This is a genomic window from Nitrospiraceae bacterium, from assembly GCA_019637075.1.
Classification (GTDB): Bacteria; Nitrospirota; Nitrospiria; order Nitrospirales; family Nitrospiraceae; genus JAHBWI01.
In genome coordinates this window covers 683,954-741,049 of record JAHBWI010000002.1, presented here as the reverse complement: position 1 = coordinate 741,049, position 57,096 = coordinate 683,954, and the positions used below count along the sequence as shown (strand labels likewise).

At 61.7% G+C, this 57,096-nt stretch carries 61 protein-coding genes (1 of these 61 running past the window's edge); 45 read left to right on the top strand and 16 right to left on the bottom strand.

What is annotated here, in order from left to right:
* The 43 genes from KF814_07815 to KF814_07605 all read left to right on the top strand — a co-directional run.
* Positions 1–410 carry the 3' portion of a Spy/CpxP family protein refolding chaperone gene (locus tag KF814_07815; GenBank protein ID MBX3236044.1) on the top strand. The gene continues 28 nt to the left of window position 1, outside the view, so 410 of the gene's 438 nt are visible here — the last part of the coding sequence; its start codon lies off the left edge, out of view; it ends in the stop codon at positions 408–410.
* On the top strand, positions 397–714 hold the full coding sequence (locus KF814_07810; protein MBX3236043.1) for a hypothetical protein: 318 nt from the start codon (positions 397–399) through the stop codon (positions 712–714). Before KF814_07815 ends, KF814_07810 begins: the two co-directional genes overlap by 14 nt.
* A gap of 366 nt (positions 715–1,080) precedes the next feature.
* Positions 1,081–2,436 (top strand): TolC family protein, encoded by a 1,356-nt coding sequence (locus KF814_07805; protein MBX3236042.1) that lies wholly within the window; start codon positions 1,081–1,083, stop codon positions 2,434–2,436.
* A gap of 112 nt (positions 2,437–2,548) precedes the next feature.
* Positions 2,549–3,652 carry an HlyD family secretion protein gene (locus KF814_07800; protein ID MBX3236041.1) on the top strand — a complete coding sequence of 368 codons (1,104 nt, stop codon included), beginning with the start codon at positions 2,549–2,551 and terminating at the stop codon, positions 3,650–3,652.
* 61 nt (positions 3,653–3,713) lie between these two features.
* Positions 3,714–5,720 (top strand): ABC transporter ATP-binding protein, encoded by a 2,007-nt coding sequence (locus KF814_07795; GenBank protein MBX3236040.1) that lies wholly within the window; start codon positions 3,714–3,716, stop codon positions 5,718–5,720.
* Between the two features lie 97 nt (positions 5,721–5,817).
* Entirely contained in the window at positions 5,818–6,243 is a 426-nt protein-coding gene (locus tag KF814_07790) for a DUF2231 domain-containing protein (protein ID MBX3236039.1), read from the top strand.
* A 20-nt stretch (positions 6,244–6,263) separates the two neighbouring features.
* On the top strand, positions 6,264–7,394 hold the full coding sequence (locus KF814_07785; GenBank protein ID MBX3236038.1) for an ABC transporter permease: 1,131 nt from the start codon (positions 6,264–6,266) through the stop codon (positions 7,392–7,394).
* Positions 7,391–8,563 (top strand): ABC transporter permease, encoded by a 1,173-nt coding sequence (locus KF814_07780; protein ID MBX3236037.1) that lies wholly within the window; start codon positions 7,391–7,393, stop codon positions 8,561–8,563. Before KF814_07785 ends, KF814_07780 begins: the two co-directional genes overlap by 4 nt.
* Entirely contained in the window at positions 8,560–9,714 is a 1,155-nt protein-coding gene (locus KF814_07775) for a polymer-forming cytoskeletal protein (GenBank protein ID MBX3236036.1), read from the top strand. Before KF814_07780 ends, KF814_07775 begins: the two co-directional genes overlap by 4 nt.
* A 29-nt stretch (positions 9,715–9,743) precedes the next feature.
* Positions 9,744–10,862, top strand: a complete 1,119-nt coding sequence (locus KF814_07770) for an MlaE family lipid ABC transporter permease subunit (protein ID MBX3236035.1) — start codon at positions 9,744–9,746, stop codon at positions 10,860–10,862.
* A 218-nt stretch (positions 10,863–11,080) separates the two neighbouring features.
* Entirely contained in the window at positions 11,081–11,875 is a 795-nt protein-coding gene (locus KF814_07765) for an ATP-binding cassette domain-containing protein (protein ID MBX3236034.1), read from the top strand.
* A gap of 179 nt (positions 11,876–12,054) precedes the next feature.
* Positions 12,055–13,017 (top strand): MCE family protein, encoded by a 963-nt coding sequence (locus tag KF814_07760; GenBank protein ID MBX3236033.1) that lies wholly within the window; start codon positions 12,055–12,057, stop codon positions 13,015–13,017.
* A 4-nt stretch (positions 13,018–13,021) separates the two neighbouring features.
* The gene (locus KF814_07755) at positions 13,022–13,672 is read left to right on the top strand and encodes a membrane integrity-associated transporter subunit PqiC (protein ID MBX3236032.1); all 651 of its coding nucleotides are present in this window, start codon (positions 13,022–13,024) and stop codon (positions 13,670–13,672) included.
* A 1-nt stretch (position 13,673) separates the two neighbouring features.
* Complete coding sequence (locus KF814_07750) at positions 13,674–14,150, top strand: hypothetical protein (GenBank protein ID MBX3236031.1); 477 nt, start codon at positions 13,674–13,676, stop codon at positions 14,148–14,150.
* 83 nt (positions 14,151–14,233) lie between these two features.
* The gene (gene mgtA, locus KF814_07745; GenBank protein ID MBX3236030.1) at positions 14,234–16,756 is read left to right on the top strand and encodes a magnesium-translocating P-type ATPase; all 2,523 of its coding nucleotides are present in this window, start codon (positions 14,234–14,236) and stop codon (positions 16,754–16,756) included.
* 196 nt (positions 16,757–16,952) lie between these two features.
* On the top strand, positions 16,953–19,367 hold the full coding sequence (gene ppsA / locus KF814_07740; protein ID MBX3236029.1) for a phosphoenolpyruvate synthase: 2,415 nt from the start codon (positions 16,953–16,955) through the stop codon (positions 19,365–19,367).
* Positions 19,364–19,921 carry a hypothetical protein gene (locus KF814_07735; protein MBX3236028.1) on the top strand — a complete coding sequence of 186 codons (558 nt, stop codon included), beginning with the start codon at positions 19,364–19,366 and terminating at the stop codon, positions 19,919–19,921. The genes ppsA and KF814_07735 overlap by 4 nt, the downstream gene beginning before the upstream one ends.
* A 24-nt stretch (positions 19,922–19,945) precedes the next feature.
* Positions 19,946–20,407 carry a DsrE family protein gene (locus KF814_07730; protein ID MBX3236027.1) on the top strand — a complete coding sequence of 154 codons (462 nt, stop codon included), beginning with the start codon at positions 19,946–19,948 and terminating at the stop codon, positions 20,405–20,407.
* Positions 20,408–20,479: 72 nt separating this feature from the next.
* Positions 20,480–20,920 carry an OsmC family protein gene (locus KF814_07725; protein ID MBX3236026.1) on the top strand — a complete coding sequence of 147 codons (441 nt, stop codon included), beginning with the start codon at positions 20,480–20,482 and terminating at the stop codon, positions 20,918–20,920.
* Between the two features lie 210 nt (positions 20,921–21,130).
* Entirely contained in the window at positions 21,131–21,517 is a 387-nt protein-coding gene (locus tag KF814_07720; protein ID MBX3236025.1) for a cytochrome c, read from the top strand.
* Between the two features lie 20 nt (positions 21,518–21,537).
* Positions 21,538–22,008 carry a cytochrome c gene (locus KF814_07715; protein ID MBX3236024.1) on the top strand — a complete coding sequence of 157 codons (471 nt, stop codon included), beginning with the start codon at positions 21,538–21,540 and terminating at the stop codon, positions 22,006–22,008.
* 232 nt (positions 22,009–22,240) lie between these two features.
* Complete coding sequence (locus KF814_07710) at positions 22,241–22,462, top strand: DUF2892 domain-containing protein (GenBank protein ID MBX3236023.1); 222 nt, start codon at positions 22,241–22,243, stop codon at positions 22,460–22,462.
* Positions 22,463–22,483: 21 nt separating this feature from the next.
* A complete protein-coding gene (locus KF814_07705) occupies positions 22,484–23,035 on the top strand; it encodes a ubiquinol-cytochrome c reductase iron-sulfur subunit (GenBank protein ID MBX3236022.1) in 552 nt (183 codons plus the stop codon).
* 167 nt (positions 23,036–23,202) lie between these two features.
* Positions 23,203–24,528, top strand: a complete 1,326-nt coding sequence (locus KF814_07700; protein MBX3236021.1) for a cytochrome b N-terminal domain-containing protein — start codon at positions 23,203–23,205, stop codon at positions 24,526–24,528.
* Between the two features lie 194 nt (positions 24,529–24,722).
* Positions 24,723–25,412 carry a c-type cytochrome gene (locus KF814_07695; protein ID MBX3236020.1) on the top strand — a complete coding sequence of 230 codons (690 nt, stop codon included), beginning with the start codon at positions 24,723–24,725 and terminating at the stop codon, positions 25,410–25,412.
* A 6-nt stretch (positions 25,413–25,418) separates the two neighbouring features.
* Positions 25,419–25,853, top strand: a complete 435-nt coding sequence (gene trxC / locus KF814_07690) for a thioredoxin TrxC (GenBank protein ID MBX3236019.1) — start codon at positions 25,419–25,421, stop codon at positions 25,851–25,853.
* Between the two features lie 84 nt (positions 25,854–25,937).
* The gene (locus tag KF814_07685) at positions 25,938–27,062 is read left to right on the top strand and encodes a diguanylate cyclase (GenBank protein MBX3236018.1); all 1,125 of its coding nucleotides are present in this window, start codon (positions 25,938–25,940) and stop codon (positions 27,060–27,062) included.
* A gap of 216 nt (positions 27,063–27,278) precedes the next feature.
* Positions 27,279–28,124 (top strand): c-type cytochrome, encoded by an 846-nt coding sequence (locus tag KF814_07680; GenBank protein ID MBX3236017.1) that lies wholly within the window; start codon positions 27,279–27,281, stop codon positions 28,122–28,124.
* 98 nt (positions 28,125–28,222) lie between these two features.
* Complete coding sequence (locus KF814_07675) at positions 28,223–28,804, top strand: YeeE/YedE family protein (GenBank protein ID MBX3236016.1); 582 nt, start codon at positions 28,223–28,225, stop codon at positions 28,802–28,804.
* Positions 28,801–29,331, top strand: a complete 531-nt coding sequence (locus KF814_07670; GenBank protein MBX3236015.1) for a YeeE/YedE family protein — start codon at positions 28,801–28,803, stop codon at positions 29,329–29,331. Before KF814_07675 ends, KF814_07670 begins: the two co-directional genes overlap by 4 nt.
* Positions 29,328–29,732, top strand: a complete 405-nt coding sequence (locus KF814_07665; protein ID MBX3236014.1) for an OsmC family protein — start codon at positions 29,328–29,330, stop codon at positions 29,730–29,732. The genes KF814_07670 and KF814_07665 overlap by 4 nt, the downstream gene beginning before the upstream one ends.
* 24 nt (positions 29,733–29,756) lie before the next feature.
* Positions 29,757–30,929: a sulfite oxidase gene (locus KF814_07660; protein MBX3236013.1), complete on the top strand. Its 1,173-nt coding sequence runs from the start codon at positions 29,757–29,759 to the stop codon at positions 30,927–30,929.
* Between the two features lie 150 nt (positions 30,930–31,079).
* On the top strand, positions 31,080–31,706 hold the full coding sequence (locus tag KF814_07655; GenBank protein ID MBX3236012.1) for a c-type cytochrome: 627 nt from the start codon (positions 31,080–31,082) through the stop codon (positions 31,704–31,706).
* A gap of 98 nt (positions 31,707–31,804) precedes the next feature.
* Entirely contained in the window at positions 31,805–32,818 is a 1,014-nt protein-coding gene (locus KF814_07650; protein ID MBX3236011.1) for a c-type cytochrome, read from the top strand.
* 132 nt (positions 32,819–32,950) lie between these two features.
* Positions 32,951–33,310 carry a DsrE family protein gene (locus tag KF814_07645; protein MBX3236010.1) on the top strand — a complete coding sequence of 120 codons (360 nt, stop codon included), beginning with the start codon at positions 32,951–32,953 and terminating at the stop codon, positions 33,308–33,310.
* Between the two features lie 66 nt (positions 33,311–33,376).
* Positions 33,377–33,916, top strand: coding sequence for a c-type cytochrome (locus KF814_07640; protein MBX3236009.1), 540 nt, complete (start codon positions 33,377–33,379; stop codon positions 33,914–33,916).
* A 209-nt stretch (positions 33,917–34,125) separates the two neighbouring features.
* Positions 34,126–34,434, top strand: a complete 309-nt coding sequence (locus tag KF814_07635; GenBank protein MBX3236008.1) for a YtxH domain-containing protein — start codon at positions 34,126–34,128, stop codon at positions 34,432–34,434.
* Between the two features lie 10 nt (positions 34,435–34,444).
* Positions 34,445–35,353 (top strand): 2-oxoacid:acceptor oxidoreductase family protein, encoded by a 909-nt coding sequence (locus KF814_07630; GenBank protein MBX3236007.1) that lies wholly within the window; start codon positions 34,445–34,447, stop codon positions 35,351–35,353.
* On the top strand, positions 35,338–36,582 hold the full coding sequence (locus KF814_07625; GenBank protein MBX3236006.1) for a pyruvate synthase: 1,245 nt from the start codon (positions 35,338–35,340) through the stop codon (positions 36,580–36,582). Before KF814_07630 ends, KF814_07625 begins: the two co-directional genes overlap by 16 nt.
* A 100-nt stretch (positions 36,583–36,682) precedes the next feature.
* A complete protein-coding gene (locus KF814_07620; protein ID MBX3236005.1) occupies positions 36,683–37,621 on the top strand; it encodes a pyruvate synthase in 939 nt (312 codons plus the stop codon).
* On the top strand, positions 37,618–38,112 hold the full coding sequence (locus KF814_07615) for a cytochrome c (GenBank protein MBX3236004.1): 495 nt from the start codon (positions 37,618–37,620) through the stop codon (positions 38,110–38,112). Before KF814_07620 ends, KF814_07615 begins: the two co-directional genes overlap by 4 nt.
* A gap of 17 nt (positions 38,113–38,129) precedes the next feature.
* Positions 38,130–38,609: a hemerythrin domain-containing protein gene (locus KF814_07610; protein MBX3236003.1), complete on the top strand. Its 480-nt coding sequence runs from the start codon at positions 38,130–38,132 to the stop codon at positions 38,607–38,609.
* A gap of 1 nt (position 38,610) precedes the next feature.
* Positions 38,611–39,174, top strand: a complete 564-nt coding sequence (locus KF814_07605; GenBank protein MBX3236002.1) for a hypothetical protein — start codon at positions 38,611–38,613, stop codon at positions 39,172–39,174.
* Between the two features lie 74 nt (positions 39,175–39,248).
* Here the strand turns inward: KF814_07605 and KF814_07600 are convergent, their stop codons facing one another.
* From KF814_07600 to acsA, 15 genes are all read right to left on the bottom strand, one after another.
* Positions 39,249–41,984 (bottom strand): GNAT family N-acetyltransferase, encoded by a 2,736-nt coding sequence (locus KF814_07600; protein ID MBX3236001.1) that lies wholly within the window; start codon positions 41,982–41,984, stop codon positions 39,249–39,251.
* A gap of 7 nt (positions 41,985–41,991) precedes the next feature.
* Complete coding sequence (locus KF814_07595) at positions 41,992–43,188, bottom strand: NrdH-redoxin (GenBank protein ID MBX3236000.1); 1,197 nt, start codon at positions 43,186–43,188, stop codon at positions 41,992–41,994.
* A gap of 12 nt (positions 43,189–43,200) precedes the next feature.
* A complete protein-coding gene (locus tag KF814_07590) occupies positions 43,201–43,563 on the bottom strand; it encodes a cytochrome c (GenBank protein MBX3235999.1) in 363 nt (120 codons plus the stop codon).
* A gap of 49 nt (positions 43,564–43,612) precedes the next feature.
* Positions 43,613–44,470, bottom strand: coding sequence for a universal stress protein (locus tag KF814_07585; GenBank protein MBX3235998.1), 858 nt, complete (start codon positions 44,468–44,470; stop codon positions 43,613–43,615).
* Between the two features lie 219 nt (positions 44,471–44,689).
* Positions 44,690–45,241: a hypothetical protein gene (locus KF814_07580; protein MBX3235997.1), complete on the bottom strand. Its 552-nt coding sequence runs from the start codon at positions 45,239–45,241 to the stop codon at positions 44,690–44,692.
* A gap of 23 nt (positions 45,242–45,264) precedes the next feature.
* Entirely contained in the window at positions 45,265–45,744 is a 480-nt protein-coding gene (locus KF814_07575; protein MBX3235996.1) for a hypothetical protein, read from the bottom strand.
* Entirely contained in the window at positions 45,710–46,210 is a 501-nt protein-coding gene (locus KF814_07570; GenBank protein ID MBX3235995.1) for an ATPase, read from the bottom strand. Before KF814_07570 ends, KF814_07575 begins: the two co-directional genes overlap by 35 nt.
* Before the next feature lie 37 nt (positions 46,211–46,247).
* On the bottom strand, positions 46,248–46,922 hold the full coding sequence (locus tag KF814_07565; GenBank protein MBX3235994.1) for a phosphoribosyltransferase: 675 nt from the start codon (positions 46,920–46,922) through the stop codon (positions 46,248–46,250).
* A gap of 16 nt (positions 46,923–46,938) precedes the next feature.
* Positions 46,939–47,412: an Hsp20/alpha crystallin family protein gene (locus KF814_07560; protein MBX3235993.1), complete on the bottom strand. Its 474-nt coding sequence runs from the start codon at positions 47,410–47,412 to the stop codon at positions 46,939–46,941.
* Positions 47,413–48,219: 807 nt separating this feature from the next.
* Positions 48,220–48,897 (bottom strand): nucleotidyltransferase domain-containing protein, encoded by a 678-nt coding sequence (locus KF814_07555; protein ID MBX3235992.1) that lies wholly within the window; start codon positions 48,895–48,897, stop codon positions 48,220–48,222.
* Positions 48,894–49,148: an acyl carrier protein gene (locus KF814_07550; protein ID MBX3235991.1), complete on the bottom strand. Its 255-nt coding sequence runs from the start codon at positions 49,146–49,148 to the stop codon at positions 48,894–48,896. Before KF814_07550 ends, KF814_07555 begins: the two co-directional genes overlap by 4 nt.
* Entirely contained in the window at positions 49,145–50,308 is a 1,164-nt protein-coding gene (locus KF814_07545) for a 2-oxo acid dehydrogenase subunit E2 (protein ID MBX3235990.1), read from the bottom strand. The genes KF814_07550 and KF814_07545 overlap by 4 nt, the downstream gene beginning before the upstream one ends.
* A 114-nt stretch (positions 50,309–50,422) precedes the next feature.
* The gene (locus KF814_07540; GenBank protein ID MBX3235989.1) at positions 50,423–51,400 is read right to left on the bottom strand and encodes an alpha-ketoacid dehydrogenase subunit beta; all 978 of its coding nucleotides are present in this window, start codon (positions 51,398–51,400) and stop codon (positions 50,423–50,425) included.
* Positions 51,401–51,525: 125 nt separating this feature from the next.
* Entirely contained in the window at positions 51,526–52,509 is a 984-nt protein-coding gene (pdhA, locus tag KF814_07535; GenBank protein MBX3235988.1) for a pyruvate dehydrogenase (acetyl-transferring) E1 component subunit alpha, read from the bottom strand.
* A gap of 8 nt (positions 52,510–52,517) precedes the next feature.
* Positions 52,518–54,278, bottom strand: a complete 1,761-nt coding sequence (gene acsA / locus KF814_07530) for an acetate--CoA ligase (GenBank protein ID MBX3235987.1) — start codon at positions 54,276–54,278, stop codon at positions 52,518–52,520.
* A 160-nt stretch (positions 54,279–54,438) separates the two neighbouring features.
* Here acsA and KF814_07525 point away from each other — a divergent pair, with 160 nt between their 5' ends.
* Together KF814_07525 and KF814_07520 are read left to right on the top strand one after the other, a co-directional pair.
* Positions 54,439–55,788, top strand: a complete 1,350-nt coding sequence (locus KF814_07525) for a GTPase (GenBank protein MBX3235986.1) — start codon at positions 54,439–54,441, stop codon at positions 55,786–55,788.
* A 79-nt stretch (positions 55,789–55,867) separates the two neighbouring features.
* A complete protein-coding gene (locus tag KF814_07520) occupies positions 55,868–56,092 on the top strand; it encodes a hypothetical protein (protein ID MBX3235985.1) in 225 nt (74 codons plus the stop codon).
* A gap of 13 nt (positions 56,093–56,105) precedes the next feature.
* On the opposite strand, the gene KF814_07515 is transcribed toward KF814_07520, so the two are convergent.
* The gene (locus tag KF814_07515) at positions 56,106–56,993 is read right to left on the bottom strand and encodes a trypsin-like peptidase domain-containing protein (protein MBX3235984.1); all 888 of its coding nucleotides are present in this window, start codon (positions 56,991–56,993) and stop codon (positions 56,106–56,108) included.
* Positions 56,994–57,096 lie beyond the last annotated feature (103 nt).

Genomic DNA, 57,096 nt, shown 5'->3' with positions numbered 1-57,096 from the left:
TTGCCATCGCACTTGTGGCGGGCTTGCTTGGGGCGTCCGCGTGCCATCGACACCATACTCCGGCGGAACGAGCTGACTGGATGACGAGCAAGATCGCCAAACATTTGGATTTGGACGGCCAGCAGAAGGCGAAGCTCGGGGTCGTCAAGGACGAAGTGTTGGCTGCGCGAGCCGAGTCGCAGAAGGAACATCGGGCGATCATGGAGGAAGTGCTTGCTCAGGTGCAAGGCGAACGACTGGATGAGGCAAAGTTGGTGCAATTGCTTGAGCGGCACCAGGCAGTACAAACGCGCATGACGCAGCGCGTGTTGCCCAAGGTCGCCGAATGGCATGCCAGTTTGCGACCGGAACAGAAAGCCGAAGCGGTCGAGCACATCCGCAAGTGGATGGACCGGTATGGAGACTACTGACGAGGACATCGTCATGCTCAAGATCACCGTACAGAAGAACGGGCAGTGGGCAAGAATGGTGTTGGAAGGCAGCCTTACCAGCGCGTGGGTGGAGGAAGCGCGCCGAACTTGGCGTCAGCTTGATCGAGAGCGGCGCGTTCGACTCATCGTGGATCTCACGGGGGTATCCCATATTGATACCGAAGGCCGGTCGCTGTTGGTCGCCATGTACGGGAAGGGCGCCGATCTTCAGGCGACCGGTTGTTATATCAAGACAGTGGTGCAGGAGATCATGGGATCTCCGGGCGTCGGTCCAGAGGAGTAGGATTGTGGCTCCGACATCGCACCCATGCCGGCATCGGAGCATGGACCGACCGAGAAATCGCCCGCGCGATTCGGAGTGGAGTGAGTCGAGACGGAGGCGCGCTGGATTGGCAAGGCATGATCTGGGGGGAAAGATCGAGCTTTCGATGTGTGGCCTTCTGCCACAGATCCCGAGAAGTCCGCTGTAGCAGTCCTCCCCCCGATCACCCTCGTGCGCTCACGGCCTCTCTCTGGATTGCGTCCTTCGCAGGGTTTGAAACCTTTGCGATACCACCGGGCGGGGGCGTCATCCTTGCAGTCTAAGGGGCTAGGACGAGGCTATTCGCTCGCCTTCCGGCATAGGCTGGTGTCCTGCAGGGAGGATCGCGTGACCACTTCCACTCGCTTGTTCCCGCTCATGCTGCTCATCGGACTCTTGGTACCTGCGGGGACGCCCGTATGGGCGGAGACCGCATCCCCTGCCGTACCGGAACTTCGGCTCAGTTTGCACGACGCTCTCCAAGCCGCAATCGACAACAATGTGAATGTGCGCTTGCTGCGGGAGCGGATCGCTGCCGCGCAGTCCGCGGCCAACACCAGCCTCGGCGCGATGTTACCGAACGTGTCCGGGTTTCTGAACGGCCGAAGTCAGACCGTCAACTTGGCGGCCTTTGGTTTGCCCACCGATCGGCTAGCCGGTCTCGGGCTGACCAGGCCGGTGACCGATCCGTTCGAGGTCTACGATGCGCGGGCCACGCTCGTGCAGAACATTTTCAGTCTCAGTTTGATCCAGCGATGGCGGGCGGCCAAGACCGGAATCGACGTCGCGGAACTCGAGGCGGAGGTGGCAAAGCGCGACGTGATGGCCACGGTGGGCCTGCTTTACATGGAAGCGTTGCGGGCAGACGAAGCGGTCAAGGCGCGGCAGGCCGACATCGACCTCAGCCAGCAACTGCTCAAACTGGCGCAAGACCGAAGATCGGCCGGTGTGGCCACGGGTCTCGACGTGACCAGGGAGGAAGTACAGTTGGAGAACAATCGGCAGCGGCACCTGGTTGCGCAAAACGACCAGGAGAGCGCTCGGCTGAATCTCATCCGTGCGCTGGGCATCGACTTCGATGTTCGCCTGAGCCTCACCGATGCCCTGACCTTCGTCCAGATCGCGCATGAGAAACCGGACCAGGCCTTGGCGGTTGCGCAGGAGAATCGCACCGAACTCAAGGCCCAGGCCAACCGGCAGCGGCTTGCCTCACTCTCGCTAAGCTCCGTGACCAGCGAACGGCTCCCGGCGCTGTCTCTCAGCGGCGACTATGGATGGATCGGCGTAAAACCGGACGAGGCGTTGGCGACGCGGTCGCTGGGGCTGACGCTCTCGGTGCCGATTTTCGACGGAGGGCAACGGGAAGGGCGCATCTCCGAAAACCGCAGCCGCGTGCGCCAGGAAGCGATTCGCATGAAGGATGTGTCCGATCAAGTGTCGCTAGAAGTGCGGAACGCGCTCTTGACCTTGGAATCCTCGACGCAGCAGGTCGCCGTGGCGCAGAAGGGGCTGGAACTTGCGCTGAAAGAATTGACCTTTGCCCGCGACCGTTTCGCGGCGGGACTGGCGACGAATATCGAAGTCACGAACGCGCAGACCTCGGTGGCACGGGCCAGGGACAATGTGATCGAAGCCCTGTTCCGATTCAACGCTTCGCGTATCAACCTCGCACGGGCCAAGGGGGAATTGGAAAAGTTGTTCTAGCAGAGACGTCCCTCGTGAAGCGTAGCGGGCGCGTCCAGACGAGATAGGAGATACCAAAGACGAGATAGGGGCAGGGGCCGAATGCTGGAGTGTTTCTGTGTTGGCGAATAGGATGGGATCGCGGTGGCTGGTTTGGGTGGTCGCTCTCGTGGCGCTGCTCGTCGGCGCGGCCGCCGGATTGTCACGTTTCGCTCTGAACCGCGGGTTGCCCGACGGCTTGATCCAAGCGAACGGTCGAATCGAAGGCGATCATGTCACGGTGGCCGGTAAGTTCCCCGGCCGCATTGAAGAATTGTTGGTGCGGGAAGGTGATAGCGTCGAGGCGGGACAGATCCTGATTCGTCTCGACGACGTCCAGGCGCGTGCAAGGGTCGAGCAGGCCACGCAAGCCTTCGCGTCGCTCGAGGCCAAGGTGCAGGCGGCGCATACGGAATTGTCCGTGCTGAATCTCGACGTGCCCTTGGGGATCGAAGCGGCGGATGCGCAGGTGGTGAAAGCCAAGGCCATGGTGGATCGGGCGTTGGCAGTGGAGCGGGAGGCGCGCAGCGATGCGCAGCGGTTTCGGGATTTGGCCGAGAAGGATCAGGCGTCGCGGCAGCAACGGGACCAGGCAGATCTGAAGTGGCAGGTCTCACAGCGGGAGATTACGGCGGCACGGTCCGGCTTGGAGCAGGCTCAGAAACAGGCGGCCCAAGCCGAGCTGGGATGGAAGAAGGTCAGGGCGAAGGAGGCGGAGGTCGCGGCGCTGGAGCACCAGCGGGATCAGGCGGACGCAGCGCTGGCCGAAGTCGACAGTGTCATGGCTGATCTCACGATCCGCGCCCCGACGAGCGGGACTATCACGACGCGGATGGTCAATCGGGGAGAGATCGTGTCGGCCGGTGCGCCCTTGCTGGAGCTGGTCGATCTGGACCGGCTGTACCTCCAAGTCTACGTGCCGGAAGTGCAGATTGGGAAATTGCGGCTGGGTCTGCCTGCCAAGTTGTATATCGACGCCTATCCCGATCAGGCATTCGACGCCGCCGTCCGCTACATTGCCTCCAAGGCCGAGTTTACCCCGAAGGAAGTCCAGACGCCGGACGAGCGGGTGAAATTGATCTACGCCGTGAAGCTGTACCTGCAGGGCAATCCAGACCACCGCCTGACGCCCGGTCTCCCTGCGGATGCCGTGATCCGCTGGCGCGAGGATGTGGCCTGGGTCAAGCCGAAGGCTTAGGACGTTGGATGCGAGGCGGCGGACAGAACAACTTGGACTCGAAGTCAACGGGATCTGCGACATGAATGGGAACAGGGGCCTGAGCGAGGATCAGTCTAGCGGCGGACAGAGCCTTTCCGCTTCGCAAGACATCGTGGTGCGGGTGTCGCAATTGGTGAAGCGGTACAGAAAGCAGGCTGCGGTGAGCGGCGTGGATCTCGTGGCCCGGCGCGGCGAAATGTATGGCGTCATCGGGCCGGATGGGGCGGGAAAGAGCAGCCTCATGAAAGCCATCGCCGGTGTATTGACGTATGACGCGGGGACGGTCGAAGTGTTCGGGCATCTCATAGATTCCGAGCGGGCGGCGGAGGAGGTGAAGCCGAGGATCGGGTTTCTGCCGCAGGGCCTGGGCTTGAATCTGTACCCGGACCTGTCGGTCGAAGAGAACATCGACTTCTTTGCGCAATTGAGACTCGTGTCGGCTCAGCAGTTGGCGGAGCGGAAAGCCAGGCTCCTTGCCATGACGCGGTTGGATCGCTTCCGCAGCCGGCCTATGAAGCACCTGTCCGGCGGTATGAGGCAAAAGCTCGGGCTGATCTGCACCCTCATTCATGAACCGGAGCTGGCGATCCTCGATGAGCCGACCACGGGGGTTGATCCTGTGTCGCGCCGAGAATTCTGGGCCATCTTGACCGAGTTGCTGCAGGAGAAGGGGATGACGGCGCTGGTTTCAACGGCCTACATGGATGAGGCGGCGCGGTTCCATCACCTGTCGTTCCTCTCCGACGGAAGGGAATTGGTGTCGGGGACGCCGGCGGAGGTTCAATCACTCATCCCGGGGTTGATGCTGACGTTCGAGGCGACTCCGCAATTGGAAGCTCTTGCTCGGCTGCGAACGACGTATGCGCAGGTTGAGACGTTGGGGCCCAGGCTGCATGTCTTCACGGGTGAAACAGATCCGGCCGCCGCCTTGCGCGAGCTGACCGCGGCGCTCCGCGACATCACGCCTGAGCGGATGGAGTGTGACGATCCGGACTTGGAGGATGTGTTTGTCTCGCTCCTGTTGCGGCAGGCCGAGCAGCGGCAACGTATTCCTGCGACGCCATCGGCGGCAGGGGCAGACAATCACGGACTTGCGATCGAGGCACATCAACTGGTGCGCGACTTCAACTCCTTTCGGGCCGTCGACCGCGTGAGCTTTCAGGTCAAGCAAGGTGAGATTTTCGGGTTATTGGGGGCCAACGGCGCGGGCAAGACGACGGTCATCAAAATGCTGAACGGCATCTTGCCGCCCACCGGAGGAGAGGGGCGGGTTGCGGGAGCGGATATGAAGACGGCCGGTGGCGTGATCAAGGAACGAATCGGCTACATGTCGCAGGCGTTCTCGCTCTATCTCGACTTGACGGTAGAAGAAAATATCGGCCTGTTCGCGGGCATCTACGGGCTGGACCGGCGCGAGACGAAGGAGCGGCTCGCCTGGATCGTAGCCATGGCGGGTCTGGCCGGCTACGAGAGCAGCCTGACCGGGCGCCTGCCGATGGGTGTTCGCCAACGACTCGCCCTGGGTTGTGCGTTGGTGCATCGGCCTCGGGTGCTGTTTCTGGACGAACCTACCTCCGGCGTGGATCCGATCGGACGGCGGCAGTTCTGGGACATGCTCTCCCATTTGGCTCGCCAAGAAAGAGTCGCGATCCTGATTACCACGCACTACATGAGCGAAGCGGAGCACTGCGATCGGCTCGCCCTGATGTATGCGGGCAAGATCGTGGCGGAAGGCTCGCCGCTGGCTATGAAGCAACAGGTTGAGACCGAAGCCGGTTGTCTCCTGGAAGTGGCGAGTGACCGGCCGGCTCACGCGCTGCAATTGCTGGTTCAAGCCGGTTTTCGAGGCGCCGCGCTCTTCGGGACAAAGGTGCACGTGCTGTCGCTCGATCCGGCCCGGGATGAGGGGCTGGCGCGTACGGCGCTCGCCGGCGACGGAATTCAAGTGCGAGCCCTCAGCAAGCGCCCGTTGAGCTTGGAAGACGTATTCGTCTATCGGGTGATGAAGTTGGAACGGGAGTCGAACGCGATGAGCGTTCAGCCCTGAGCGGTGAGCCCTCAGTCGGGCCAGTGTCGACAGCCGAATGCAGATGGCCGCCGGATTATTCCGGTTGATACGTGACCAGTGAGCCGAAAGGAGCACCATGCATCCCATTCATCCCATGCTCGTCCATTTTCCCATTGCTCTTTTGACGACCGGTTGGTTGTTCGATTTGCTCGCAGTCTGGCGGCAGGATGAACGGTTACGCGAGAGCGGGTGGTATTTGTCGATCACCGGACTCTTGTCGGCGGGCGCGGCCGTCGTCACCGGCCATTTTGCGGAGGAGGCGGTGGAGCATAGCGGCATTCCCAAGCCCGCGATCGAGATCCACGAGGAGCTGGCATTCGTCGCGGCCGGAATCTTTGCCGCGCTGGTCGCTTGGCGGTTCGCCATGCGGATGGGATTGATGCCGGAGAAGCGGGTTTTGGTGCTGGTCGTTGGGGCGGTCGGGTTACTCGTCCTGTTCGTTGCCAGCTACTTCGGCGGCGATCTTGTCTACCGCTACGGAGCCGGAGTGCTCCCCAAATGAATCTGCGGCGTATCGGCGCGGTGGCCTCGAAAGAGTGGCGGGAGGTCACACGCGACCGGTTGTTTCTGCTTCTGGCGTTCTTGATGCCGAGCCTATGGATGGTCGTGTTCGGGTACGGTTTGGTGTTGGACGTGGAGCAGATTCCGTTCGCGGTGCTCGATCGGGACCAGAGCCCGATGAGCCGAGACTACCTGTACCGATTCCTTGAATCCCGATACTTTTCCTTCCAAGGGCCGCTGTCCCACGAGGCCCAGAGCGACGAGTGGCTGCGAACCGGAAGGGCGCGGGCCGTGATCGTGATCCCCGAACACTTTCAAGAACGATTGCGCGCGGGACAAGCGGCGCATGTGCAGACCCTTCTCGACGGCACGTTCCCTCTCCGCGCGGATATTACAAAGGGCTACGTCATCGCCGTCAACAGCGCGTTCAACACGGACCTGCTCGTGGAGTCTGTGGCCCGGGTGCGAGGCCTTGCGCGCCCGGATGCTCAACGGCTGCTTCAGCCGATTCGGTTGGAGGTACGATATCTGTACAACGAAGAAGTGCGCAGCACCTGGTCGACCGTGCCAGCCCTGGTCATGCTTTCCCTCATGGTAGCCTCGCCGTTACTCACCGCCCTCGGCGTAGTCCGCGAGAAGGAAACGGGTTCCATCTATAACATTTATTGCGCCACCGTGAGCCGGCTGGAATTTCTGGCCGGGAAGCTGTTGCCGTATGTGGGCATGTCCTCGATCAACGTCGTGCTGTTATGGCTCATCGCAGTGTGGCTGTTCGCGGTGCCGTTCAAGGGGAGCCTCGCGTTGTTTCTGGTGAGCGCGCTCCTGTTCGTTTTGACGAGTACGGGCATCGGCCTCGTGGTGTCCCTGCTGGTTAGTACGCAGCAGGCGGCCTTGATCATCACGGTGGTCGTGAGCACGGTTCCGACGATTCTGTTTTCCGGGCTCATGGTGCCGGTGTCGTCGCTGAGCCCGGCCGCTCAAGCGCAGGCGCATGTGTTCCCCGGCATGTACTTCACCAATATCGTGCGGGGGACGTTCCTAAAGAACGTCGGTCTCGCGGTTCTCTGGGCGGACATGCTGGCCCTGTTGATCTATGCAGGGGCGCTGGGACTGCTCGGATATCGCCTGTTCAGCAAGAGGCCTCGCCAATGACGACGAACGATGTTCGAACTGCGACGCGCACGACGCGCTGGTGGCGCAGGTTGCTGGTCATGACGCGGAAAGAGTTGCTGCAGTTGTTCCGCGACCTTCCGCTCATGGGGTTTCTCGTCTATTCCTTCACGGTCTCCGTGTACATCACCGGCACCGGCTTGCAGACGCAATTGCGGAACGCCGGCCTGCTGATTCACGACTCGGATCGAAGCCTATCGTCCCGCGAGCTGGTCGGTCGGTTTCATGCCCCGTATTTTCGATTCGACGGCGAACTGACCCGGGAGGCGGAAGCCTTCGAACGGTTGGATGGGGGCTGGTCTATGCTGGTGTTGGAGATTCCTCCCCGTTTTCATGAGGCGCTGGCCGCGGGGGAATCGGCTTCCCTGCAAGTGCTGGTGGACACCACGAACGCGCCGCAGGGACTTTCAGCGGCCGGCTATGCCTCGCGTATCGTCGGACAGTTTGCGCAGGAGGCGGCCTCGAAGCGAATCGGATTGGGGGATGGAACTGCGGCCGCCGGCCCGATGGTCGTGAGCGACCACCGGGTCTGGTACAACCAGGATCAGAATGAGACCTGGTTCGAATCCATTTCCCATCTGTTGCGCATGATCACGATCTTTGCCATGCTGCTCCCGGCGGCGGCGCTCGTGCGGGAAAAAGAACGAGGCACGGTCGAACAATTGCTGGTGTCGCCGCTGACACCGTTTCAGATCATGTTTCCCAAAGTGGTGGCCATGACATTGGTGATCCTTGTTGCGACGGCGGTTGCGTTGTTCGGCGTCATGCAACCGATTTTCGGGGTCCCGATTCGAGGGAGCAGTCCGTTGTTGTTCGCCCTGACGGCCCTGTTCGTCGTGGCGACGGCAGGAATGGGAATCTTTGCCGCTACCCTGGCAAGGAATCAGGCTCAGGTGGGGATGTTGACCTTGCTCGTGGTTGCGCCCATGCTGCTGTTGTCCGGGATCCTGACGCCGCTTGAATCCATGCCGGCATGGGTCGGCAGACTGATGATGTTGTCGCCCCTGCGGTACTTTGTTGAAATCGCCCACGGCATCCTGCTCAAGGGGACCGGACTGGAGGTTCTGTGGCGTCAAGTGTTGGCGTTGACCGTCCTCGGCGGCGCGCTCTTTGGGTTCGGCCTTTGGCGATTCAGGAGGCAATTCCAATGAACCTGGCCGTCTTGAGCATCGTGCTGCTGTTGAGCCTGGCGGACCCTTTGTCGGCGGAAGAGGCATCCGAGCGCTCGATTCTCGTCGGGCGATCCCGATTGGCCGCCGGCCAAGTCGTGCAGGGAGACTATATCGCTTTTGGACCGCAGGTGCGTATCTCGGGGACTGTGAACGGCGATCTGTACGCGGCCGGCGGCGAGGTGGTGGTGGATGGGACGATCAACGGTGATGTGATCGCGTCCGGAGGGGCGGTCACGCTCACCGGGGCCATAGCCCAGGACGCGAGGGTGATCGGCGGGCAGGTTACGATCGGCGGCACGGTCGGGAGAAATCTCGCGGTGGCCGGCGGGGATATCCGGCTGGCGGAGTCTTCCCGGGTGCACGACAATTTCGTTGCGGCTGGTGGAGAAGTCGAACTGGCCGGGCATGTTGGTCGCGACGCAAAGGTGGCGGCAGGGATGCTGACGATCGCAAACGGAATCGAGCACGATGCGGTCGTCGCGGCGGCATCCATCCGTCTCACCCAGAAAGCGGCTGTGGCAGGCAAGCTGCGTTATTGGAGCGAATCGGCGCCGGCCATGGATGAAGGCGCCACGGTGCGGGGCGGGCTCGTGCGGCGACCGCTTCCGGAGTGGTGGAACGGCGAGTATGTTCGCCATGGTCTGGCCGGGATCCGGTTTGCATGCGTCGGCATAAGTTTCGTATCCACGCTGATCCTGGGGTTGTTGCTGATCCGTCTGTATCCTCGATTCACCGGACTCGTCTCCGTTACGATTTCGAGCAGGCCGCTGGCGTCGGCGGGATGGGGCATCGGGGCCATGGTCGGACTCCCGATCTTGGCGGTCCTTTGCATGGTGACCCTGCTCGGAATGCCCTTGGGTCTCGTCCTGTTCGCTCTGTATATGGTCGCCCTGTATCTGGCCCGCATTTATGTCATGACCTGGTTCGGACAGCTGCTCTTGCGTCGGCCATCCGATGACCCTTCCCTGGCCGCGCCGTTTGTATTGGGGCTGCTGCTGTATTCCGTCTTGTCGCTCGTACCCTATCTGGGCGGTGTGTTGACGATCGGGGCCGTAGTGATCGGCCTCGGTTCGCTGCTCATGACGAAAAGCGAATGGGTGTCGTCGTTGCGGGCGCGCGGTGAGGTTTGAGGGTGACGAGCAGGGGGCACTCTTTGCGAATCAAGCCGGCCGGCGGGGCGCATGTCACCTTGACCGGTGATGGAACCGTCGTCTGCGCAGGGCCGTGGACGTTGCCGTACTTGGCGAACCTCGAGCAGTTTCTCAGCGCGCTGGCGTGGCCTTCGGGAAGATCCCTGCGTTGTGATGCCAGCGGCATCACGGCGTTCGATACGGGAGGGGCCGTGGTGTTGCAGCGCACGCTGGCAGCCTGTCGACAGCGCGGCTGTGCCGTGGCGCTGGAAGGCATGAAGCCGGAACATGCGCAGCTGTTCGACATCGTCGTATCGAATTGGTCGCCATCCGGAGGCGGTGCCCTCTCGCGGCCCAGATTCGTGGTACGCCTGGACCGGTTTCTCGAAAACCGCCGGCTGCATGCTCTTCGAGCATTGGGATTTCTCGGTGAAGCGGTCGTCACGTTCGTCCGTATGGTGGCGTCCCCGAGGCGGATCAGATGGCATGCGATCCTCAATTGTCTCAAGACCGACGGGGTGCAGGCGCTCCCCATCACTGGCCTCCTGACCTTCCTGGTCGGCGTGGTCATCGCCTACCAGGGGGCCGAACAGTTGAGAAAATTCGGCACCAATATTTTCATCGTCGACCTGGTCGGCATCTCCTTGCTGCGGGAGATTGCGCCCCTGATCGTGGCGATCCTGATCGCCGGGCGATCCGGCTCCGCCTATGCGGCACAGATTGGAACCATGAAAGTGACCGAAGAACTCGATGCGGTCAAAACTCTGGGGTTGTCGCCGGTGAATCTCCTGGTGCTGCCCCGCGCGATCGCGTTGGTGGTGGCCCTCCCGTTGCTGACGGTCTACGCCGACGTGCTGGGGTCGTTCGGCGGCATGATCATCGCGCTGTCGCAACTCAAGGTCAGTTTTGCCGAGTTCGTCCGGCGCTTCGAGGAGGCGGTGGCACTGCGGCATTTTCTGATCGGACTGGCCAAGGCGCCGTTCTTCGCCGTGATCATCGCGCTGGTGGGCTGCTACCAAGGGTTTCAGATCCGCGGCGGGGTCGATGATGTCGGTCGCCATACCACGATCAGCGTCGTGCAGAGCATTTTCCTGGTGATCATTTTCGATGCGATCTGCAGCATTCTTCTGAACTGGTGGGACCTGTAACCCGGACCACTCATGAATACCGACTTCGTCGCCCGGTACTCTCGTCCGGCGGGGCTTTTCTCGTTCGCCCTCCTCAACGGACTTGGCGCGCGCCTGCGTCGGGCTCGCTTGCGGGAAGCCCCGGGGGACTTCGGTCTCGGACGCCTCGCTACGGCATTCATGAGTAATCCCGGCTACTGACGGCAAATCTGGGAATAAGCCTGGTTTGCGGAGGCGATGTGCAGGGGAACGATGTTCCAATCATCGAGGTCGACCATGTGTCGACGAAGTTCGGCTCGTCGGTGGTGCACAGCGACGTAAGTCTTTCCATCCGACGCGGGGAGGTGTTTGCGATCGCGGGTGGAAACGGTTGCGGAAAGTCGACCCTGTTGCGGGAGATCATCGGGTTGTTGGCGCCGACGGCCGGTTCGGTGCGCTTGTTCGGCATCGACAGTCAGCGGCTGGAGGAGGCGGACGGGCTGGAGTTGCATCGACGGTTCGGGGTCATGTTTCAGCACGGGGCGCTGTTTAGTTCGCTGACCTTGGCCGACAATGTGGCGGTGCCGCTGCGGGAGCACACCAGACTGGGGCCCGACGTGGTGCGCGAGATTGTGGCGATCAAGCTGGCATTGGTCGGCTTGCCGCCGGAGAGCGCAGGAAAGTTTCCGAACGAGCTGAGCGGCGGCATGAGGCGGAGAGCGGCTTTGGCTCGCGCGATCGTAATGGATCCCGAATTGCTGTTTCTCGATGAGCCCACGGCCGGGCTGGATCCCATGATCGCGGCCGGCTTCGATGAACTGGTGTTGCGACTCAAAGAATTGTTCGGGTTGACCGTCGTGATGGTGACGCACGATTTGGACACGTTGTGGCGCATCGCCAATCGCGTGGCGATTCTTGGAGAGGGGCAGGTGCTGGGCCTTGGCACGATGCCGGAGCTGATGGTCTCCCACCAACCGTTGGTTCGGGAATATCTGCAGGGACCGCGCGGCCGGGCCGCGATGGAGCAAATGGGGATGAAAGACGCGAGACGGTAGACGTCGGACGAAAGCCCCTAGGTGCGAGGTCGGAGCACACCGCAATTGATGTTTTATTCGATGTCTTGCGTCTACCGTCTCATGTCCAATCCCTCGAGACCAGAGGGACGAGGGAAGCTCGCGGCAGTATAAGGGTGGATAGGGTTGGTGTTGTCGGTCATACGCTCTGAGACTGAAAGATGGAGCCCAAAGTCAATTACGTGCTTGTCGGCGGATTTGTGGCGTTCTTCGGCGCCCTGCTGATCGGTGTCGTCCTCTGGTTGGGGAAGACCGACTATCGGGGGTCGTATGATCGCTATCATGCCCTGATGCGTGAGTCCGTGGCCGGGCTGAGCGTGGATTCCACCGTGAAGTATCGCGGGGTGGATGTCGGGCGCGTCAAAGAGATCGCATTGAATCCCGAGACGCCGGAAGAAGTACGGCTGACACTCGACATCCTGCATGGGACTCCGATCAAGACCGACACCATCGCCGTGCTGGAGACCCAGGGGCTGACGGGGCTTGCGACGTTGAACCTCACGGGCGGCAGCCGTGAGGCCCCGGCCTTGGAGCTTCAAGCCGGTCAGGAATATCCCGTGATCAAGACCGGCCCGTCGTTGTTCTTTCGTCTGGATATGGCCCTGTCGAAGTTGCTCTCCGACCAAGACGTATCCAACCTGATGCATAACCTGACGATGTTGGCCGAGCAAGCGACCGGTCTGGTCGGCGAAGAGAATCGCGTGGCCCTGCGGCAGATCCTCAACGACTTGGCCACGGTGACCCACGCTTTGGCCGCTCACAGCGATCAAGTCGACCAGGGCATCCTGAGGGCCTCGCAGTCCGCCGGCAATCTTGCGAAGCTGACGGAGAGTCTGAACCGGCAGGTGCCGGCGCTCCTCGAACGGCTAACCAAGAGCGCGGGATCGTTGCAGCTCATGACGGATGAGTTGGCGCGAACGAGCAAGGCCGTCGGCGGCGTGGTGCAAGGCAGCCGCCCGGAGATCGAGCAGTTCACACGGCAGACACTTGCGGAGACCGGCCAATTGGTCGCCGAGATGCGCCAGCTCACCGCAACCTTGCAGCAGGTCGCGCGGCAGCTCGAACAGGAGCCGAGTTCGCTGGTGCTGGGCAGGAGGGCCGGACCGCGCGGTCCGGGGGAGTGACGTGATGCCGGGGACGACGACGCGATTGTGCGACTCGCTGCTCGCTGCGGGATTGCTGCTGCTGACCGGGTGCCTGTCGGTGCCGCGCGAGGAGCCGGCGGCGATCCACACCTTTGTCTTGAGTCCGGATCCGGCCGAACAGCGGGCCGCAGTGGAGTCTCATGGAGCAGGCGCTCCGGTATTGTTGCTGAACCTTCCTCTGGCAAGACCGGGGTTCGACAGTGCGCGCATGGCCTACGTCAAACGTCCGCACGAACTGGCCTACTATGCCACGCACCAATGGGCCGATGCGCCGGCCAGGATGTTGCGATCGCTCTTGCTGCTGCAACTGGAGCGGGGAGCTGCGTGGCAGGCGGTCGTGGCTCTGCCCAGTGCGGTCAGGGGGGACTACCGGCTGGATGTGGATCAAGTTGAGCTGGTACAGGAATTTCTTCAACAGCCGAGCCGCGTCCGACTCTCGTTGCGCGCGCAACTGCTGAAGCTGCCCGATTACCACATCGTCGGCACCAGAGAGTTTGAGGCAGCGGAGCCGGCTTCGTCGGAGGATGCGTATGGCGGCGTCATGGCGGCCAATCGGGCGGTCGCCCGGCTCCTGACCGATCTTCAAGGGTGGCTGACCGGTTGTACGAACGGCGCAACGCGATCCTCCTGCTGATATGAGGCAATCCTTCAAAACGGGTTTGAGTTTCGGGTTGGCTTCTGGCGTGATTACGACGTTGGGCCTGATGGTCGGACTGCATGCAGGAACCCATTCCAAATCCGCCGTCGTCGGAGGCATCGTTACCATTGCGATCGCCGATGCGCTTTCCGATGCGCTGGGGATTCACATTGCCGAAGAGTCCAAGAACAACGGCCGGGAGGTGGAGATTTGGGAGGCCACGGTCGCCACCTTCGTCGCCAAGCTGGTCGTGGCCGGCACATTTGCCGTCCCGGTGCTGTACCTCCCGTTGGATCAAGCCGTGACGATCAGCGTCGCGTGGGGACTCTTGTTGTTGACGCTGCTGAGTTTCGTGTTGGCACGGGCGCAGAGGATTGCGCCATGGAGGGTCATCGGCGAGCACCTTCTGATCGGCTTCGTCGTCGTGGCGGTCACCCACGTGCTGGGGGATTGGATCAGGAACGTGCTGCGGTAAAGGGAGCATTGTCGATGGCGGAAGCCGAACCAGCGAAGATCGCGATGCCGTCGGACCAGCCTCGTTCGGCGGAACCGGATTCGATGGATGGCGGTGATCCGGCCTTCTGGGCGCGCGAACCAGGGGCGCTCTTTCAGCAACTACAGACCGGGCCTCAGGGATTGTCTCACAGCGAGGCTGAAGCCCGCCGTCGAGCCTCGGCCACGACGGCGCTCAAGCCGGCCGCGAGCGCGTCCGATCTTTCTCTTCTCTTCCGCCAATTCAACAGCCCGATCATCCTCATTCTTCTCGCCGCGGCTTGCGTAGCCTGGTTCCTGGAGGATCGCACCGATACGGCCATCATCCTGTCCATTGTGTTGGTCAGCGGGCTGCTCGGGTTCTGGCAGGAACGCGGGGCTTCCCGATCGGTCGAGCGGCTGCTGGCCATGGTGCAAGTCAAGTCGGACGTGTTGCGCGACGGTCGGCAAACGGCCGTTCCGGTCCAAGACATCGTGCCGGGCGACATCGTCTTCCTCCGGGCCGGCGATACGGTTCCCGGCGACAGCCTCCTGCTCGAATCCAAGTCGCTGTTTCTCGACGAAGCGGCCCTGACGGGCGAAACCTATCCGGTGGAAAAGTTTCCTGGGGTGCTCACCACGGAGCAGCCATTGGCCAAGCGGACGAACAGCCTGTTCCTCGGCACCCATGTGGTGAGCGGAACCGGCACGGCAGTGGTTGCGGCGATCGGGACGGATACCGAGTTCGGTCGGATCTCGCAGCACCTGAAGCTGCGGCCTCCCGAAACTGAGTTCGAGCGGGGCGTCCGGCGGTTCGGGTACCTGCTCATGGAGGTGACGCTGGGCCTCGTCGCGGCCATATTCGCGATCAACATGTTCTTCGCGAGGCCGGTGTTGGAATCGTTCTTGTTCTCGCTGGCCCTGGCGGTGGGGCTGACGCCGCAGCTTCTGCCCGCGATCATCAGCATCAACCTCGCGCAGGGTGCGCGCCGGATGGCGCGGCAAAAAGTCATCGTGAAGCGGCTGGCGGCGATCGAAAACTTCGGCAGCATGACGGTGTTCTGCTCGGACAAGACGGGAACCCTGACCCTCGGACAGGTGCGGCTTCAGGATGCGGTGGACCTCGAGGGGCGGACCAGCGAGGCGGTGCTGTTTCACGCCTACTTGAACGCCAGTTTCGAGGGGAGTTTTCTGAATCCTATCGACGAGGCGATTCGCTCCCATCGACGGTTTGACGTCGCGGGCTACCGCAAGTTGGACGAGGAGCCCTACGACTTCGTACGGAAGCGGCTGTCGATTTTGGTCGCTACCCCCGACGGACATCTCATGGTGACGAAGGGGGCGTGGCACAACGTACTGGATGTCTGCGACCGCGCGGAGGCGGCGAGTGGAGCCGTGATGCTGACCGAGGCCATGCGCCTGTCGATCGAGCGGCAGGTACGCCGACACAGTGAGGGTGGGCTGCGGGTGCTGGCGGTGGCCCGTCGGCAGTTCGAGTCTCAAGCGCGATTGACGGCCGCCGACGAAGCCGGCATGACGTTCATGGGGCTGCTGCTGTTCACCGATCCTCCCAAACCGGGCATCGCCGCCACGGTTGCCGAGCTTCGGGAACTTGGGGTGGCTCTCAAGATCCTCACCGGCGACAATGCGCACGTCGCCGCGCATGTGGCGCAAGAGATCGGTCTGCCTGCCCTGCGCATGCTAACCGGGGCGGAACTGCGTCGGATGAGCGACGAGGCACTGGTCTCGCGGGTGACTGAGGTCGAGTTGTTCACCGAAGTGGAGCCGAATCAGAAGGAACGGATCATTCTCGCGTTGAAGAAGGCCGGCCATGTCGTCGGGTACGGGGGAGACGGAATCAACGACGCGTCCGCGCTGCATGCGGCGGATGTCGGGGTGTCGGTCGAGGGGGCGGTGGACGTGGCGAAGGAAGCGGCGGACATCGTGCTGCTCGAAAAGAACCTGGGCATCCTGGCGCAAGGCATCCGCGAAGGCCGCACTACGTTTGCAAACACGCTGAAATATGTCTTCATGGCCACGAGCGCCAACTTCGGCAACATGTTCAGCATGGCCGGGGCATCGACCTTTCTACCGTTCCTTCCCCTGTTGCCGAAGCAAATCTTGCTGACCAATCTTCTGACCGACATTCCGGAAATGACGATCGCGACCGATCGCGTCGATCGGGAGCTGATCGACCGCCCGAGGCGGTGGGACATCGCGTTCATCCGGAAGTTCATGATGACGTTCGGGTTGATCAGCTCATGCTTTGACTTTCTCACCTTCGGGGTGTTGCTCTGGGGCTTGAACGCCGGCGTGGAGGAGTTCCGCACCGGGTGGTTCGTGGAGTCGGTGGTGTCGGCGTCGGTGATCGTGCTCGTGATTCGGAGTCGAAGGCCGCTTGTCCGCAGCCGGCCCTCGCGTCCCCTGTTGCTCTCGACCGCGTTGGTCGCGGCGGTGACGATCCTCTTGCCGCTCACGCCCTTGCGGGGCATGATGGGGCTGACCCCGTTACCGCCGGTGTTCTGGGGAGCCCTCGCGATCATTGTCTTGCTCTATGCCTGCGCGGCGGAACTAGCCAAGCGGGCCTTCTACCGGTCGATTCGGCTCTAATTGGCTGCTCGGCCTTCCGCCCCTGCAGCCCTTTGCGACAGGGCGATCGGCGAGGGGTGGCGCGAAATACCCCACCGTTGTGAACGTCGGATGGAAACACGCTGAAATGTCCACCATTTTTCGCGTGGGCTCTGGCACCGAGGCTGCTATCAGAAGTTCTCGAATGACACGTGCGGGTTCAGCTTGAGGAGGATGCATGGGTCGGGTTGCGCAGGTTCATGCCACGATTAAGTGGTTCGAAGAGATCGGTATCGAAGATGTCCCGTCTGTTGGGGGTAAGAATGCCTCGCTCGGCGAAATGTACCGAGCCTTGGCTTCCAAAGGGGTCATGGTTCCCAATGGGTTTGCGATCACCGCCGAGGCCTACCGGTTGTTTCTCCACGAGGCGGGTTTGGACCGGAAGATTCGCGAAATCCTCAATGACCTGAACACGCAGGACCTCGGGAACCTTCGGCAGCGGGGGCGCCAAGTGAGACAGGCGATTTTGGATGCGACCTTGCCGGAGGAATTGGAACGAGCGATCGTGGAAGCGTATGACCGGCTCGGACGGGGCATCGGCGAACCGATCGATGTGGCGGTCCGCAGCAGCGCGACCGCGGAAGACTTGCCGGACGCCAGTTTCGCAGGCCAGCAGGAGACTTATTTGAACGTGCAGGGGGCGGCGGCGCTGCTGGAGGCCTGCCGGCGGTGCTTTGCCTCGCTGTTCACCGACCGCGCCATCTCTTACCGAGTCGACAAGGGGTTCGACCACTTTCGGATCGCGTTGTCGATCGGCGTGCAGCGCATGGTGCGCTCGGATCTCGCGGCCTCCGGCGTGATGTTCTCCATCGATACGGAAACGGGTTTCCGCAACGCGGTGTTGATCAATGCCTCCTACGGTCTGGGCGAGAACGTGGTGCAGGGCACGGTGAACCCGGACGAGTACTATGTGTTCAAGCCGACGCTGATCCGCGGCGCCCGCCCGATTCTGCAAAAGGTGCTGGGGACAAAAGAGTTCAAACTGGTCTACGACGTCGGGGGCGGAAAGATGGTCAAGAACGTGCCGGTGCCTCCCGGAGACCGCGGCCGATTTGCCATCACCGACGATGAAATCCTCACGCTGGCTCGCTGGGCCTGCGTGATCGAGGATCACTACAGCACGAAACGGGGCCAGCCCTCTCCGATGGACATGGAGTGGGCGAAGGACGGGCTGACGGGAGAGCTGTTCATCGTACAGGCCAGGCCGGAGACGGTGCAGTCGCAGCGGAACCATGACACGCTGGAAACCTATCATCTGAAGGAGAAAGGGCGGGTCGTGATCACGGGCCGCAGCGTCGGCGGCAAGATCGGGCAGGGGCCCGTACGTGTCGTCAAGAGCGTCCATCAACTCAACGAATTTCGGCAGGGAGACGTGCTCGTGACGGACAAAACCGATCCCGATTGGGAGCCGATCATGAAGAAAGCGTCGGCGATCGTGACCAATCGGGGCGGCCGGACCTGCCATGCGGCGATCGTGAGCCGGGAACTCGGTTTGCCGGCAGTGGTGGGCACGGAGCGGGGGACGGAGGTGCTGAAGGACGGACAGGCCGTGACGGTGTCCTGCGCGGAAGGCGAAATCGGCCATGTCTATGACGGCGCATTGCCCTTTTACGTGGGCTGCGTCGATGTGCGGGCGATGGAACGGCCGAAAATCAAAATCATGATGAACGTCGGGAATCCCGAGGAGGCGTTCGCCCTGTCGTTCATTCCCAATGACGGAGTTGGGCTGGCCCGTGAAGAGTTCATCATCAGCACCTACATCAAGGTGCATCCCCTCGCCCTTTTGGACTACGATCGCCTGGAGGATGCGGGTGTGAAGGCCGAGATCGCCCGTGTCGCGGTCGGGTATGACGACAAGGCCCAGTTCTTTGTCGATAAGTTGGCACAAGGTGTGGCGATGATCGCCGCGGCCTTTTACCCGAAGGACGTGATCGTCCGCCTCAGCGACTTTAAGTCGAACGAATACGCGAATCTGATCGGAGGGAGCCGCTACGAGCCGCAGGAAGAAAATCCCATGATCGGATTCCGCGGCGCCTCGCGCTACTACGATCCGCGTTACCGCGAAGGATTTGCCTTGGAATGCCGGGCCATGAAACGCGTGCGCGAGGAGATGGGGCTCACGAACCTCAAGTTGATGGTACCGTTCTGCCGGACGGTGGAAGAAGGCAGGAAGGTGGTGGCCGAAATGGAGCGGTACGGGCTCGTGCGTGGCCAGCAGGGGCTCGAAATCTATGTGATGTGTGAAATTCCCAGCAATGTGATTCTCGCGCACCGGTTCGCGGAGGTGTTCGATGGATTTTCGATCGGCTCCAACGATTTGACCCAATTGGTCCTGGGAGTCGATCGCGATTCGGAAATCGTGGCGCACCTGTTCGATGAGCGCAATGAGGCGGTCAAGGCGATGGTTTCGCACGTCATCAAAGCGGCCAAAGCGGCCGGACGGAAGATCGGGATCTGCGGGCAGGCGCCGAGCGACTATCCGGAGTTTGCGCGTTTTCTGGTCGAGGAGGGGATCGACAGCCTGTCCCTGAATCCGGATGCACTTCTTCGCACGACACAGGCGGTCGCGGCGCTGGAACGGAGCAAGAAATGAAGGTGTCGGTCGAGACCGGATCCGATGCGGCGCTCTCCCGGCGTAAAGTTGAAGAGACCTACGGCCACCTGGTGACGCTTTGGACCTCGGGAGTGCGCGACTACCACAGCCTGTTGTCCGATTACCTGACGGCCAATTCGATTTTTGTCGCGGTGATCGGTCTGTTGGTCTCGCGGGAGTCGCTCGCTCTTCCGTTTACGATCTTGATCGTCCTCTTGAGCATCTTCGGCATCCTGTTGAGCGCGCAAATGGCGATCGTGTTGGGACGGTTTTCAGGGCAGAATGCCCTGTGGGAATGGCAGATGCGGGGCATTGAAGCCATGCCGGAGTGGGGCGCGAGGAAACTGGCCAACAGTCTCTACACGATCAGGGAGCGGCGTGAGTCGCTGGAAGATCCGGGCAACGATCCGACGACATTCCATCCCAATTGGGCCTTCAGGCAGCATCGGCAGTGGTGGGCCCATCGTGAAACCAGCTTCCCTTGGTTTTTCGGGTTTGTGTATGGCTTGTTCTTATTCTGGAGCGTGTCGCAGGTGTGGCGCGCGTTGCTCTGATTCGACGATGGTGACGATGGATACATGGAGAACCGACGAATGCCGATGATCCGTTGGAATGTCAGCGGAGCCTGGTGGGTGCTGGCGGTGGCGCTCCTGCTCGTCGCCCTGGCACCTGCCCGCGCCGAGGAGGCCCGGCAGCATCGAGTGGTGATGCACCTCAATGGCGATGACGAAAGGGTGCAACGCGGCCTGCTCGGCAATATCAAGAATCTCTACGAAGCGGTGGGGCGGGACAGCCTCAGAGTGGAAGTGGTGGCGCATGGGCCAGGGTTGAGGCTGCTCACGAAAAAAGACTCGCCCCTGGCAAGCGAGGTGGCCGATCTCAAAGCCAAGTTCGGCGTGGAATTCACCGCCTGCTCCAACACGATGAAGAAGATGGGGTTGCTGCGCGAGGATCTCATCGAACAAGTCGATCGAACCGTCCCGGCTATGGTGAGGTTGATGGAGTTGCAGGAGCAGGGCTGGGCGTACATCAAACCGTGAAACGGTAGACGGAAGCCGCGAGACGCAGGAAGAAATTAGGGGATAGGCTCGAGAGCAGGGAGGAGTGGACGAATGGAATCGAAGCCGAAGGTGTATTTCTACCACACGAGCGTGCAGTGGACCGAGCAACGAAAGGGCACGATCACCTGTGCGGGGAAACCTGATATTCAGGTCGCCACGCCGCCGGAGTTCAAAGGGCATGATGGGATTTGGTCGCCGGAGGATTTGTACGTGGCGTCTGCCAACATCTGTTTAATGACCACGTTCCTCGCGGTTGCGGAGCGGGCGGGGCTGGCGTTCACCGCGTACCGCTGTGAGGCCGAGGGCAAGTTGGAGTTGGTCGACGGCAAGTTCCAGGTGACAAACATCACGTTACGTCCTCACATCACGCTGAAAGCGGAGACCGACAGCGCAAAAGCCCATGAGTTGATCGAAAAGGCCGAAGCCAACTGCCTGATTTCCAACTCGATGAAGACACGCGTCTCCCTGGAGCCGACGATCGTCACGGGCTGATACCTGTTTGCGTGCCATCGGGCTTGAGATTCCTGCTGTGGCAGCCTGCACCAGCTCACTTCATTGGGCTGGCGCAAATGGCTGCAGGCGTTTCCCTCGACCGCCGGACTCCGCTCGCAATGCCACGTCCTTTCAAGACAATTTTCCTGCAAGTCTCTGGCACAGCGGTCGCAACCTCCCTGTGACGAGGTCAAGGGAGGCGTCGTTGCAATGTGGCACAACAATGCGCGTTGGCTGGTGATTGTTGTTCTGGGCTGGTCAATCGAGATTGGGGCCGGGGGAACGTATGCAGCCTCGCCCGCCCCTCCGGCTGATCCGGCCCAACGAGGCGAACTGGTATATCGGCAAGTCTGCCTGTCCTGTCATGGAGTGGATGGAAAAGGGGGAGGGTATAAGAATCTCACGCCTCCCCCGGCCGATCTGACCTCCGCCGATGTGCAACACAAGCTGGATGTGACCCTCTATCGCACCGTGCACGAGGGGCGAAAGGATACGGCGATGGGGGCGTGGAAGTTTACCCTCACGGAGGCGGAAATCCGTGATGTCTTGGCCTACGTGAGGCTGTTAGGCCAACGTGGAGCAGGCGCGAGGCCTTGATCGGAAGAAGGGACGGTGGAATGAATTGGCGGCGTGTGGGCCTTGCGGCCGGGTTGTTGTGGATCATGACGGTGGTGTTGGCGGCCTGGTTGTTTGTTCAGGGGCAGACCAGGCCTGGGAGCGACGGAAGGACCGAGATCGTTCTGGCCCCGGCGGAGCGTGATATGATTCTCGGCGAAATGCGGCAGCTTTTGAAAGCGGTCCATGGCGTCGTGACGGCGCTCGGCTCGCCGGAAACAGGACGAAAGGAAGCCGAACAAGCGGCGCGCGCGGCCGGGATGCACATGGCGGCTGATGTGAATCCTGCGGTGATGATGAAGCTTCCGCTCCCATTCAAACAAATGGGGATGTCGATTCACAAGGACATGGATGCCTTGGCCGATGCCACAAGCAAGGGCGAGCCACCGGAAGCGCTACTCAAGCGGCTCTCCAGCATGACGGCCCGCTGTACGACCTGTCACGACATGTACCGGTTTGGAACGGCAAAGTGAGGAACGTGAGACGGGAGCCGAGAGCTTATGGCTGATGGCATACGCGAGTGTTCCCTCGAGATGGGCTTCACGAGGTACGAGATACGGGAAAAACGTCACGTGGGACAATGAATCCTTTCGGCCACCACCGGCTCTCACCGGGTAGAGTGGCATTGAACGTCCGGCGTGCGACGCCTCACGGTTTTCGTCGATCGTCTGACGTCTTACCCAGAACTCAACCAAGGAGGCACTCATGAACTGCAATGTAGGTGGAATCGAACGGCCGATTCGCATCGTCCTTGGCGTATTGTTGATCGGCGTCGGCGCGTTTGGCGATTTGACCGGTGCCGCGATGGGGTTGATCCTGGCGGTCGGGACGATCGCCCTTGTTACCGGTGCTATCGGCTATTGTCCGCTGTGGACGCTCTTGGGGATCAGCACCTGTCCGTTGGAGAATGCGGGCAAGAAAGCCTGATTCGGTCGCCGAGCTGATTGTATGCCGCATTCCGAACCATCACAGGACGGGACAGAAGGGGGGCTCTCTACCCCGGTCGGTTCCCGGCGGACGTTCTTCGGGTGGGTGACGGCTGCCGCCGCAGGGCTCGTGGGAATCGGTCTTGGCGTGCCGTTAATCGGAGCCCTGATCTCGCCGGCGTTTCGGCGGCGTGCGCGTGACTGGGTGGATGTTGGAGCTGCGTCGGATGTGCCGGTGGGACGGCCGGTGCAGTTGGATCACGTGACCATGCTCCGGGACGGATGGTTGCAAAGTAAATCCCACAAGGCCGTGTGGGCCGTGAAGGGTGCGGCCGAAGACATCACGGTCTTCTCTCCGATCTGTACACACCTGGGATGCGGTTATCGCTGGGACGACGGCGAGCGCAAGTTTCTCTGCCCCTGTCACGGCAGTGCCTATGACATCGAGGGCCGCGTACTCGCCGGCCCCGCCCCTCGTCCGCTGGATCGGCTGCCGGCGAAGATCGAAAACGGCCGCCTCCTCGTCACGTACAAGGAGTTCAAGGCAGGCCTGCCCAAGAGCGTGGATCTCTGAGTGAAAAGTAATGCGCCGTTCGTATCTTGCGGTGACGCAAGAGCGCATGGCGAATGGCAGGAACAGGAGCGCACTGACTCTCCGGGAGCGGTGGCCGACACTCATGTCGGTGATGCGATGAGCCATAGGCGATACGCATTTCTCCCGTCACGCTTCACGAATAACGCATGGCCCTCAACCTCTATAACTGGCTGGACAGCAGGCTCCGACTGAAGCCGGTCGAGCAGACGTTGCTCGATGAGCCGATTCCCGGAGGCGCCAGTTGGATTTACGTTTTCGGGTCCGCTACCCTCTTTTTGTTTTTCCTTCAAGCGGCGACGGGAATGTTCCTGGCGCTCTACTACGCGCCGACTCCCGACCATGCCTACGACAGCGTCCGTTACCTGGAGACGGAGATCACCTTCGGCTGGTTTGTGCGAGGTCTTCACCATTGGGGCGCCTCTGCCATGGTCGTCGCGATCGGCCTGCATATGCTGCAGGCCTTTCTGTATGGCGCGTACAAGCCGCCGCGTGAAGTCATGTGGATGGTCGGCGTGGCGCTGTTTCTTGTGGTGATGGCTTTCGCCTTTACCGGGTATCTGCTCCCGTGGGACCAGACCGCCTATTGGGCGACCCAGGTCGGCATCAATATGGTGGGGACGATTCCATTGGTCGGGGATCTGGCCTCGCGCATCATGCGGGGCGGGGAGGTTCTCGGCGCGTTGACGCTCTCCCGCTTCTTTGCCACGCACGTATTGTTTCTGCCCGCATTGGTCATGAGCGGGATCGCGCTCCATCTCTTCATTCTGCGGCGGGTGGGACCGGCCGGTCCCTGGACGGACGAGAGGGCGGCGATGGGGAGCGAAACCTTTTATCCTCGTCAGGTCTACATGGATGCGGTCGTCATGGCGGTGGTGTTTTCCGTCGTGGCGAGTCTCGCTTGGGCGGTACCGCTGCCGCTGACCGACAAGGCCGATCCCTCGGATACCAGCTTTGTGCCGGTGCCGGAATGGTACTTCCTCTTCTATTATGAATTGCTGAAGTACGTGCATGGTCCGCTGGAGCCGCTGGCCACGTGGATTCTTCCGTCGTTGGTGATCCTCATCCTGTTTTTCTGGCCCTTCATCGACCGCAACCCCCTGCGCAACCCGATCAAGCGGCCTGCCGCGATCGGGAGCGGGCTGCTGTTTCTGTTTGTCGTATTCGGTCTGCTGGGGATCTCCATCAAGAATCTCTATGCGGTGCCGCGCACGGACCCGGCGGTCGCAAGGGGCAAGGCTTTGTACACACAATTCGGTTGCGCCGGTTGCCACCGCATCCACGGTGAGGGTGGGGCCGTCGCCCCCGATCTTTCCGCCATCGGCGATACCAGGCCCGATCGTGCCTGGCACATCCGCCACTTCCGCGACCCTGCCAGCGTCTCCCCCGGCTCGTTCATGCCGAAATTCCCGTTGAGCGATCAACAACTGGAGGATCTCGCGAGCTACATGGTAAGTTTGAAAAAAAGCTCGTAGCTGGGCGCCAAGAACTTCCGCAAGCTTCGTTCTCGCGTCGCTCATATGATCAACGCATGGTTCACAGTACGGGGCGCCTCTTCACGCGCTATGGTTTTGCCCGACGGCTGTCTTGATTCGCTTCGTCGTCCCCAGGAGGCTGTGGCCCGGGGGTGCGAGAAGAATTGGCGCAACAGCTTGCTAGGAGAGTTGTGATGAGAAGACTGGGCCCGCGGCGAACCGTTCGTGCGATCATCGTATTACTGCTCCTTGTGATCTTTTGGGCGGGGGATAGCTTGGGCCGTCATGGCTTGGCCGCGACGCCTGAGCCGGGAGAGAAACTCGTGCAGTCCCTGTGCCTGTCCTGCCATCGTCTCGAAGGGAAGCCGCTGCCGCGCAGCAAGAAGCAGGCGCCTGATTTGATCGGGGCCGGGAGCAAATATCAATCAGACTGGCTCGAACGGTGGCTGCAGGATTCGGATATCAAGCTTTATCCGCTGGGGTATGGTGATCATCCCGAGCGAAGGCGGCGCCATCTCTCCTTGCCGTCTGATCAGGCGAAAACGGTAGCGGCGTTTTTGACGACGAGAAAAGACGCACGGGTGACCGGCGGCGTGATGCGTCCCGGGACGCCGGAGCAACTGGATCGCGGCGCCCAGGTCTTCAAGGAGCAGGAGTGCCATGGCTGCCACCTTACGCCGGCCAGCACCCCGCGCGGCTACATCGGAGGAATGTCGAGTACGTCGTTCATCGGGATCAGCAAGCGTTTACAGGCGGATTGGGTCTTTCGTTTCAACCAGCATCCCGACGATTTCGAGCCTGAGAGTGGGATGCCCAAACCGACCCCGCCGGTGAGCGACGAGGACCTGTACGCCTTGACCGCGTTCATGATGACGTTGAGGTGATCCTCCATGACCGCCTCGCTGCACGTCACTTGCCCCCACTGCCGCATGGTCAACCGGGTTCCGACCGCGCGGCTCGCCGATCGGCCGAGTTGCGGGCAGTGCCACGCGCCTTTGTTCGAGGGGCATCCGATCTCGCTCAGCCGACAGGATTTCGAACTGCATCACACTCGATCGGACATTCCGCTTCTCGTGGATTTTTGGGCGCCCTGGTGCGGGCCCTGTCGCATGATGGCGCCGGCCTACGAACAGGCCGCCAAACGCCTGGAGCCGCAGGTCCGCTTGGGCAAGGTCAATACGGAAGAGGAACGCGGGTTGGCCGGGCGGTTCGGCATCGTGAGTATTCCCACGATGATTCTATTTCGGAGCGGCCGCGAAGTCGCCAGGCAATCAGGGGCTCTGGGGGCGGACGACATCGTGCGATGGGTTCGGGCCTCCTTGTGAGCCCTGAGAGCCCCGGTGACATTTCTTTTGATAAGGCGTAGCATACGCAACGTCACCATGGAGATGCCTACGGTCTGAGCAGATATGCCGGAACCGAACGGATCCGACGACGCCGACTTCCGCGATCAAACGAGTCTCAGTCGGCGTTTGCGGATCACGCCGGAGGAACTTCGGGACCGGTTGGCCTTTCTCGGGTTCGGAGCAGAGGACCGGCGTCTTCTCCCTCACCTGGCTGACGTCATTCGCGACGCCCTTCCCGAGCTCATCGACGAATTCTACCGACATCTTCTCCAGTTCGACCCCATGCAGCGCTTGCTGACCGATCCCGCTCGTCTGGATCGGCTGAAACAGGCACAGCGGGAATATCTGCTGAGTCTCGGTGAATTGCCGGATCGACCGGACTACGTTGAACGTCGCCTGAGGATCGGATTGACGCACGAGCGGGTGGGACTCGACCAGAAATGGTATCTCGGCGCCTACAGCACGATGTTCGCGCTCATCGTTCGACGCTTGGCTGCGCAGAACCGGCAGGATGCGGATCGCCTGGCTGCCATGGCCGTGACCCTGGAAAAGCTGTTCAAGTTGGACCAAACCCTCGTCGTCGATGTGTATCACCATGCCGCCACGGAGCGGCTGGCGGCAAGCTTGGACGAGTTGCGGGAGACACACCGTCAGCTCGAGGAAGTGTACCGCCTGGATGCGTTGACCCATGTTTTGAATCGGCGGTCATTGATGGACACTCTGGATACAGAATTGGAACGGAGCCGGCGGTACCATCGCCCCTTCGCGTTGTTGTTTCTCGACGTGGACCACTTCAAGGCCATCAACGACCGCCATGGGCATACGCGCGGCGATATTGTTCTACAGTGGCTCGTCCAGCTCATCGCCCGTATGCTGCGGCCGCCGGATATCCTGGGGCGGTATGGCGGGGAAGAATTCGCGATCGGGCTGATCGAGTGCGATGAGCAGCGGGCGAATACGATTGCCGAGCGAATCCGTGCGGGGGTGGCCCAAGCAGCCTGCGAAGCGGATGCACAGATGATTCCCGTGACGGTGAGTATCGGTGTGTCGCTGTTGAGCCCGAGCGCACAGGGAGTCGAAGACCTATTGAAGGAGGCGGATGTCGCCTTGTATCAGGCCAAGGCCCGTGGACGGAATCGGGTGGAGACATATCGACCCGCGACAGGAACGGGGCCGCCGGCCCATTGAGTCCGGTCTGCTGGGAGAACCTTCATAGAGGCAACGGACCGCAGCATTCTTCCTGCCACTGTGGCATCACGCAACAGAGGGCACAGTATCGTTGAGGACTTTCTCGCCACCCGTTCGCAGCGCTTCTGCGACAGAATTGAAAATGCAGGACAAAATGAACTGACAGGCGGGATTGTTTCCGTCGGCAATGGCATGCACATTGCGAAAGGACTGCGTATGCGAAAAACACTCATCATCCTTCTACTTGCCGCGGGGACGGCCGGCAGTTGTGCCGCTCCGCAAGAACGAACCCCAGTCTCTCAGGCGGGAGGCGGATCAGAGCAGCCGCTTTCGCTGGATGCCGTGTTCACCCCGCCGTCGCCGGATGCGATTCCGGGGGATCAGCGAGGTGAACTCATTCGTTTGGGCTATGAAGTCATCGTCCGGACACAAGAGCATGCCAAGCCTTACGTCGGGAATTCGTTGAATTGCACTAATTGCCATCTCGACGCGGGCCTCGATCCCAATGCGATGTCCTATGTCGGTTTGAGCCGCGTCTATCCGGAATATCGCGCCAGGGCCGGCCGTATGGTGAGCCTAGCCGATCGCGTCAATGAATGTTTCGAGCGGAGTCTGAACGGGAAACCGTTGCCCGAGGACGGCCATAAGATGAAGGCGGTGCTGGCCTATATCGAATGGCTCTCGAGTGATGTGCCGAAGGAGAGCCGCATCGGCTGGCGTGGGCTTTCGCGGATTACCTCGTCCCGTGCCCCCGATCCCATGAACGGCAAGAAATTGTTCGCTGCGCGCTGTGTCTTCTGTCACGGGGCGGACGGGCAGGGGACTATGGTCGCGCCTCCCCTTTGGGGGCCCGGCTCCTTCAATATCGCAGCGGGAATGGCCCGCGTGAGCGTCGCGGCGTCGTTCATCAAGGCCAATATGCCCCGGACCAGAGGGTGGGCCCTGACGGACGATGAAGCCTACGATGTCGCTGCATTCATCACGAAACAGCCTCGTCCCGATTTTGCCGGCAAGGCCAATGATTGGCCTAAGGGAGGGAAACCGGCTGATTCGCCCTATTGAAGATGCGAAACGTATCTCGGTTTTTTGACAAGTGCGGCACTTCGCCAAATATCAGCGACTGCCCTGACGAGATACGCTTCACGAACGACGAGTTAAGCATGAAGGGAAGGGAATCGGCGGCGGGAGCAACCGAGGATGCCAAGCGGGGGAGTGCGGATGCGCAGCCCCTGATTCCTTGGTGGGCCGGCGGGCTAGTGATCGGGTTGGTCCTCACGGTCGCGACGGGGTTGGTCCAGCCGATCGGCGTGTCGACTCAATATGTGGTGTTCGACGGTGCGATCCTGCATGCGATCCTGCCCGACTTGGCTGCTCAAAGTCCCTATCTTTCATCCTCCACGCCTGGGTGGACGCTCGCCACCTACGAATTCTTTTTCGTGCTCGGTATTCCGCTGGGGGGCGTCGCCTCTGCCTGGGTGACAAAGCGCTTCAGCACGAGGTCCGTGCCCCCGATCTGGTCGGAACGATTCGGCAACTCCCCGCGAACACGCCTCTGGTGGTCCTTCGTCGGAGGGTTCCTCCTGTTGTTTGGGGCGAGGTTCGGCGGCGGCTGCACCTCCGGTCACATGATCAGCGGCATTTCTCAACTGGCGCTCAGCTCATTTCTGTTTTCCGCCATGGTGTTTGTAAGCGGTATCGTCACGGCCCGTTGGTTGTATCCAGAACGGAGGCTCGGCCGATGATGCTGGTCGCGGGTCTCCTCCTGGGCGCGCTCTTCGGCGCTGCGCTGCAGTTGGCCGGCGCAACCAGTCACACGCTCATCGTCAACGCGCTCCGGCTGAAGGATTTTCGCATTATGAAATTGATCCTGTCGGCCATCGCGGTGGGCCTGATCGGCGTGCATCTTCTCGATACGTTTGGATTGGCCAACATGAAGGTCAAGGATCTGTACCTGGTGGGGATCATCGTCGCCGGGGCGATTTTCGGCGTCGGCTTTGCCTTGACGGGGTACTGCCCTGGTACGGCCTTGGCCGCCGTGGGTGAAGGGAAGGCGGACGCGGCTGCGACCATCGTCGGCGGCTTCTTCGGGGCCTTGATGTTCGCATTTCTGTTTCCCGAGTTGGAGGAGCAGATTCTGTCCGTGGGACGGTATGGACCATTGACCCTGCAAGGAGTCACGGGGGTGGCGGGGATTGTGCTTGCGGTGCCGATCGCCTGTGTGTTCGCCTGGGCGGCGATCCGGTTGCCCGCTGGAGGGACGCGATCGTGAAGCTCAGCGTGACATATGAAGGCGGTATGAGATTCGACGTCGCCGCGGCAGGCCACGTCGTCGCGACTGACCAGGCGGTGGAAGACGGCGGGATGGACGCCGGGATGAGCCCCGTGGAACTTTTTGTGGGGTCACTGGCCAGTTGCGTCGGATACTTCGTCGGCCGGTTTTGCGCAAGGCACGACATCCCTCAAGCAGGCCTCACTGTGGAGGCGGAGTGGTCGATGGCGGAAGGACCTCACCGGGTGGGTACGGTCGCGCTGGCGGTCCGGCTACCGTATCAATTGACGACGGAGCAGGTTGAACGGCTGTTGAAAGTGGCCCACGGCTGCACGGTGCATCAGTCGATCGCGGTCCCGCCGAACATCACCATCGAGTTGAATCCTTTCTCGAAGGGCTGACTCCTATAGAAGCGAGGGCCGACGATGACGCTTTCCCGACGAGAATGGTTTGAGCGCACGCTGCAAGGGCTGGCTTTGGCCCTGGCGGGCGGAGGGCTCAGTGGACGCACTCGAGCCGAAGCGGCCTCCGCTGCGACCGGTCCCCTCATTACCCGCGTGACCAGGCCATTCGATGCTGAAACCCCGGTGCAGGAGTTTGCTTCTTGGCTCACGCCGAATGAACGATTGTTCGTTCGCAGCCATTTCGGCCCGCCTAATCCGGAGGCGGTTGATCCGGCAACCTGGCGACTGACCGTCGGGGGCCGGGTCGAGACGCCGCTGACGCTCACCCTCGACGAAATCAAGCGAGACTTTGAAGCTGTCTCGATCACAGCGGTCTTGCAATGCAGCGGTAACGGCCGGGCGTTTCATCGTCCCAAAGTCCCTGGAGTGCAATGGGAGCGCGGCGCAGTCGGCAACGTTCAATGGACCGGCGTCCGGCTCACGGACCTGTTACAGCGGGCGAAACTCAAGGGACAAGCCCTGCATGTGCAGTTGCAAGGTGCGGATCGGCCGGCCTTGTCGACCGTGCCGCTGTTCGTGCGGAGCATTCCCCTTGAAAAGGCGATGCATCCGGATACGTTGCTCGCATATGAAATGAACGGCCGTCCGTTGCCCTTGCTGCATGGCGCCCCGATGCGGGTGATCACGCCGGGGTGGATGGCCGAGTCCTGCATCAAATGGCTGACGGAAATTACCGTCCAGTCCGCCGAGGCTTCGGGGTACTACATGCAGACGGCCTATCGGATTCCGGTGACGGCCGTGCAGCCCAATTCGGGATTGCCGGGGACGACGATGATGCCGGTCGAGGCGATGCCGGTGAAGTCGCTGATCGCGGCGCCGGCCGAAGGAGCGACCGTGGGGAGAGGGCCGGTGACGATTCAGGGCGTCGCCTGGGCCGGAGACGTTACGGTGGAGAAGGTGGAAGTCTCCGTCGACGACGGCAAGACGTGGGACCTGGCGCGACTGGTGGGTAACGAGCAGCGCTATGCGTGGCGACAGTGGCAATACCTCTGGACGCCGAAAGCTCCAGGGGCGGCCGCGATCTTGTGCCGCGCGACTGATGCGCGCGGCGAGACCCAGCCGGCTTCCACTGCGTGGAATCCCAGCGGATTTTTGTGGAATGGGTGGGATCGGGTGATGGTGACGGTGGCATGAGAGGTGACATCTGGAAGAGCCTATAGCGAACGGCAACGGGCACAAGCGATGCGGCTCTTCTTGCTGCCGTGCGTGCCATAAGCCATCGGCCATCGGTTCCCGCTCTTTCCGAGATACGCTTCACGAGAGACGAGATACGAAGAGCGATTCATGAATGCGCGTGCCATACGCTATAGGCCATATGCCATAGGCAGTTTCCTCCTTGCGCTCGTCGGGATCGTCGCCGTATCGGCGGCGCAGGAGGATGATGGCTCGGTGACGCCGTCGATGGTGCATCGGGCGGACGCATTGATCCTGGCCCGTTGTTCCGTCTGTCATACGGCGGATTTGGTGTATCAACAGCGCTTGCCGGCTGATCGATGGACGGCGACGGTCGAGAAGATGACGCATTGGTGTGCGCAACTGTCGCAGGACGAAGCGGCATTTCTCATCCGGTACTTGTCGGCCCGGTACCACCCGGGCGCGCCGGATCGTTTGCCGTCGCCGGACGGTGATGCGGAGAAGGTGGAAGTTTTGAAGCCTGAACCGGCTTCAGCCGGCCCGGTGGCCGGAGTCGCGGAGCGAGGAGCGGCCGTGTTTTCCACCAACTGTCAAGCCTGTCACGGTGCCGGTGCGGGAGGCGGTGTGGGGCCGAAACTGGCCGGCAATCCGGTCTTGAAACACGAAGGTGCGTTTTGGGAGACGGTGCTGTATGGGCGCGGAGCGATGCCCGCGTGGGGAAATGCGCTGAGCCAGCAAGACATCGCCGATGTGCATGCGTGGCTCTTGGGGCAGTAGGCATAGAGGGTCTGCTGAGTTTGGTTGAGGTGCGAGAGCCGTAGGATGCTCGCCCGTACCGGCCTCACTGGTAGACCTATCGCATGAAAGGAGCAGAAATGAACGGAAAGATGCGACGAGTGGTTGTGAGCTGTGCAGTGGTGGCGGTGGTGGGCGTGCTGTCGATTCCACGGCTGCTGTTCGGCGCCGACGAAACCCGCGCCAAGGAACTGATCCAACAGGCCTGCGTGCAATGTCACCGCCTGGAGGGGGGAGCGGAATCACGCTTCAACTTGCGGGCGCCGGACCTCATCTGGGCCGGCAGCAAATATCAGAGGACCTGGCTGACTCGATGGCTGACCGGGAAGGAAGCTCCGTTGTATGCGAAAGGCTACCGCTGGGATATGAGCGAGGGGGCCGTGAAGCATCCGGTGGTGAGCGAGGCAGAGGCCAACGCCATTGCCGATTATTTTGAAAAGTACAACAAGGATCCTCGCGTCAAAATCGGCGCGTTCGATGTCAGCAAGGTTTCCAAGTACGAAGCGTCGTTCGGGGCGGTGGCATACAAGGCCCATGCATGTCTCGGTTGCCATACGATCGAAGAGAACGGCAAGTTGATCGGTGGGCAACAGAGCGCCGCCTTGCAGAATTCCGGTCAGCGCTACAACCTGGATTGGCTCTACCGGTTCGGCCAGAATCCGCAGGATTTCATCATCCACACGGGCGAATTTCTCGCGGATGCCACCGATCCGCAATTGCGCGCGGTCATCGGTTATTTGGCGACGCAGGGCGTGCCGGACTTCAAATATTATGAGCCATGGACCAGCGAAGAGTTCGGGAAGGCCAGTGTCGGCCGCGGCAAGGTGATTTACAAGGAGTACTGCATGCAGTGTCATGGCGCGAAGGGCAAGGGCGACGGTCCCGCCGCGGCCACCCTCGAGCCCAAGCCGGCCATCCATGCGAATATCAATTTCGAGCAGGTGCCGACGGAGTACCTCTACAACATGGTCAACTACGGCGGCGCCGCGATGGGAAAATCCGCCAACATGCCCTATTGGGGCTTGACCATCGGGCAGCAGGGCGTCGCCGACGTGATGGCCTATCTGAAAGCGACATTTAAGGGGCAGCAGTAGGAACCGTGAGGCGTGAAAAAGCACTCGCTTGTTGCCTCTCGCGATATACGAAGGACGCTTCACGAGATACGAGCGACGTGATACGCCTCACGAAAACTGGCAATGAGTGCCGACCAGAGGAGGAACTAACGAGTGGCGACGTTTATTATATCGGGCAGTCGAGGCACTGATGATCCCACCATGGCGACCTTGCCGTTCATGGCGGCGAAAACGGCAAAGGAGCAGGGCCACGATGTCGTGTTGTGGTTATGGAACGAGGCCGTGACTCTGGGACGCAAGGGGACGGCCGATCACATCACGGGTGTAAATCTCACGCCTGTGAAGGATCTACTGGCAGCGGTTCAGGCAGCCAATATTCCGATTTGGGTCTGCGGCGCCTGCGCGGTCGCCCGGCAAATCGGACAGGGAGATTTGGTCGCAGGCGCGACCATCAAAGGGATGCCGGACTACATCAAGGCGGTGGCGGAGCGCGATCGAACCGTTGCCTTCTAGCCACAACTAGACAGGGGCCGTCGGGCGGCAACCGATCAGGATACGTTCATAGCCATGGATACAGACATGAATGGAAAGCGGCCGGTTGCAGCCCCTCTGTGGTACTTGGGCATCAGCGCGGTGCTGGCATTCCCGCTCGCCGCTATGGCGGACATGCACGACATGATGCGGCCCCGAGTGGCGCCGGAACATCTTGCGGAAGCGCAGGCCCTGCAAAATCCCCTGCCGGCCTCGGCGGAGGTAGTGGCGGCTGGAAAGGCTCTGTACCGCGGCAAGGGAACCTGTGTGAATTGTCACGGCCCTGAGGGCGCGGGGGACGGGCCGGTTGCCGCGGCCCTGAACCCCTCGCCGAGAAACTTCCAACACCACGGGTTTTGGCGGCACCGCACCGATGGCGAAGTCTTTTGGGTCGTCAAGCACGGGTCTACCGGCACGTCCATGATCGGGTTCGGCGACCAGCTGACCGATGAAGAGATCTGGAGCATCATCCGGTATGAACAGACCTTTTCCGCAGAGCATGGCGGTCACCATGGCATGCCGGGAGGCGGGATGGGCGGTCACGGCGGCATGGGAGGGCAGGGACGGATGGGCATGGGGCCCGAATGAGTAGTGCCCTGCCCTTTTTTGCGACAGCGTGCTTCTTGCCCGGTTGAGAAATTCCCCACTCTGTGCGCGCCTTCCGAGCGCCTCCTACGCGACGATCTGAACTGCTCAGAGAAACCAATAGGTTGTAATGCAAGCCAAGAGCGGCACCTGGCATAGCGCCTGCTCTACGACTTGAAGGAAATCATTTGTTCTCCAAAGGAGGCATCATCATGGCCGGCCAGAATGACGGTTGTTCAGGGGTGGAATTGTCGTTGGCTTTTCTGAGCGGCGCCATCATCGGAGGGGTGGCGGCCATCCTCTATGCACCGAAGTCCGGCGAGGAGACTCGCACGGCGTTACGTGGGTATGCCCGCAGGACCGAGGAAGAAGTGCTCGATAAGGCGCGTGAGATTAAAGGTGAATTGACGCAGACCCTGGATGAGGCCAAGCGATACCTGAAGGAGACCGAGGCGACGATCCAGGCGGCATTGGTCGCCGGCAAGGAAGCCTTCAAGAAGGAGCGCGCCGAAAGGTCCTAGGATGGTTGCGGTGCGGTTTCATGGGCGAGGGGGGCAGGGCGCCAAGACCGCCAGCCGGATTCTCGGGACGGCGGCGTTTCTGTCCGGATTCCAAGCCCAGGACGCCCCGATCTATGGAGCCGAGCGCCGGGGCGCACCGGTGGCCGCCTTCACACGTATCGCGCGGAGGCCGATCAGGGAGCGTGGAGTCATTGCGCACCCGGACCTCGTGGTGGTCGCCGATGCCTCGCTGATCAGCGATCCCACCGCGCATGTGATGGATGGGATCAGATCGGATACCGCCGTCTTCGTGAATTCGCCGCTGAGCAAGAGCCAAGTGTGGGAGGGTGGGTCGTTCCCCGGCCCCATCATGATGTTGGACCTGACCGGCGTCGCGTTGGAACGGCTCGGTAAACGCGAGGCCATCAGCGCGCTGTTGGGCGCGGTGGCGGCTCGGGTGGTCGGGGTGGACGAAGCGTCCCTGCGCGGGGCGATCGGACGGGAACTGACTGACCTCGGCGTGAGCGCGGAAGCAATCGAGCGAAATCAAGCCGCGGCCGACTTCTGTTATCGATCACTCACGCCTGCGCCCTTACCGGCAGGCAGTGCGGGGCAGGGCGCCAAGACCCGGTTGCAGACGCCGGTCTATGAGTCGCCGACCCTGGGTACCGCCCATATCGGCGCGTCCGCCAATTCGGTCCTGCGCGAAACAGGAGGGTGGCGGACGTTTCGCCCTGTTCTCATTCCAAACAAATGTAACGGCTGCTGGCTCTGCTTTGCGTTTTGTCCGGACGGAGTGATTGCGATGACGGCGGAGGATAAGCCGGTCATCGACTACGACCATTGCAAAGGCTGCCAGATCTGTGTGCAAGAATGCCCGACTCATGCGCTGGTGGCCGAGCGGGAGCAGGAGGGAGCGGCGGCGTGGCGGGCGAAATGATGACCGGCAATCTGGCGGCTGCCTGGGGGGCGCGTCTCGCCGAGGTGGATTACATCCCGGCCTTTCCCATTACGCCCCAAACGGAAATCGTCGAGGCGTTGTCGAGGTGGTGCGATAACGGGGAACTGGCCGCTCGGTTCGTCACGCTGGATTCCGAGCATTCCATGCTCACCGCCGCCGGTGCCGCCGAAGCGACGGGAGCACGCGTGTTCACCGCAACCTCGAGCCAAGGGTTGCTCTATGCGTTCGAACTGCTCTATTCCGTGGCGGGGTGGCGGACGCCCTTGGTATTGGTCAATGTCTCGCGGGCGCTGGCCGCGCCGATCACGCTGGAGCCGGACCACAATGATGTGTTGGCGGCTCGGGATTCGGGGTTTATTCAGATCCACGCCGAGACATGCCAGGAGGTGGTGGATTCCGTTCTCATGGCCTACCGCATCGGGGAGGATGAACGGGTGATGCTGCCGGTACTCGTGAACCTTGACGGGTTCTACCTGTCGTTCACACGCGAGCCCGTGCTCTTGCCGGAACTCGACCAAGTTAGACGCTATCTGCCTCCCTTTAGACCGGCCCATCTGGGATTCAAGGCCTCGTCGCCCCACGCGCTGGGAACAGCAGTCATCGGCGGCAGTCTCTACAGTTATTTCCGTCATCAACTGCACCTCGCGTCGATGAACGTCCTGTCGGTGCATGAGGAAGCTGCGGTGGAATTCGAACGGCTGTTCGGTCGTCGGTATGGCGTGGTGGAAGGCTATCGGCTGGAAGATGCTGAGGATGTGTTGGTGATGACCAATGCGTTCGCCAGCCGAGGGAAAGCGGCAGTGGATCGGGCCAGGGCGGAAGGACGACGGGTCGGGCTGCTCCGTGTGCGCCTCATCCGGCCCTGGCCGGCAGATGCCATCAGGCGGGCCTTGAGCGGCCGTCGCGCTGCCGCGGTGTTGGATCAGAACCTTGCACCGGGGCAGGGGGGCATTCTCTTTCAGGAGGTGGCCGCTTGCTTGTATCATGAACCTGATCGCCCCAAGGCGCTGTGCTCGTTCATCGGCGGGCTTGGGGGGAAGAATATTTCGGAAGGCGAGTTCGAGGCGATTTTCGAGCAGACCGCCGACGCGGGTGCGAGCAGTCGGGGAATCGGACCGGTGTTGCTCTACACTGAAGCCGAACATCAGGAGATGGTGGAAATGCAGCGGCTCGCGGGAGCCGCGAAGCGTGAAGGGGCCGAAGGATGATGGACGTCAGACGGAAGACGCCGGAGATGGAGTGCCGGGTCTTGCGTCTTCCTCCTGCCGTCTGACGTCTCACGGCGAGATACGCGCGACGAGCTAAAGCATGTGGCAGCGCGAGACGTTCAAGAAGATCAAACAGATTCCCCGCGAGGAGCATGTCGTAGCCGGGACGGCGCTCTGTGCCGGATGCGGCGGCTTGGAAGCACTGCGGCTCGCGGCGAAGGTGTTGGGCGATCACGTCGTCTATGTGAACGCGGCGGGTTGCTTCACGTTGCTGACGGCCTACCCCTTCACGCCGTTCAAGGGCTCGTGGTTGTACACGACGATGGGATCGGCCCCGGCCGGTGCGCAGGGCGTGCGGGATGCGCTGGACGTCTTGATCGCCAAAGGCCGGCTGCCGAAAGAGGAGGATCTCAAGGTGGTTGTCCTGGGGGGCGATGGATCGACCTATGATATGGCGCTCTCCTCCACGTCCGGCGCCCTGTATCGGGGGTTGGATTTTTATTACGTCTGCTACGACAACGAGGCCTACGGGAACACCGGAATGCAACTGTCTTCGTCGACTCCCTATGGCGCGAGGACGGCAACGTCTCCTTGCAGCCTCCAACATCCGGCCGGCGCGGCGCAGGAGAAGAAGGACATCTTCGAGATTTGGCGGGCCCATAAACCGCCCTATATTGCGACTGTCGCCCCACGCTACCCGTTGGATCTGGAGGAAAAGTTCGCGCGCGCGGCCACGGTCACCGGCCCCAAAATGTTCCTGGCACTCTCGGCCTGTCCGACCGGCTGGCTCTACGATCCGGGAGAGACGCCGGAGGTTGCGAAGCTTGCGGTGGAGACCGGGCTCTGGCCGTTGAAGGAAGCGGTCAACGGCCTCGTGACCCACACCTATATGCCGAAGCGCAAGCCGGTGGAGGAGTATCTGAAGCGGCAGGGACGGTTTCGGCACCTCTTCGAGCCGGTCCGGCAAGAGGCGGCGATCCGACATATCCAAGAACGAGTGGACGAATATTGGAAGCGGGTCACGGCGGAGACAGCATGACGGCAACAACGAGAGGATGGAAGGGAATCTGCGCCGGGGTGATCGCCGCGGCGGTTGCAGCGACCGGTTGTGCCGAGAGCGGCCCCAAACCGCGCCGGGACGAACCTCCGGCCGTGCACCTTCCCGATGTCAGGACGCCGGTGGCGCTTGGGAACGATGCGCACAAAGAGCATCGCGCCGTGATGCTGCAACATCTGGAAACGATTCAGGCGATCGTGGCGGCGCTGGCCGATGAGGACTATCAGCTTGCCAAGGGGCTTACCGAATCGCATCTCGGTTTCTTCATGCATCGCCAGGCTATGGCTCGCCAGGAGCCGCAGAACTTTCCGCCTACCTACCATGATCTGGCGATGGCGCATCACGAAGCGGCCGAGAAGATGGCCGAGGCCATGCCGTCCCGTGATTTGAAGAAAATCCTGCCGGAGTTCAACAATGTCCTTAAGGCTTGCGTGGCTTGCCATCTGGAATTTAAAGTCGTCGACCGTTCGTAACCCATGAGGGAGGAAGCATGTCGGATCCGACTATCAGCCACTACTTTGAACAGGACCACGATCGTCTCGATGCTCTGTTCACTGCATTTCAACAATACAAGCGTTCTGATTTTTCCAAGGCCAAGGCGGCGTTCGTGGAATTCAAGATCGGACTGCAGCGCCATATCGTCTGGGAGGAGGACATTCTGTTTCCCAAGTGGGAGGAGAATTCCGGTATGGCGGAAGGCGGACCGACGCAGGTCATGCGGAGCGAGCATCAGCTGATCGGCCAGTGCCTCGAGGCGATCCATCGAAAGGTGCAGGAGCAGAATCCTGACAGTGACGGCGATGAGGGCAGGTTGTTGCAAGTGCTCAAAGTGCACAACATGAAAGAAGAGCGCATCCTCTATCCCTCCATCGACCAAGTCATCAGCGAATCTGAACGGGCGGAGATCTATCGTGCCATGAAGGAGGTGCCGGAAGAACGGTATCGCACCTGTTGCGGCACGGAACGGTAGCATGGTCCCCGTGTTGAAATTAGAAGGCGCGTTCGCCAGCGAAGATGAATTGCGCGCGATGATCCGAGGGCGGCAAGTCTGCTTCGATCATGATCCGTTTTACGTTAGAAATGCCGATCAGCGCATTGTCCAGATCGGCTTCCAGCTGAATCTCTATGCGGCCTTTGCCGATCCCCGCCAGCTCCCTTTGGGGGATGACTCGGAACATCGCGAACTGCTCCGTGACCTGCAGAAACTTTGCCGTGTGTTTTTTCAGTCGCTCGACCTCTTGAAACCCTGCGAGCATCCGGAGCCCCCGGCCCACCGGATCGTCTATTCACCCGAGCGCGGCAATCGGGCCGAAGTCTGCCTTCAGATTCCCATCTTCGATCGCCGCCATTTCGGCGAACCGGGCGGCCAGGGCGTCGAGGGATTGCTTGCCGTGGCCGAGTGCTTGCTGAGATCAGTCGGCGCCAGACGAGGTCGGTGGGAGGAGAACGCCGGTAGCCAGGTGATGCCGGCGGGACCATGCGAAGCGCAGACTGCGGCTGCAAAGAGTCAGGCCCGGGTTGGCGAAGGGCCCTGACATTACCCGGGGAGATATTGCCGGCTGAAGACGGAAGGATTCGTGCGCGATGCGGGTCGGAGCGGAGGATTTCGTTAGGCCGGTGTTCCTATTCTGATTCTTGCATCCGCGATGAGGCATCCTTGCCCCGGCGGCAGGGCAAAGATCGGGTTCAGGTCCAACTCCACAATCTCCGGAATCTCTTCGACCAGCCGAGACAAGCGCAGTAGCAGCTCTTCCAACGCGCCGATATCGGCGGCCGGATGGCCGCGATAACCTTCCAAGAGTCTGCGCCCTTTGATGCTCTTCACCATGTCGGCGGCGTCGACTTCGGTGAGCGGCGTGACTCTGAATTGGACGTCTCCCAGAATCTCGACGTGGATGCCACCGAGGCCAAATCCGAGCAAGGGACCGAAGGATGGATCTTGCGTCATGCCAGCCATGACCTCCACGCCGCTCTTCACCATCGGCTGAACCAGCACCCCTTCCATCCCGTCCAACGTGTCGTCCTGAGCCAACCGCGCGCGGATGGCCTCGAATGCGTCGCGCACCGCCCTGCCATCGGGAAGGTTGAGTCGAACCCCGCCGACCTCAGTCTTGTGTACGATCCGATGCGACGCCAATTTGGCCGCGACGGGAAAGCCGATTCGCTCAGCAATGGCAGCGGCCTCGTCGGCGGTTTTCGCGACACCCCCACTCGGAACCGGTAACCCGAAGGATTCCAGCACGCGACGGGTCTCCGTGACGGTGAGCCAGCCCGGGCCTCGTTGGGTCAAGGCATCACGACAGCAGGCGCGAGCTGCTTCGGTTTGAAGGTCGTCGAAATCGGGGATCATCCCCGGCGGACTGCGGCGCCATTCGACATAGTCGGCGGCTCGGCCCAGTACGCGTGCGGGCAATTCGGGGAGGGCAAAGGTCGGGATCGTTTCGTTGAGCAGCATGAAGCGCCGATCACGGTCTGCTTCCGCCATCCAGACGATGTAGACCGGTTTCCCGTCTGCCTGCTGTGTGCGCGCCTGCAGGATGCCTTTGCGGATCCCGTCGGCGATGGGTTCGGTATCGGTGGCGGTGACGGCGATGTAGAGGACGATCAGCGCATCGAGTTCCGGCGACGCCAGCAGGGTGTGGATGGCCTCCTGGTATTGCTCGGACGAGGCGGAGGCGATTAGGTCGACCGGATTCTGGAGTGCGGCAGCCGCAGGGAGAAACGATCGTAGTCGCGATTGCGTTTCATCCGACAGGGTGGGCACTGTGAGTCCTCCGGCTTCACAGGCGTCGGCGCAGAGGATGCCGGGTCCGCCGGCGTTGGTCAGGATGCCGACGCGCCGTCCTCGGGGAAGCGGCTGCTCGGAAAACCCAAGCGCAAGTGCGAACAGCTCTTCCAGATTCTCAGCCCGCACGATTCCCGTTTGACGGAACAGCGCGTCGACTGCAACGTTGTCGGCCGCGAGCGCAGCGGTATGGGAGCCTGCCGCTCGCCGCCCCGAGGACGTCCGGCCCGCTTTGAGGGCGATGATCGGCTTCTGCCTCGCGACCCGTTTGGCGATGCGGGCGAACTTGCGCGGGTTGCCGAAGGATTCGGCGTACAGCAAGATGATGCCGGTGGCGGGATCGTTTTCCCAATACTGCAACAGGTCGTTCAACGACACGTCGGCCTTGTTGCCGACGCTCACGAAGGTCGAAATGCCGAGCTGCAGCCGATCGGTGGCCGCAAGCAGGGCCAACCCCAAGGCTCCGCTTTGCGATGACATCGCGATGCGTCCCGGGCGGGGGAAGACCGAGGTGAACGTCGCATTCAGATGAACGGCCGAGTTTGTGTTCAAGATGCCGAAGCAATTGGGACCGACCATGCGCATGCCGTGCCGGCGCACGGCTTCCAACAGCGCATCCTGCCGGCGCTTGCCCTCCGTACCGACTTCAGCGAAGCCCGACGAGATGACGACGAGTGCCCGCACTCCCGACAGCGCGCATTCCTCGACCACTTTCGGTACGATGTCGTGGGGCACCGCGATGACGGCCAAGTCGACCGGCTCCGGCAGGGCTCGGAGGGACGGATAGGCCTGCAGCCCGCCGATGGTCGAGGCGTGAGGATTGATCGGGTAGAGACGGCCGTGAAAATCATTGCTGCGCGCGGCATCCAGAAGGCGGTACCCGATGCTGTGCGGATCGCGTGACGCGCCGACAATCGCGACCGACGTCGGATGGAGCAACGGGCCGAGCGAGGCGGCGGTGGCGATACGTTCCCGCCAGTCCGCCCGTTGTGCCGTGGCTTCGCTCGGCGCCAAGGAGAGGTCGACTTCGATATCGCCGCCTTCGATGTGCTCATGGACCGAAAACCCTGACTCGTCGAACACCTCGCGCATGGCCAGATTGTCGGCATGGGTGACGGCCCAGAGCCTGGTGAATCCGTGCCGCAGCGCCAGGAGCGCCATCCGTTCGAGCAGAATGGTTCCGAGCCCTTGACCGCGCAGGCTGTCGGCCACCGCAAAGGCGACCTCAGCGGTCGTGCGGTCACGCATGAAGTAGGAACCGGCCCCGACGATCTGCAAAGCGCCGTCCTGTTCGCGGAGCGCCAGCAGGGTCATACGTTGATCGGGATGGGAAGACTCGCAGAGCGGTCGAAGCGTGTCGGGCGGCGGCGCATTTTCGGAAAAGAAACGGTGCCGGCGAGATTCGGGCGAGAGCTGGGATACGAATCTCTCGAAGGCGCCGGCGTCGCTCGGCTCGGACGGGCGAAGCAGCACCGTCGTGCCGTCCCGGAGCAGCGCGCGGCCGGTCTCGAGCGGTTCATCCGGGAGAGGCGGCAGATATCGTGGTCGCATCCGTTGCATCGGGTTCCTAGACGAGGAGATTCGGTTTCACGAGGAGGATGAGGCCGAGCCCGATCATGACGGCGCCGCCGGCCAGTTTCAACCACCGGCCTTCGCGTTCGGCCAACTTCCGGTGGCTGAGGGTGATGACGGTGATGGTGACCATCGCCGCATCGTCGAATATATAGGCGAGGTTGTAAAGGGCCAAATATCCATAATAGTGCCAGGCCGGAAGTTGCTGCATCGTCAGGATCTGTGTGTAGAGGGCCGGAAAGCCGGCGGTACAGAGGAGTTCGACCACGTTGACCAGGATCGCCAGCACCGTCACGCCGATCAAGGCCCCGACGAGGTGCTCCGCTTGCACGATGTCTCGCAGGCGCGCGAAGAGCCCGGGCTTCGCGCGTTCGGGAATAGTCAGGGTGAGGCCCCGCCGGAAGGCATAGAAATCTTTTACATTGATCGCGCCGATCACCAACGCCATGGTGCCCAGCACAAGTTGGATGCCGCGCGAAAGCCCGATCACGAGAAACAGATTCAACCACGCCGCCATGAAAGCAAAATAAACCAACCCGCTGACCACCACGAACGTACCCGCCACCAGGGCCATGGTGTATCGGTTCCGAAGCGAGACCAGGAGCGAGAGGAGAAACAGCAGCACCCACATGGCACAAGGATTGAAGCCGTCGAGTAACCCGATGGCGATCGTAAACAGCGGGAGTCCGACGTCTCGTACCGTGGTCCGGCCGATCCAGGGCAGTGAAATACCCTGGTCGGCATCCGCCGGCGCAGCGCAACCCTCACGGGGTTCGACCCTGCAGGCCTCAACCTTGTTCGGCATCGCCTCGTTCGTGACGTGGTCCAACAGCTCGAGCAGCCGGGCGCCGGTGCTGACCTCGTCCTGATAGCCCACGATCAACCGGTCGCGGATGAAGAACGCCGGTAGGCCTACCTGGCTGATGTGTCGTTCGGCCGCGAGTTGCCGGAGCCGGGCGAGCATCGGTGGGTCTCGTCCCACATCTCGATACTGCACCAGCAGCTCCGGCCGTTTGCCTGTCAGTCCGGCGAGGAATGCTTCCGCGGCCGAACAGCGTGGACAACCTTCGCGCACGAACACTTCCATCTCGACTGCCGGGGCAGCAACCGATGCGATGGACCAGAAGGTGGTGAGCAACAGAAGTGCCGGCAGGCGACCGATGTTGCTGCACCAGGGTCGCTTCGAGGTCACCCCCGTCTCCGACTAACTGGCGAAGTCGGGCGGTGCGACCGACCGAATATAGGACAGCACGTCGAGCATCTGTTGGTCCGTCAGTTTGCCTCGAAATCCGTGCATCGGGCTGAACAGGACGCCGTTGGAGATGGTGATCAACAATTCCCAGTCGGTCTTGGTCCGTGTGTTGATCGACCGAAGATCGGCGGGCCGAACGATCAGATACAGGCCGTCCGGGCCCTTGCCGTCGAGCTTTTCTCCATGGCAGCGCAGGCAATTGGTCTGATAGATCACTTGTCCCTCCCGTGGATTTCCACGGTGCACCTGGCCGACCGCCCAAGTGCTGCATAGCATGACGAGACAGAGACCGCTCAGGACGCTGAACACCTTCATCGTATCGACTCCTTTTGGGCTATGCCCCCTCACGGGAGCGATTCAATGGTCATCGGACGATCAAGACCGGACAGGCCGATCGGTGTACCAGGGCGTGCGAGATGCTGCCCAGGAGAAACCGTTCTACCGCCTTGCGTCCGTGCGAGCCGATGATCAGCAAGTCGGCCGAGTCAGCCTGCTGGATCACCACCTCGACCGGGTCGCCCACGGCCACATGGGTTCCGACGCTGTAGCGATGATCCATGACGGCCGTGCCTAACTGTTTGACGACGTCTTCGGCATGTCGAACGGCCGTGTCCGTCCAATCCTGAACCGGGAACAGGCTGAACGGGTCCGTGGCGGGAATCGGGCGGACCACGCTGACCAACGTCAGCCCGGCCGGCTCTTTGAACGGATGGCGGATGAGCCAGTCCTTGATGCGAGTGCCGTCCTCATGGCTCTCCACCGCGACCACGACCCGTTTCACCGGGCCCATCCGATCTTTGACCACCAGGGTCGAACAGTGGGCATGTTGCGCGACTCGATGCGACACGCTGCCCAGCAAGACCTCGCCGACGCGGCCGCGACCACGGGCGCCGATCGCGATGAGGTCGGCCTGTTCTTTCTTGGCGGTATCGATGATCAGCGCGGCCGGTTTGGCGAACTCACAGACGCGTCTCACGGTGACCCCTTGTCGGGGAAGCAGCGTGGCCGCATGGTCAAGCAACTGCTCGCCGGCCTGTCGCATCGCCTTGCGGAAGTCGTCGTAGCCCTGCAGGTTCGACATTTCCGCGATGAGTGGGTATTGGAACAACCCAAGGTCGACACCATGCACCAGTACCGCATCTTTCACGGCGTAGAGTTCGAGGGCTTGGCGGACGGCGGAGAATGCATGCTCCGCCCAGTCCAGCGCCATCACGACACGCATAGGGGCCTCCTCTGCAGGATGTTGAAAACGGCTTTGAGCTCCGTTCTCGCGTCGCTCCAAGACTCGACGTACAGGCCGGAACGTATGCCTCGCCTTGTCGTTCGCTAGGGCCTCTCGCGCGGAATGGCGCGTCTTAGCTGCCGGGGCTGGGCGGGCGAGAACCCATGATCTCTTGGAACATCTTGCTTGTGCCAGCGTATTCGCCGACCACTCAGCGCCTTAGAACAATGGGTGTGGAGACGTCCCGAACGGCATCAACCGCGGAATCTCCCCGACGTTGCCTCGAAGGCGCCAGCCCCCTTCCTCGGACGAGAGGTAATGGATTTCCTGGAACCAACTGTCGATCGGAACGCGCAGACCGCTGGTCTTCGAGAGTCCCCAGAGGCTGCCGGTACAGGTCACCTCGATCACGGCCTTCGATCCGGCCCCTACCTTCGTGAACTTGGAGAACCGATGGATGTCCGAGAGGTCCTTGTACTCGTCGAACAAGTCGCTCCATACCTTTGCCAGGTCGGCCTTGCTCAGGCCGTGGTAGTTGTAATGCTCGGAATAGAGGACCATCACGCCGCCGACATCGCGCGCCTGCACCGCTTGGTCGGCGCGGCGGAACAGCGTCACCACATCCGCGACCGTCTGTGGATCCAACTCGCCTGCCGCGCCGGGGATGATCTCGACGGCTGCGGCCGCCGAAAGCACCGAGAGCGCGATCATGCACAGCACCGACAGGAGAACCCAACGGATAAAGCGGGTTGATCGGTTGGTGCGCGCCATAGGCCTTGTTCTCCTGCCGAACGTCACGCCGCGGGAATCTCCAGCACGAACAACTCGCCTTTCATTTGCGGGTGCAGATCGCAGTTGAAGAGAATCCGATTGCTGCGGTCGGTCACCAAATGAATCGCCAGCGTCTTCCCGGGATCGACGCGGAAGCCTTCGATCCCTTTCCCCTGGACGGCTACTCCTTCGCCATGAGCCTGGATTGCCAACTGTGCCATCGCGGTCGACGAGAAGCCGTGCGGCACGATGTCCTGATTGCGGAGGATGATCACGGTCGGGATGCCGAAACGCAATTGAGCCGGCTGGGCGAGGACAAAATCGTAGTTGCGCATCAGCACTTCGATGCGCTGCTCGTGCGGTCCCGGCGACGGAGTCGACTCGTCGGCTCCGAGGATCGCCGGCCACGCCGACAGGCAGAGCCAAATCGCCGAGAGGACAAGCATGGCCCGGCGCGCTGCCGTACGGTTATCTGGTCCAGGTAACGCGGACGAAGTCTTCATCGTCGTCATAGTGAAGGTCCAATTCTCCGTGATAGGCATGTTGCAACGCTTCGCCGATGAGTCGAGGTAGGTGCGTATCGGTGGTCGAGACGACCAGTCCCTCGGGCCGCCGTTCTACTCCCATGATGCGCGAGAGCGGGTGTTCCCGTTTTTCTTTCGATTCGGAATGGTGCACGATTCCCATGACCTGTTCGTGCTGCTCCGCAACGAAGGAGCCCTTTAGGGTCACGAATCCCTTGGGATACTTGTCGCGTATCCGGAGGCAGGCCGGACAGGTGATTTCCTCGGCTCCTTCGGGTTTCGCGCCCCAGGCCCAGCGTCCCTTATGAAACACGGCGCCGCAGGACGTGCAAACCGTGGGTTCCTTCAGTTTGCCTCGAAGCTTGTACGTGTCGTGTTGGTACTCCTGGACCGTCCGGTCTCTCCGGGCGCCCAGGCCTGACGGGTTGTGCGTTTTGGCTGTCATGACGCAATCCTTTCCCGCAATGACGGATCCGGACTGGTTAATGGGTGGTGCCGTGTCCTGCCAGAGCTTCCTCGGCCAGGTTCAGATACTGCAGCACCTCCTGATCCTCCACCTGCGCAAAGTCTTCGAAGAAATTTCCTACGGCGTAGAACGGTTCCGGCACCATTAGCACGACGAGTTCGTCTACGGCCGCGCGCACCTCGCGGATTGTGCCGCTCGGGCCGACGGGAATGGCGCCGATCAGGCGGCGTGGATGTCGTTGACGTGCCGCGGCGACGGAGGCGAAGAAGGTGGCGCCCGTCGCAATACCGTCGTCGACCAGGATCACCGTGCGATCGGTCAGATCTGGAAACGGACGTCCTTGCCGATAGAGAGCCACGCGGCGCGCCACCTCGTCCTTCTGGGCATGGACCGCCCGGTCCAGATCTCGCTGAGAGAGGGGCAATCCGCGCAGCGCGTCGCGATTCCAATAGACGCTGCCGGTTTCGCTGACCGCGCCCATCGCATACTCCGGGTTGTCCGGTGCGCCGATCTTTCGGCTGATCAGGACGTCCAGGGGCAGATGGAGCGCGATGCTGAGCTGATACCCGACGGCCACGCCGCCGCGCGGGAGCGCCAGGATGATCGCATGAGGATCATCCCGATATGCCGTGAGCGCTGCGGCCAGGAGTTCGCCGGCTTCTTCCCGATTTCTGAACAGGTCCCGTTCCATGAGCGCACCGGTCGGTTCAGGCGATTTTGACCTCGACGCTCTTCGGTTTGCTTTTCTCTGTCTTGGGGAGATGTACTTTGAGCATTCCGTCCTTGTACTCGGCGGTGACCTTGCCGCCGTCGGCGTCTTCCGGAACCGTAAAGCTTCGCAGGAAGCTGCCGTAGGTTCGTTCGACCCGATGGTATTTCTTGCCCTTCTCTTCTTTTTCGCACTTGCGATCACCCGAGATGGACAGCACGTTATCCTGCACGGTCAGCTTCACATCTTCCCGCTTCACTTCAGGCAGTTCGGCGTTGATCAGATATTCCTTGTCGTCTTCGGTAATGTCCACGAGCGGGGACCATTCGGCGACCGAGATGGATTCCCGTTCCCCACCGGTCTTGGGGACCGGCCTTCCCCACAGCGACGACAATCGCTTCTCCATATCTTCGAGTTCTTTCCATGGATTCCACTGGGAGCGGAACGGTTCCCAACGTGTTAAGCCGCTCATGACCCTTCCTCCTGCGTAATGGTGGGTGAATGAGAGAGTGCTTCCGGCTCGGCGTACGCGCCGGTCGATGCCTCGACCGGTCGAATGCCGCATCGACCGTGGCCTTGGTTGGAGAGCAGTAGCGAACCTGACCGGCTCATTTGGTCCAACTCACAGAAAATCTCGTTCCAGCCGACTGTCGGGCAGGTGCGAATAAGATCGTCAAGCGAACAGAAATGCATGTGCCGAAGTCTGTCGCGAATGATGTGGGCAGCCTGACTCACGGTCATCTCCATGCTTCAGACGCAGGTGCTGTTGAACGAGAGCGTTGCAGAGTAAGTGCCAGGAGCCGCTTGCTTCGGGATTCGAGGGAGGAGTGCTTGAAGTTCACAGAGTTAGGTCGTCATTCCATCGCCATAAGGCATTGGATGGATGAGGGTTGGGGCGATACGGGACAGCCTCGGTTTGCAGGGATGTTGCCAATTACCTCATTGATCGAGGCCGAACGGTGGCTAGCTTTCCAATTGAAGGGAGGTGGAGCCAGGGTAAGTCGAAGTCCCCGCCTCTGTGCCGCGAGAGTGGGCGAGGTTTCGGGGCTGCATCAGTTGCGGGGTTGGGTCCGAAGGGACGCATTTCCATCTCGGTGCCAGTAGGAGGCACGGCTCTCGGGGGAGCATGAAGAATGGGAGATGCGGGACAGTCAAGCAGAGGGTGATTGCTGGATTGTTCGGATCGACCTCGGCCGGTTACCAACTCCGAATCCACACAGAGGCGGGTTCCGTTGTGTGCGGAGGAGCAGGCGCAATCGGTCGGCAATGAGTGCGGTGATCAGACTAAGAACGCTTTCCTGATGCGATAGAGGAAGCGGTCGACGAGTTCCGGGTTCGGCCGATGCCTGCAGAGGGGAAGGTTGTGCTTGGCCCGTTCCAACAATGACTCTCCCAGGTCGATGACTTCCCCGGTGCGGTATTTCCCACTTTTGATTGTGGCGACGGTTTCACCGATGGGTGTTTCGCTGACCCTGATGGCGAAGGTTTCCCGTTCGAGCAGCTCGCAGAGGTTGAAGAGTACCCGGATATAGGCCGCGGCGTACTTTTCCGGACGACCATCTTTACGATCGAGCATTTTCTTCCGCTGATTCTCGCAGTACCCGGCGAAGGCCTGGAAGGCTTGTTCCGGCGACCAGAGCGCCGGAAAGAGGGTCCGCAATTCCCCTCCCCAATCATCCGCCGCCGCGACCGGCGCAACGAGGGTTTCCAAGACGAGGGGATAACATTCGGTGGCCAAGGTCAGGAACAGCCCGATCTCCCACGCGGTCTCGTCCTCCTCCTGCTTTACCATCTTGGTGCCTTGGTACTTGAAGCCGACACGAAACAGGTCTGCCGTCGGAATGACGAAGACACTGCGATAGTCGGCATCGCTCTCAGGGCCGGCCAGTCCGTGCGCTTGCGAGCCAACAAGCACTTTTAGGATGCGATAATCGTTCTGTGGCTTGGCGGTCGTCATGGTTGTGCTGCCGCAAGTTGTGCGATGCAGCCGTTGAGGCTGGCGAATTTCGGATAATCGGCTTCGGGGATGTCGATCTGCAGTTCCTTGTGGAGCGCCAGCACGAAGTTTAGAAAGTCCATGGAGTCCAGATCGAGTTGGTCGCGGAAGCTGGCGTCCGGGTTGAGCGTCGTAAGGTCGGCCTCCGGGGCGATCTCTCCCAAGAGGCGCAGCACCAAGGCGCGAATCTGATCCGGGGCCGGCGAACTCATAGTGACTCCGGTTGCTGGAGTAGGGTCTCGAGCTCCGCGAGGAACCGCGCCCCGCGATGGCCGTCCGTCACGCGATGGTCGGCCGACAGGGAGACCGTAATCACCGGGCGGGGAAGGATTCTGCCTCCGACAACCCAAGGACGCTCAACCAGCTTGCCGAACCCCACCAGCGCGACTTGGGGAGGATAAATCACTCCGAACACGGTTTCCACTCCCTGCTCGCCGAGGCTCGTGACCGTGATGGTCGGGTCGGACATCTCCGAGCTCCGCAATGTCCCGGCCCTGGCACGCATCACGAGATCCTGAAAGCTCCTCATCAGGTCGCCGAGACTTTGTCGGTCCGCGTCGTGCAGGGCCGGTGCCACGAGGCCTCCTTGACGCAAGGAGATGGCGGTGCCGATGTGGATGCGATCCTGAGGCTCGGCGTCGTTTCCTTTCCAGAGGGCATTGAGTTCCGGAACCTTCCGTAATGCCAAGGCCACGGCCTTGACGAGCATGACGCCATACAACAATCGTTCGGTCACAGGCCGCTTTTCATTTGCCTCCTTGAGCCAAGTCACGGCTGGCCCCATGTCGAAGGTGGTGCTCAAATAGTAGTGGGGGATTTCGCGTTTTGATCGCGTCATCGCTGCCGCGATGGTTTGCCTCATGCGGGCCTGGCGCTCCGTCGCTGTCGCGCGGACCCACTCTGGGGAAGCCGTGGCCGTGACGGCCGACGCATGGTTGACGTCCTCCAACGTAATGACACTGTCCGGCCCAGTACCATGCAAGCCGGCCGGATCGATTCCCCGCTCGGCTGCGAGCTTCCGTGCTGCAGGTGATATGCGAAGTCGGTCGGCTTCCGCAGCAGCCTTGACCGCCGGTGCGGCTGGGGCAGGCGGTGCGACCGCCGAACTCGGGACAGACGAAACCGATGCCGAGGGACCTTCCTCGCGAATGACCGCCATGGCCGTCCCGACCGGGACGGTATCACCTGGTTGCACCAACAGCCGTTCGACGATTCCCGTGTGCAGCGACTCGACCTCGATCGCTGATTTCTCCGTGTCGACTTCGGCGATGATTTCGCCCTTGGTCACATGGTCGCCGGGCCGCTTCTTCCAAGCGACCAGCGTGCCTTGGGTCATATCCGCCCCCAGCGTGGGCATGAGAAAGTCAGCCATGAGTCACCCGGAGCAAGGCAGCTGCGTAAAGGGCAAACGTGGGACGGTTGAGCGCGCCTCTGAAAAATGCCGGTTCGACGATAGGAGCAGGTTGAGCCGTTTCATAGCTCCGCTTCACTTCGCGCACATAACGCGCGCGGCGCGCTGGATTGCTTCCACGCTCGGCAGTGCTGCGTCCTCGAGGTGCTTGGCATAGGGAATCGGGACCTCGGCGCTGCAGACGCGCGCGATCGGTGCATCGAGATCGTAAAACGCCCCTTCGACGATCTGAGCGACGATCTCCGCCGCAAAACTCCCTTGCCGCCAGCCTTCATCGATAACTACGGCGCGATGGGTGTGCCTGACGGAGGCCAAGAGGGTCTCGGTGTCCAAAGGGCGAAGTACGCGTAGATCGAGCACCTCCGCCTCAATGCCCTGTTTGGCGAGTTCCTCGGCGGCAGCGAGTGCTTTCCACAATCCGCCGCCGAAGGTGATCAGGCTTACGTCCTTTCCGGTCCGGCGGACGGCGGCCTTGGAGATGTCCACCGGCAAGGCCTGGTCTTCCAACTCGCCTTCCATGGAGTAGAGATAGGCATGCTCGAAGATGAAGACCGGATCCGGTTGCCTCAGCGCTGTGAGCAACATGCCGTGCGCATCGGTCACCGTGGCAGGCGTCAGCACCGTAATGCCGGGGATGTGGGCGTACCAACCCTCGAAACTGTGCGAATGTTGGGCCGCCACCTGTCGGCCTGCGCCGGTCGCCATGCGGACCACGAGCGGCACGCTGAACTGGCCGCCTGACATGTGTCGAAGCGTCGCGGCGTTATTCACGATCTGGTCGAGGGCTAGGAGACTGAAATTCACGGTCATCACTTCGACGATCGGCCTCATGCCGCCCAGCGCCGCTCCGATACCCGCGCCGACGAAGGTGCTTTCGGAGAGAGGCGTATCGCGGATCCGTTCCGGGCCGAACTCGGCCAACAATCCTTTGCTGCACGCATAGGTCCCGCCGTACCTTCCGACGTCTTCTCCCATGAGGAATACGCGCGGGTCATTCTGCAGGGCTTCCCGCATTCCGGTCCGGACAGCTTCTCGATAGGTCATCTTCGTCATAGCGACGGGGCTCGCTCTTGCTGAAGTGTCTCTCGTCGTTCGTGAAGCCTATCTCGTGCAGAGCGTATGGCGAATGGTTTATGGCACGGAAAACATTCTTCGGTGCTCCCCCCACGTGTCGCTTCTCACGTCTGTCCGCTTACGTCGGTCAGGACATCCTTCGTCAAATCTTCGACCGGTTCCCAGGGACTGCCTTCAGCGAAGGCGACGGCCTCGTCGATTTCCGAGGCGACGGCCGATTCCATCGAGGACCATTCAGCGTCGTTGAGTCCATGGGAGGTACGGAGGGTCTGTTGAAGCAGCAGGATCGGGTCCCGCTGCTTCCATGCCGCAACCTCATCTTTGCTCCGATAGAGTTCCGCGTCGTACATCGAATGGGCGCGAAACCGGTAGGTTCGGTACTCCAGAAAATACGGCCCCTTACCGCAACGCACGGCCTCGACCGCGCGCCTGGTGGCGGCGGCGACGGCCACCACGTCCATTCCGTCGACTGCTTCTGCCGTGATCGCATAGGCTTGGGCCTTGGCCGCCAAGTCGGTCTGTGATTGGTGGCGCGCCAACGCCGTTCCCATGGCGTAGAGGTTGTTCTCGCAGAGAAAGAGTACCGGCAGCTTCCAGAGGGCAGCCAGATTCAGCGACTCGTGAAATTCGCCTTCCGCCACCGCGCCGTCCCCGAAATAACAGGCGGTTACGCGCTGTCGCTGCTGCATGATGTCGGCCAAGGCGAGTCCGACCGCGACGGGCAAACCCCCGGCCACGATCGCCAGCCCGCCGAAGAACCGCCGCGCCGCATCAAAAAAGTGCATGGAACCGCCGCGGCCTCGCGCGCAGCCGGTCGCCTTGCCGTAGAGCTCCGCCATCAGGGCCCGCATCGGAGTGCCCCTGATCAGGGCGTGGCCATGTTCCCGATACGTGGCCACGATCGCATCCTCGGCATCGAGGCAGGGGATCGAACCGGCTGCGACGGCCTCTTCGCCGATATAGAGATGCAGAAATCCGCGAATCGCGCCACGCTGGTAGAGCTCGGCGGATTTTTCTTCAAAGCGTCGGATTCGGAGCATCTGCCGCAGCCATTCGAGTCCTTGCTTGCGGTCTGCAACGGTACTCATGCTAACGCTCACCCTTCCAACGTCGAGGTGTCTCCTTCCGGGAGACCGAGTTCGCGCGCCTTCAGCAGACGTCGCATGATTTTTCCGCTTCTCGTTTTGGGCAGCGTCGGTAGGAACGTGATGTCTTTCGGCGCCACGGCGGCTCCCAGCCGCGCCCGCGCAAACCCCAGCAACTCTCGCCGCAATGCGTCGCTCGGTTCGAAGCCGTCCTTGAGCGACACGAAGGCCTTCACGATTTCCAAGGCGACGGGATCGGGCTTCCCGATGACGCCGGCTTCGGCGACTGCTCGATGCTCGATCAAGGCGCTTTCGACTTCGAAAGGCCCGATCAGGTGCCCCGAGGTCTTGATGACGTCGTCGGCCCGTCCGACGAACCAGAAGTAGCCGTCCTCGTCCCGCTTGGCCAGATCGCCGGTCAGGTACCAACCTTCGGCGAAGCATTTCTTGTAGCGTTCCGGTTCGTTCCAGTATCCGCGGAACATGGAAGGCCAGCCGGGACGCAGGGCCAGTTCGCCTTGGACGCCGGGTTGCTCGATGGTGTTCACCCTGCCGTCCTCGGTCTTGCGCACGATTCCGGCTTCGATGCCCGGCAAGGGGCGGCCCATCGAACCGGGACGAATGTCCATCGCGGCGTAGTTGGCGATCATAATGCCGCCCGTTTCGGTCTGCCACCAGTTGTCGTGGAAGGGGCGGCCGAAGGCCTCTTGTCCCCAGACGACCGCTTCCGGATTGAGCGGTTCTCCCACGCTCGCCAAGAAGCGCAGGTGACGCAAGTCATACGTATGCGCCAGATTCGCGCCGGTCTTCATCATCATGCGGATCGCCGTGGGGGCCGTGTACCACACGGACACCCGTTGCTCTTGCAGGATGCCGTACCACCGTGCCGCATCGAATTCCACTTCGTCGACGATCGCGGTGACCCCATTCGTGAGGGGAGCGATGATGCCGTAGGAGGTCCCAGTGACCCAGCCTGGGTCGGCCGTGCACCAGAAGATGTCTTCCGGATGGAAGTCGAGGGCGAGTTTGCCGGTCATGTGGTGGGCCACCACGGCTTCGTGCACATGGATGGCGCCCTTCGGTGTACCGGTGGTGCCGCTCGTAAAATGGAGCAAGGCCATGTCTTCCGGGTCGGTGGGGCCAATCTCATAGTTCGGCGAGGCCTCGTCCAGCAGTCGGTGAAAATCTTCGGTACGCGGCACCGCCGTCGTTACGCCTCCTTCACCGATCAGAATGATGTGTTCCAACTTGGGCAGCGCGTCCCGAATCGCGGCCACCTTACGATGGTACAGCGCTTCGGTTGTGACCAACACCTTTGCCTCTCCGATCGTCAGGCGGGCGCGAATCGGCTCCGGGCCGAAAGCTGAAAACAGAGGACAGAAGACGGCGCGATGCTTCAGCGTGCCGAGCGCTGAGATATAGAGTTCAGGGATGCGGCCGGCCAAGACGAACAGGCGATCGCCTTTGCCGATGCCGCGCGACGCCAGCATATTGGCGAATCGATTCGTGAGTTCGTGGAGCCGCGCATAGGAAAAATCCACCAGCGTTCCGGATTTGCCCAGCCATCGGAGCGCAGTATGGCCGGCTCTCTGTCCGGTCGCGTGGCGCACCACCGCTTCGTGGGCGATATTGAGGCCGGAGCTGTTCGGCAACCCATCCAGTTCAGCCCGCGCCTTCTCCCATGAAAAGGACTGACGGATCGCCTCGTACTCGTGCAGGTTCGGGACGATGTCCCATTCCCGTCTGGACTTGATAATGGGTTTCCAAGTCATACACGAAACCATAGCCTGAGCATGGGTTCTGCAAGGCATAGACCACGGCGACGTGTGCGGGCGGCGGGAAAAACAGCGGGAATGGCTTGTCTTACACGTGCCGGCCGGCCAGAGAACTGTCGGCCCTGTGGCAGAAGTCACCAGCGACGAGGGAGTGGCCGTGGACAATCACGCCAAGCATGAGACGACTCGTGTGTTGATCATGGGAGCAGCGGGGAGGGATTTTCACACGTTCAACCTGCTGTTTCGAGGCAGTCTGGCTCATCAGGTGATGGGGTTTACCGCTGCCCAGATTCCTAACATTCAGGATCGGCGCTACCCGGCTGCGCTTGCCGGCGCCTTGTACCCCGATGGCATTCCTATCTATCCCGAGGCAGAGTTGGAGCGACTCATCCAGCACCACCACATCGATCAGGTGATCTTTGCCTACAGCGATGTGTCGCATGAAGCCGTGATGCGGACGGCCTCGCGGGTGATTGCGGCAGGGGCGTCGTTTTGCGTACCGGGTACCAGGAGTACCATGTTGGCCGCCCGCAAGCCGGTGGTTTCGATCTGCGCGACTCGGACCGGAGCAGGGAAGAGTCCGGTCTCCCGACGCGTCAGCGCGGTCCTGGCCGCGGCCGGACTGCGGATCGGCCTGGTCCGGCATCCAATGCCGTACGGAGATTTGGAACTGCAAGCGGTCCAGCGGTTCGTCCGACTTGCGGATCTGGATGCGGCTGCCTGCACGATCGAGGAGCGGGAGGAATATGAGCCGCACCTTCGGGCCGGGAGGACGGTCTATGCTGGCGTCGATTACGAAGGAGTGCTTCGCGCAGTCGAATCGGAAGCCGACGTGATCGTCTGGGATGGAGGAAACAACGACTGGCCGTTCTTCGTGCCCGATTTGGAGATCGTCGTCGTGGATCCGCATCGTCTGACGGATGCACAGGGGTATTTCCCCGGACACGTAAACCTGCTGCGTGCGGACGTCGCGATCCTGTCGAAAATCGACAGCGCCAGCGCCGCGGAGCGGGAGGCGGCACGCCGCTTCGTCGGTCGGGTGAATCCGCGCGCCGCGTTGGTGGAGGTGGCCATGCCTCCGGGCCTACCGGAGCGAGACCGGCTTCGGGGGCAGCGGATCCTGGTCGTCGAGGATGGGCCGAGCGTGACGCACGGTGGAATGGCGTCGGGGGCCGGCCTTCTGGCGGTTCGGCAGAACGAGGGTGGGGCCATCATCGATCCGAAACCCTACGCCGTCGGGAGTTTGCGTCGGCTTTGGACGGACTATCCGCACTTGGGCCCGGTGCTTCCTGCCATGGGGTACGGAGCGGAACAGATCAGCGAGTTGGAGTCAACGATTGCCAAGGTGCCGTGCGATCTCGTCGTGATTGCGACGCCGGTGGACTTGGCCCGCCTCATCCGGATCACGCAGCCGACCGTTCGAGTGAGCTACGAGGCGACAGAGGTGGGGAGTCCGACCCTTGCGGAATTGCTTCGGGACATCATCGCGCGGGCTCGACGAGGGTGAATCTTTTCGCGTGGCCGTGACTCTATAGAACCAACGAAGTGAGCCGATCCACCCACCGCAGAGAAAGGAGATCCTTCCGATGGTGATCGATAGAACGAGCAGTGCGCGGGACGCCTGTCATCGTTGCGGCGGTTTCATGGTGCCGGTCGAAATCCGCGAAGCCAACGTGGTGGGCCGACGTTGCGTGATGTGTGGAGACCATGTGGATCCGCTGATCTTGGAGCATCGCCGCAAGATGAGCGAGACCCGCGAGCTGCAGCGGCTCCAGGCCCGCGCCGTCGCGGCGGCGACTCCGCTCAACTGATGCGATTGCGCCGCTACGCCGTCGGCCGCCGTCGGCGTCGTGCGGTTCGAGAGGCTGAGACCAGGAGCTGTTTGATTCGATAGGCCGGTTCCACCATTCCAAGCCCCAGAAAACTACGCGACAGCAGGGGCTCCCCCGCGCGTTTTCCACGATAATGTAGTTCCACCGGTTTTCCGCCCGCGAGCAACGGCAGGCTTTGGATGCTTGCCCTGGTGACGATGCCGAGTAGTGTCACCGGTCCACCGCTCGTCATGTGTCCTTGCCGATCCATCATAGCCGGAAGTCGGAATACCGGGCCGCCGCTGTTGCCGGGATACACGTGGCTGTCGATCAAGAACACCTGTGAGCCGGGGCTTCGCGGCGAGACCCAGGAAACCATGCCCTGTCGAACAATCGCACAGGGCCAGTCCGGCAAGTTGAACACGGCGGGGTATCCGAGCACGACAACGGGGGCGCCTTCATAGAGGTCTGCCGTGGTGGCGATGTCCATCCAGGCGACCGAAGCCGGGCCGCCCCTGCGTCGCGGGTGCAGGCTGACCGGGAGGGGAAGGCAGGCCAGATCGACGGAGGGATCCGGGTGTGCAATCCAACGCCGCTTCCCGCGCCGCCGGTCTTGCAGCGGAACCTCCAGGGCCTGGACCATTCGGCCGCGAGGGCTGCGCGGAAACAAAATGCCGACGGCCGTCGGTTCCCACTGCTCTTCCGGATCGTAGAGGACATGTTTGGCGGTCACGAGCCACGTCATCCGCCGGCGGACCCCGTACAGGGAAAACAGCACGCCCGTGCCCGACACGCTGAAAAACTTTCTAGCTGAGCGTCGACCGGTTGTCGACTCCGGCCCTTCCTCGATCTGTCCGATCGCGACCGTAGCGGCGCGCCAATGGTCGATCCAACCAGCCATACCTCGGGACACCCCCTCACTTAGCCGCAAGATTGAGCCGTCGATGCCTTACGAGCAAGTGAGGTGCCAACGGGCGTGCTGCTACCGGCGTGACGCTGCTTGA

Bases quoted from the DNA above. Each gene is read 5' to 3' on its own strand.
- KF814_07810 (MBX3236043.1), top strand. From the start codon at position 397: ATGGAGACTACTGACGAGGACATCGTCATGCTCAAGATCACCGTACAG.
- KF814_07800 (MBX3236041.1), top strand. From the start codon at position 2,549: ATGGGATCGCGGTGGCTGGTTTGGGTGGTCGCTCTCGTGGCGCTGCTC.
- KF814_07795 (MBX3236040.1), top strand. From the start codon at position 3,714: ATGAATGGGAACAGGGGCCTGAGCGAGGATCAGTCTAGCGGCGGACAG.
- KF814_07790 (MBX3236039.1), top strand. From the start codon at position 5,818: ATGCATCCCATTCATCCCATGCTCGTCCATTTTCCCATTGCTCTTTTG.
- KF814_07780 (MBX3236037.1), top strand. From the start codon at position 7,391: ATGACGACGAACGATGTTCGAACTGCGACGCGCACGACGCGCTGGTGG.
- KF814_07775 (MBX3236036.1), top strand. From the start codon at position 8,560: ATGAACCTGGCCGTCTTGAGCATCGTGCTGCTGTTGAGCCTGGCGGAC.
- KF814_07760 (MBX3236033.1), top strand. From the start codon at position 12,055: ATGGAGCCCAAAGTCAATTACGTGCTTGTCGGCGGATTTGTGGCGTTC.
- KF814_07755 (MBX3236032.1), top strand. From the start codon at position 13,022: ATGCCGGGGACGACGACGCGATTGTGCGACTCGCTGCTCGCTGCGGGA.
- KF814_07750 (MBX3236031.1), top strand. From the start codon at position 13,674: ATGAGGCAATCCTTCAAAACGGGTTTGAGTTTCGGGTTGGCTTCTGGC.
- mgtA (MBX3236030.1), top strand. From the start codon at position 14,234: ATGGATGGCGGTGATCCGGCCTTCTGGGCGCGCGAACCAGGGGCGCTC.
- ppsA (MBX3236029.1), top strand. From the start codon at position 16,953: ATGGGTCGGGTTGCGCAGGTTCATGCCACGATTAAGTGGTTCGAAGAG.
- KF814_07735 (MBX3236028.1), top strand. From the start codon at position 19,364: ATGAAGGTGTCGGTCGAGACCGGATCCGATGCGGCGCTCTCCCGGCGT.
- KF814_07730 (MBX3236027.1), top strand. From the start codon at position 19,946: ATGGAGAACCGACGAATGCCGATGATCCGTTGGAATGTCAGCGGAGCC.
- KF814_07725 (MBX3236026.1), top strand. From the start codon at position 20,480: ATGGAATCGAAGCCGAAGGTGTATTTCTACCACACGAGCGTGCAGTGG.
- KF814_07720 (MBX3236025.1), top strand. From the start codon at position 21,131: ATGTGGCACAACAATGCGCGTTGGCTGGTGATTGTTGTTCTGGGCTGG.
- KF814_07715 (MBX3236024.1), top strand. From the start codon at position 21,538: ATGAATTGGCGGCGTGTGGGCCTTGCGGCCGGGTTGTTGTGGATCATG.
- KF814_07710 (MBX3236023.1), top strand. From the start codon at position 22,241: ATGAACTGCAATGTAGGTGGAATCGAACGGCCGATTCGCATCGTCCTT.
- KF814_07705 (MBX3236022.1), top strand. From the start codon at position 22,484: ATGCCGCATTCCGAACCATCACAGGACGGGACAGAAGGGGGGCTCTCT.
- KF814_07700 (MBX3236021.1), top strand. From the start codon at position 23,203: ATGGCCCTCAACCTCTATAACTGGCTGGACAGCAGGCTCCGACTGAAG.
- KF814_07695 (MBX3236020.1), top strand. From the start codon at position 24,723: ATGAGAAGACTGGGCCCGCGGCGAACCGTTCGTGCGATCATCGTATTA.
- trxC (MBX3236019.1), top strand. From the start codon at position 25,419: ATGACCGCCTCGCTGCACGTCACTTGCCCCCACTGCCGCATGGTCAAC.
- KF814_07685 (MBX3236018.1), top strand. From the start codon at position 25,938: ATGCCGGAACCGAACGGATCCGACGACGCCGACTTCCGCGATCAAACG.
- KF814_07680 (MBX3236017.1), top strand. From the start codon at position 27,279: ATGCGAAAAACACTCATCATCCTTCTACTTGCCGCGGGGACGGCCGGC.
- KF814_07675 (MBX3236016.1), top strand. From the start codon at position 28,223: ATGAAGGGAAGGGAATCGGCGGCGGGAGCAACCGAGGATGCCAAGCGG.
- KF814_07670 (MBX3236015.1), top strand. From the start codon at position 28,801: ATGATGCTGGTCGCGGGTCTCCTCCTGGGCGCGCTCTTCGGCGCTGCG.
- KF814_07660 (MBX3236013.1), top strand. From the start codon at position 29,757: ATGACGCTTTCCCGACGAGAATGGTTTGAGCGCACGCTGCAAGGGCTG.
- KF814_07655 (MBX3236012.1), top strand. From the start codon at position 31,080: ATGAATGCGCGTGCCATACGCTATAGGCCATATGCCATAGGCAGTTTC.
- KF814_07650 (MBX3236011.1), top strand. From the start codon at position 31,805: ATGAACGGAAAGATGCGACGAGTGGTTGTGAGCTGTGCAGTGGTGGCG.
- KF814_07640 (MBX3236009.1), top strand. From the start codon at position 33,377: ATGAATGGAAAGCGGCCGGTTGCAGCCCCTCTGTGGTACTTGGGCATC.
- KF814_07635 (MBX3236008.1), top strand. From the start codon at position 34,126: ATGGCCGGCCAGAATGACGGTTGTTCAGGGGTGGAATTGTCGTTGGCT.
- KF814_07620 (MBX3236005.1), top strand. From the start codon at position 36,683: ATGTGGCAGCGCGAGACGTTCAAGAAGATCAAACAGATTCCCCGCGAG.
- KF814_07615 (MBX3236004.1), top strand. From the start codon at position 37,618: ATGACGGCAACAACGAGAGGATGGAAGGGAATCTGCGCCGGGGTGATC.
- KF814_07610 (MBX3236003.1), top strand. From the start codon at position 38,130: ATGTCGGATCCGACTATCAGCCACTACTTTGAACAGGACCACGATCGT.
- KF814_07605 (MBX3236002.1), top strand. From the start codon at position 38,611: ATGGTCCCCGTGTTGAAATTAGAAGGCGCGTTCGCCAGCGAAGATGAA.
- KF814_07600 (MBX3236001.1), bottom strand. From the start codon at position 41,984: ATGCAACGGATGCGACCACGATATCTGCCGCCTCTCCCGGATGAACCG.
- KF814_07590 (MBX3235999.1), bottom strand. From the start codon at position 43,563: ATGAAGGTGTTCAGCGTCCTGAGCGGTCTCTGTCTCGTCATGCTATGC.
- KF814_07585 (MBX3235998.1), bottom strand. From the start codon at position 44,470: ATGCGTGTCGTGATGGCGCTGGACTGGGCGGAGCATGCATTCTCCGCC.
- KF814_07580 (MBX3235997.1), bottom strand. From the start codon at position 45,241: ATGGCGCGCACCAACCGATCAACCCGCTTTATCCGTTGGGTTCTCCTG.
- KF814_07575 (MBX3235996.1), bottom strand. From the start codon at position 45,744: ATGAAGACTTCGTCCGCGTTACCTGGACCAGATAACCGTACGGCAGCG.
- KF814_07570 (MBX3235995.1), bottom strand. From the start codon at position 46,210: ATGACAGCCAAAACGCACAACCCGTCAGGCCTGGGCGCCCGGAGAGAC.
- KF814_07565 (MBX3235994.1), bottom strand. From the start codon at position 46,922: ATGGAACGGGACCTGTTCAGAAATCGGGAAGAAGCCGGCGAACTCCTG.
- KF814_07560 (MBX3235993.1), bottom strand. From the start codon at position 47,412: ATGAGCGGCTTAACACGTTGGGAACCGTTCCGCTCCCAGTGGAATCCA.
- KF814_07555 (MBX3235992.1), bottom strand. From the start codon at position 48,897: ATGACGACCGCCAAGCCACAGAACGATTATCGCATCCTAAAAGTGCTT.
- KF814_07550 (MBX3235991.1), bottom strand. From the start codon at position 49,148: ATGAGTTCGCCGGCCCCGGATCAGATTCGCGCCTTGGTGCTGCGCCTC.
- KF814_07545 (MBX3235990.1), bottom strand. From the start codon at position 50,308: ATGGCTGACTTTCTCATGCCCACGCTGGGGGCGGATATGACCCAAGGC.
- KF814_07540 (MBX3235989.1), bottom strand. From the start codon at position 51,400: ATGACGAAGATGACCTATCGAGAAGCTGTCCGGACCGGAATGCGGGAA.
- pdhA (MBX3235988.1), bottom strand. From the start codon at position 52,509: ATGAGTACCGTTGCAGACCGCAAGCAAGGACTCGAATGGCTGCGGCAG.
- acsA (MBX3235987.1), bottom strand. From the start codon at position 54,278: ATGACTTGGAAACCCATTATCAAGTCCAGACGGGAATGGGACATCGTC.
- KF814_07520 (MBX3235985.1), top strand. From the start codon at position 55,868: ATGGTGATCGATAGAACGAGCAGTGCGCGGGACGCCTGTCATCGTTGC.
- KF814_07515 (MBX3235984.1), bottom strand. From the start codon at position 56,993: ATGGCTGGTTGGATCGACCATTGGCGCGCCGCTACGGTCGCGATCGGA.